Source organism: Acidobacteriaceae bacterium (assembly GCA_028283655.1).
Classification (GTDB): Bacteria; Acidobacteriota; Terriglobia; order Terriglobales; family Acidobacteriaceae; genus Granulicella.
On the sequence record JAPWKE010000003.1, the window covers coordinates 2186197 to 2243867 of the forward strand.

The window sequence follows — 57671 nt, forward strand, 5'->3', positions numbered from 1 at the left end:
CTGCGATCCTCGCACTCGGCGCACTCGCACTCTTCACCTTCCCGGCCATCGGCCACATGCTCCACATGGGCCAGCAGAGCTACGGCATCTGGTCCGGCCTCGCAGTAGACAACACCGCCGAAGCCACCGTCACCGGTGCGCTCTACGGCGAAGAGGCCGGCAAGTACGCCATCCTCGCCAAGACCGCGCGCTCGGCCTTCATCGGCTTCGTCGTCCTCGGCTACGCCGTCTACTGGGCCTCCAAGGGACAAGCCCAGCGCGTAGACCGCAAGGCGCTCTTTCTCTGGCAGAAGTTTCCCAAGTTCATCCTCGGCTTCATGGCGCTCAGCGTCCTGGCCACCGTTGGCTTCTTCAGCAAAGGTCAGCTCAACTCGCTCGGCAACTTGTCGAAGTGGTTCTTCCTTCCCGCCTTCGCGGGTGTAGGCCTGCGCACCAACCTGCGCGACCTCGTCGATCAGGGCTGGCGTCCCATCGTCGTCGGCGTACTGGGCGAAATCTTCATCGCTCTGCTCACGCTCGGCCTCGTCATTCTTTCGTTTCACGGAGCAGCCCGATGACCCGGCCGCTCCTCCACGTATCCACCATGCTCTCGTCGTTCCTGCACGAGCAGTGTTGTTGTTGCTGTCGTCGCTAACGCTCCTAAGCGTGCGAGGACCAACACCCCACTCGTTCTCTACCTAACACCCCCACTTTCATAAAGCGATCTGCGAATACGCAGACGCGCATTCATCAGTACGTTTCAGGAGACCTCCATGCCTTCCTTTACACGCCTTCGTGTGGCTACTTCCGCACTGCTCTTTACCGTGGCCACGGCATCAACCTTTGCTCAAGTTGTTGGCGGCACCATCTCCGGCGTCGTCACCGACCCCACCGGAGCCGTCATCCCTAACGCCCAGGTAACCGTCCACAACGACGACACCGGCTCGCAGCGCATACTCGCAGCCTCTGCCAACGGAGCCTTTACGGCCCCCTCGCTCACCGTGGGCCACTACACCATCAGCGTCGTCGCACCGGGCTTCGCGGACTTCCACCGCAAGGACAACATCACCGTCGGCCAAACGCTCGAGGTCAACCTCAAGCTCGCCATCGCCGGCTCTGAAACCGTGAACGTCAATGGCGACCTCACCGCCGCAGTCAACCTCTCCACCGAGCAGACCTCCGGTCTCGTCGACGCTCGCCAGGTAAAGGGCCTCCCCCTCAACGGTCGCTCCTACGATCAGCTCCTCACGCTCAACCCCGGCGTCGTGAACTACACCAACCAGCGCTCCGGCTCTACCGGTACTTCGAACTCCTCGGTCGGCAGCATGTTCTCCATCTCCGGCCGTCGCCCGCAGGACAATCTCTTCCTGCTCAACGGCATCGAGTACACCGGAGCCTCGCTCATCAACACCACTCCCGGCGGCACCAGCGGCCAGCTCCTCGGCATCGACGGCATCCACGAGTTCAACGTCGTCACCGACACTTACTCCGCCGCCTACGGCAAGCGCGACGGCGCGCAGATCTCCATCGTCACGCAGAACGGCACCAACCAGGTCCACGGCTCGGCCTACCTCTTCGAACGCAACAGCTTCCTCGACGCGCGCAATTACTTCGACAACGCTCGCATCCCCGAGTTCCAACGCCACGTCTACGGCGGCTCGCTCGGCGGCCCCATCAAGAAGGACAAGCTCTTCCTCTTCGGCAACTACGAAGGCTATCGTCAGAACCTCGGTGTCTCGCTACAAACTCTCGTTCCCGATAACAACGCCCGCAACGGCCTCATCCCGAACTCGACGACCGGCGCACTAACGCCCGTCACCGTCGCCCCGAACTCTGCGAAGCTGCTCAACCTCTGGCCCGTCGCCAACGGAGCAGAGGTCACACAGAACGGCGTCGCCACCGGCATCGCCAAGTGGACCGGCTCCGCCCCGCAGCGCATCCGCGAAGACTTCGGCACCACGCGCTTTGACTGGAACATCGGCCCGAAGGACACCTTCTACTCGGCCTACACCGTCGACGACTCCTATGCCAACACCCCCAGCGGCAACCCCTACACCTACGTGCAGGAAACACTCCGCGAGCAGGTTCTGAGCGCGCAGGAACAGCACGTCTTCTCTCCCAACTTCCTCAACATCGCCCGCTTTGGCTACTCGCGCTCGAGCTTCTACTTCTATGGCTACGTCCCCGCCGAGCAACAGGCGCTCGCTCCCAGCGTCCGCACCGGCGTGCCAACCTACGCCATCGTCATCTCCGGCTCCACCGCTTCGAACGGAGCTTCCGCCATCACCGGCGCAGGCGCCAACGTCGGCTCAAACAACTCGATCGCTCGCAACCTCTTCACCTTCGACGATCACGTCTACTACACCATCGGCAAGCACACCATCCAGGGAGGCATCTGGCTCCAGCGCCTGCAGTCGAACGACAACCTCGCGCAGAACCAGTACGGCCAGGCCTCCTTCGCCAGCCTGAGCACCTTCCTCACCGGCACCATCAAGACCTTCACCTACGCCCCCACCATCACGCCGCTCGGCTGGCGCGCTCTCTACCTCAACAGCTTCCTCGAAGACACCTGGCACATCACGCCTAACTTCGAAATCCGCGCTGGCATCCGTACGGAAACCTCCAGCGGCTGGACCGAGGCACAGAATCGCGCCACAGCCTACACCTTCACCAACAACGTCATCAGCACCAACCCCATCTCTGGTCTTAGCAATGCTCTGCTCGACAACAAGGCGCTCCTGCTGCCAGAGCCTCGCGCAGGCTTTGCCTGGAACGTCTTCGGCACCGGCGTCACCAGCGTTACCGGCGGCGTAGGCTTCCACCACACGCTGCTGGACGCACTCGACTACCGCCTCGATCAGGCAGCACCCTACAACACTACCTACTCCTACTCCGCCTCCACGGTTGCCAATCCCGTCGCCGGTACAGGACAGGTCTCGCCCTCCACCGTCGACAGCGGCATGGCCACGCCCGCGCTGCTCAGCTACACGCTCAAGGTCGAGCAGCAGCTCGCTCCTGCAACCTCTCTCTCGCTCGCCTACAGCGGTTCGCACAGCTATCACCAGATCATGAACGGCGACCTCAACGAACCCGCGTACACCATCGTCAACGGCCGCGTCTTCTACCCCGCATCCGGTACCTCCACCAGCCCCGCTGCGCCCATCAAGGCCAACCCAAACGTCGCCAACACCACTTCGTGGTGGGCAGGAGCCTCAGGCAACTACAACGCCTTCATCGCCGACCTCCACCAGAACCTTCGCCACGGTCTGCAGTACCGCGTGAACTACACCTGGTCGAAGAACCTCGACGACGGTTCGGCGTGGAACACCTCGGTCTCCTCCAACACACCCGCGTTCGTCTCCGTGCCCCAGCTTCCGCATCTTGACTACGGTCGCGCGGCCACGGACCTCCGCCACATCTTCTCCGCAAACGCTACCTACGAACTCCCCTTCGGAGAGGGCAAAACCTTCCTCTCGCACACCAACGGTGCCGTCAGCCGCACCGTCTCGGGATGGTCACTGGCCAGCATCGTCAGCGCACTCAGCGGCTTCCCCTTCTCGCCACAGCTTGGCTACAACCCCACCGGCTCCGGTGATTCGCGCAACCCTGTTCGCCCCGACGTCAACGCGGCCTTCAACGGCCAGCTCTACACCAAGGGCACAACCTCGCAGCGCGTCGCACAGTACTTCAACCCCTCAGCGTTCTCTGCTCCCGCGGCAGGCTACGTCGGCAACGTGGGCCGCGACACCCTGTCGGGACCGAAGTACGCCAACTGGGATCTCTCCTTGTTGAAGGCCACGCAGATCGCAGGCGGCGTTCACGCCCAGTTCCGCGCGGAGTTCTTTAACGTCCTCAACCACACCAACCTGCAGCTTCCCAACACCGTCGTCTACACCGCCGGTCCCACGCAGGGAACACTCGCCAACCAGACAGCGGTGGCAACTCTCGGCTCCCCCGGCGTCATCTCCGGCACGGCCAACACCAGCCGCCAGATTCAACTCGGCCTGAAGATCCTTTTCTAAGCCACGACTGAATAAGGACAAAACTCCTCTGCATGGATGTAATTCAAGTGAATTACACTCTCTGCAGAGGAGTTTTCTATGCCCGCAAGCGCTTTGGTACAGACCCGGATAGACCCTTCCATCAAAGAACGAGCTACGCAGGTTCTCGAAGAACTTGGCATGAGCGTTTCTGATGTGGTCCGCATTCTACTGACTCGCACAGCAAAAGAAGGTGCGCTGCCATTTGAGTTAATACAAGGAACGGCGGCACATGATGCATGGTTTCGCGCCAAAGTTCACGAAGCCTTAGAAGACAAACGTCCCCCGGTCGCACATAAGGATGTGAAGGCTCAATTTGCAAAGCGCCGAGCCGCTGCCATCAAAAAGGTTTGCTAACTCATGGAACTGGAGTGGTCGTTCTATGCCATTTCTGATCGAGAAGCCATCTTCGATTACCTTGAAGCCGAAAGCCCAAGAGCGGCAGTCGATATCGACGACCGCATTGAAACGCAAGTTGAAACTCTAACGAATTTTCCAGAAATCAGGCAGACCGGGAAGAGTCCCAGGCACGCGTGAACTCATCCTGCAGCGAATGCCTTACATCGTGGCCTACAGAATCGACGGAAACACCGTGCACATCATTCGCATCCTCCACGGTGCCCAGGAGTGGCCGGAAGAAATACCGTAAAAGCATTCTCCTCAAAAGAAAGCCTCCGCACATAGCGGAGGCTTTCGTCTCGTACACGCAACCGTTATCTTTTCCCCACATACGCAAAGTCAATAAACGCCCTCGCAGGGTTCGTGTGAATCAACTTCACATTCACCTTGTCGCCCACATCAAGCGCATCACCACCCTGTATGATGCGACCTTCAAACGGCGGCGCAATCACACGCGCATACACGCCCTTCTCGCTCGCTCCGGTGATCACCGCGCGGAACGTCTCGCCCACATGCTTCGCCATCGCCACGGCAGCAACACGCTTCTGCATATCGCGCTCAATCTTGCGCAGAGCCTTGTCCGCCTCGTTGCAATGCATCGCAATCGCCGTCAGGTCTTCATCCCCATACGGCGCAGGCTGCTTGTCCTGCAACGCATGAAGCGCACGCTGTGTCACTACATCCGGGAACCTGCGGTTCGGCGCCGTTGAGTGGGTGTAGTCTCGGGCAGCCAGCCCGAAGTGCCCCGTGGGATCATCCTCCGGCTTCATCAGGATGTACTCTCCCGGCCCCATCAGCTTGATCACAGCCAGCGCAACATCCGGGTAGTGGTCAGGGTCCTTCGCTCGAATCTGCTCCAGCACACCGTTCAGCGCATAAGAATCAGGGGTCACCGGAAGGTCATAGCCTTTGTCCTTCGCCAGCGACGCAATGCGCTCCCACCGCTGCGGGATCACCACCACGCGCTGCAACCCACTGCGCTTCCCCTTGCGCAACGTACGCGCCATCACGCCATTCGCCGCGACCATCAGGTCCTCGATCAGCAGCATCGCGCGGTTCTGCGTCGCCTCCTGCACATCGATTACCTTGCCATCGACGACCACCGGATCGGCCTCAGCCTTATGAAACTCCAGCGCGCCCTTGGCCACACGCGCCGCATGTAGCCGCTGCGTCGCCTCGTCCTGCATCTTCAACTGCTCGACCAGCCAGTTCGCAGGCAAAGAGCCAGAATCAAGCTGCTCCTCGTCATGCTCACGCGCCGAATCTGAACGCAACGACAACACATCGTCGTCCTTCGCTCCAGCCGCAACCCTCTCCAGCCACGGCCCCACGCGCGAGTACGCCAGCTGCGCGCGATTTCTTACCCGCGCCCGCGTCACCGTCTCGTCTGCCAGCGAGCCATCCGGCCGCACCGTGAAGCTGATCACCACAGCCAACCGGTCGGCGTTCTCATTCAACGACGTCAACCCCGTCGACAACTCCAGCGGCAGCATCGGGAAGTTCTTCACCGCGGTATAGATCGTCTGCGTCTGCTGCCGGGCGTGTTCATCAATCGGGGAGTCTTTCTCCACTGCTGCCGCCACATCACCAATCGCCACATGCAACCGGATGTCATCGCCAACGCGCTCCGCCACTTCAATCTGGTCCAGATCACGCGACGTGTCGTTATCGATCGCTGACCACCCCAGCGCACGCATATCTTCAAATCCGGCCGCACTCGACTCTTGCGCAAACCTTGCTTCGATCTCCCTCACCTGCTCGCGTGCCGCGTCCGAAAACTCCGGCTCAAATCCCGCCGCTCGCATCTCCGCCAGCGCAGCTCCCGCCAGGTCAAAGTGGCGGGGATCGCCCCCACCGTACGTCGGACCACCATGCTCATCCCACTGCCTGCCGCGCTCTCGCCGATGCTGCTTCAGCTTCTCGTTCGGTGACGTAGGACCATGCTGCGGAAGGCTCTTATGCTGCTTCTGCTCTGTTACCTGCGACGTGTGTTCGTGGTGCTCGTGCCTCGACATGCGTGTGAGACTAGCACCGCTCTGTTATGGTTGTCCGCTCACGCCATCTAACTCCCTCATGCGATACGCTTAAAACACCAATGGATCCCATGGAGAACCAAGTTCGCGCCCAGGCCCCGCAGGAACTCATCGCGCAGAACCCCGAGCTCTTCGCCGCGCTCTTCGATGCTTCGCCCGAAGGCGTCATCCTCTTCGACGCGCAGTATCGAATCCTCTACGCCAACAAGAGAGCGCGCAGCATCAGCAGAATCGAGCCAGAGTACATCCTCTCCTCCACTCTCTGGGAGCTCTACCCCGGGGCCATCGGCACCCTGGTTGAAGCCACCTATCGCCGCGTGCAGGAAACGCGCATCGGCGCCAGCCTGCCAGACTTCTACTATGAGCCCTTCGACCACTGGGTGCGCGTCCATGCCAAACCCGTTGGGGAAGGCTTCGCCGTCTTCTACTCCGACGTCTCCAAAGAACATCGTCTGGCCATGGCCAAAAGCGAAAGCGAGCGCCGCCTCTCCCTCGCCATGGAAGTCAACAACGGCGTCGGCATCTGGGAGTGGGACATCCAGCACGACCTCGTCTACGCCGACAAACGCTTCGCCGCCATCTATGGCGTCGACGAGCACGAAGCTGAGCAAGGCACCTCCATCGCCAACTTCACCCGCAACATCCATCCCGACGACGTCACCAGCACCACCGAGTTGATCCAGCAGGCCATCGCCTCCAACAACAGCTTCTACGCCGAGTACCGCATCCGTCAGGCCGATGGCTCCGACGTCTGGATCGCCGCCCGTGGCCAGGTCATCCGCAACGAACTCGGCGAGCCTCTTCGCTTCCCCGGCGTCTCCGTCGACATCACCGAGCGCCGCAAGACCGAAGCCGCGCTTATGCAGGCAGAAAAACTCGCCGCCGTCGGCCGTCTCGCCAGCTCCATCGCGCACGAGATCAACAACCCGCTTGAAGCCGTCACCAACCTCGTCTTCCTCGCCAGCCAGCAAGCTATCCTGCCCGAAGTACAGGGCTTCCTCGACCTGGCCGACCAGGAGCTGCGCCGCGTCTCCGTCATCGTCAACCAGACCCTGCGCTTCCATAAGCAAAGCACCGCTCCTACCGATTGCCAGCCCGAAGATCTCTTCCGCAGTACGCTCCCGCTCTACGAAGGCCGCCTGCGCAACGCCAGCATCTCCGTCGACGTACGCGTCCGCTCCACCCGCAACGTTTCCTGCTTCGAAGGGGACATCCGACAGGTACTCTCCAACCTCATCGGCAACGCGATCGACGCCATGCCCCAGGGCGGCCGCCTCCTCCTCGGCGTTCGCAACGCCACCGAATGGGCTACCGGCCGTCGCGGCCTCGCGCTCGTCGTCGCCGACACCGGCTCAGGCATGCCGCCGGAGGTGCAAAAGCACATCTTCGACGCCTTCTTCACCACGAAGGGGCACAGCGGCACCGGCCTCGGCCTCTGGATCTCCAGCGAGATCATGCGCCGCCACGGAGGCACGCTCGGCCTCCGCTCCAGCACCTCCCCACAGCACCACGGGACCGTTTTCACCCTCTTTTTGCCCCTTCCCTCCTGAGAGCACCGGGCAGAGGGTGCAGGAATCGCACAAAGTGCACGCTAATCGCACCAGCACTTCCCTTCGACCAACCTGCGGGTCTAGCATAGTTCTGCCATGCCGACCACAACCGCTAAGCCCATCAAGCCTAAGCCTGCCGCGAAAAACACCGCCGAACGCGAAACCACCTTCGACATCTTCCGTCGCTGGGGCTTCCTTCAGGCCACGCTCGATCCCCTCGGGCAGTACCTTCCCGCCGAACCTTTTCCCACGCCTGCGCCCGACGGCCCCGACAGCGAAGAAGCCCGCAAGTACTACTGCGGCTCCATCGGTGCCGAGTTCATGCACATCGCTTCGCCTGAGAAGCGTGCATGGATTCAGAACGAGCTCGAGCGCGACTACAAGCCCGAAGACACCGCCCGCATCCTCACCGGACTCATCCGCGCCGACGCCTTCGAACAGGTCATCCAGCAGCGCTACCTCGGTACCAAGCGCTTCTCGCTCGAAGGCCTGACCGCACTCGTCCCCTTCCTCGAGCAGCTCTTCACCACCGCTGCCGATCTCGGCGTCACGCGCTCCATCTTCGCCATGGCCCACCGTGGCCGTCTCAACGTGATGGTCAACACCGTTGGCCGTCAGGGCTACGAAGTCTTCTCCAAGTTCGAAGACGTTGACCCTCGCACCACCATGGGTGGCGGCGACGTGAAGTACCACATGGGCGCCACCGGCGACTTCCATACCGCGCACGGCAAGACCGTCTCGCTACACCTTGCGTCCAACCCCTCGCACCTTGAGGCTGCCGACCCCGTCGTCATGGGACGCACACGCGCCCGCCAGACCCGCGTCGGCGAAGAAGGCACGCAGCAGATTCTGCCGATGATCATCCACGGGGATGCAGCCTACGCTGGTCAGGGCATCTGGGCGGAGACGCTCGTGCTCGCCACCATTAAGGGCTACACCGTCGGCGGTACCATCCAGGTCATCACCAACAACCTGCTCGGCTTCACCGCAAACCCCGAAGAGTCCAACTCCTCGCGCTTTGCCTCCGACCTCTCCAAGCGTTTGCCGATCCCGATCTTCCACGTCAACGCAGAAGACCCCGCAGCCGTCGTCCGTGTCGCCGAGATCGCCGCGAAGTACCGTCAGGAGTTCGCCTCCGACGTCGTCGTCGACCTCATCGGCTACCGTCGTCACGGTCACTCCGAAGTTGACGATCCCACCGTCACGCAGCCTCGCCGCTACGCCAAGATCAAGAACCACCCCACGCTCTCCAAACTCTACGCAGAGCAACTCGGTGTGGACTCGACAGAAGAAGTGAAGAAGTTCCAGGACGAGTTCCTCGAGGCCCAGCGCAAGGCTGCCGCCGAGGAAGTCAAAACCAAAACCAGCAACTTCGTGATGAAGCGCATGCACGAGCTCCCTGAGTACTGGAAGCCCTACACCGGCGGTGCACTCTCGCCAAACGACAACCCGGTCACCGGCCTCAGTGCGGACAAGCTCGGCGAACTTGCGAAGAAGCTCACCAGCTATCCGGACGGCTTCAACATCCACCCCAAGGTCGCTAAGCTGCTCGAACAGCGCGCCGATATGGGCGCTGGCAAGAAGCCGCTCGACTACGGCTTCGCGGAGCTACTCGCGCACGCCTCGCTGCTGGATGCAGGCACACCCGTTCGCCTCTCCGGCCAGGACTCGCAGCGCGGCACCTTCAACCAGCGTCACTCCATGCTCATTGACACCGAGACCGAGCTGCGCTGGTCGCCGCTGAGCCACATCAGCGAGAATCAGGGCCAGTGGGAGGTCTACAACTCCATGCTCTCCGAGGCTGCCTGCCTCGGCTACGAGTACGGCTTCTCGCGCGACTATCCCGAAGCCCTCACCCTTTGGGAAGCGCAGTTCGGCGACTTCGCCAACGGCGCGCAGATCATCATCGACCAGTTCCTCGCCGCGGGCGAAGCCAAGTGGGGCTTGCTCTCCGGCCTCGTCATGCTGCTGCCGCACGGCTACGAAGGGCAGGGCCCGGAGCACTCCTCAGCTCGCGTCGAGCGTTACCTCCAGCTCGCCGCTCAGGACAATATCCAGATCGCTCAGCCTTCCACCGCAGCACAGTACTTCCACCTGCTCCGCCGTCAGGCGATGCGCACCTGGCGTAAGCCGCTCATCGTCTTCACCCCGAAGTCGATGCTGCGCCACCCCGACGCGCTCAGCCCGCTCACCGACCTCGTCGCCGATCGCTTCCAGCTCGTTGTCCCCGACAATGAAGCGAAGGACGCTCGTCGCGTGCTCGTCTGCACCGGCAAGATCGGCCACAATCTCCGCGTCGAACGCGCCAAGCGCGGCGTCACCGACGTGGCCATCATCTTCGTCGACCAGCTTTACCCCTGGCCCGAAGCCGAGCTCGAAGCCGCCATCGCGCAGCATCCCACGGCGAAGGACATCGTCTGGGTCCAGGAAGAGCCCGCCAACATGGGCGCTCTCACCTACGTGATGCCGCGCCTCAAGCAGCTCGCCCATGACAAGGCGGTCCTCTCGGTCAAGCGCGTCGCCTCTGCCAGCCCGGCCACCGGCTCCGCCAAGGCTCACGAGATCGAAGAGAAAGCACTCGTCGACCTAGCCCTCGGCCACGGCGACTAACCCAAACCAATCCCAACAAATAAACAAAAGCGAAACGGCGTCCCTGGGGACGCCGTTTCGCTTTGCCCTACTCCCTACTTCCTCTACCCTCTAAGCTCCACCCTCTAGTCCATCGGTACTTCCGTAGCCCACACCTGGTGCGTCACCGCTGGCGGGCCATCGCCCGAATGCAACGCCCACACCCGCTCACGAATCTCCTGATCCGCCAGCGTCGTTCTCTCACGCGAGCGCAGATAGTCCAGCCAGCTCTCCATCACAAACGTCTCGTTCAGATGGTCCGGCATCGCCGCATCGCGATAGATACCCCAGCGGATTGCACCATCTCGCAACCGCGCCCCTTCCAACTCATGAATCGCTCGCGTAAACGCCGCATAATTCTCGGGCTTCACGCAGTACTCAATCGACACGCGCACCGGCCCATCTTCTGGGTGCGGAGCCGTCGGGAACTGCGGAATCGGCCGTTTGAACTGATACGGAGTCAGGTCTGGCAGCGCTCCCTTCAGAATATGGATACGCAGCGTAAACGGCAGCGACAACGCCAACCCCACCGCGGAGCACGTCAGAGACACGCGCGTCGAATAATGCTCCGCAATCGCTCCCCACACCACAGAGCCAATCGCCAACCCGCCTTGAAACGTCATCAGGTACGTGCCCAGCGCCCGCGCATACACCCACTGCGGCACGCTCAACTGCACACTCACATTCAGCGTGCTCATCGTCGACGTCCAGCAGAAGCCCGCGCCCAGCAGCGTAGCAATCACCACCGCCGGCATCTTCACCCACGCCAGCACCAGCAGCGCCAGCACGTAGTAGATCGACGTCATCGCCAGCAGTTTGTCTGCGCTCAGCTTCTGCCGAATCCGCGACAGCGTCGTCGCCGCCACCACCGCGCCCAGTCCCAGGCATCCGTTCAGAATGCCGTAGCCCATCGCGCCCTGCTTCAGATCGCTCTTCGCCACCAGCGCCAGCAACGACCACACTGCACTCACAAAGAACGAGAACGCAAACGCCCGAATCAGTGATCCCTGCAACGTCGGCGAGTAGCGCACAAACCGCAGCCCCGAACGCACCGACCCAGCGATCCGCTCTGCAGGCAACGCGCTCTTGAAAATCGCCTGTCGATGCCACTGCCACAGGATCCAGATCACGCCAGCAAACGATACCGCGTTGAACGCAAACACCCACGCCGCGCCCGTCACCGCATGCGTAAAGACGGCGATCATCAAGCCACCCAGCGCAGGCCCCACCGCCCGGGCGATATTGTTGCTCGCCGCGTTCAGCGTCACAGCCGCCGGCAACTGGTCATGCGGCACAAGCTCCGGCACAATCGCCTGCCAGGCCGGGTTGTTCATCGCCGAGCCAATGTTCAGCAGGAACGTAAACGCCAGCAGCGCCCACGGCGACACCACGCCGAAAAACGTCAGAATCGTCAGCACGCCGACGCTCACCAGCATCCACGCCTGCCAGAAGATCAGCAGCCTGCGCCGGTCATAAATGTCCGCCGTCGCGCCCGCCAGCAGTCCAAGAAACAGCACCGGCAAACTCGCCGCCGTCTGCATCAGCGCAATCAACAGCGGAGACGTCGTCAACGCCGTCATCAGCCACGTGCCTGCAGTGTCCTGCATCCACGTGCCCACGCTTGAAACCGTCGAAGCCACCCACCGGTCGCGGAAAAGCGGAATTTTCAGCGGCTCAAACGGCCCACCGCCCGCTCCCGTAGCCTGAGTCTTCACAGCCCCAACATCAGTCGAATCTACATGCCCTGTTTCGCCCATCGTCTCTTTGGATGCTACACACCCCAAGCCATTTTGCGCTCGAACGTATGATGAACCCCATGCGCTTTCCTCTTCTGCTCGCCGCCTGCCTCACCACCGCGATCCTCCCCGGCAGAAGCCTCGTAGCCCAGGAACCAGCAGCCCCCACGCTGCCCGACCCAGCTAAGCTCATGCTCGAGGTCGAGCAGAACCAGAAAGCCGCCGAAGCCGCCACCCGCGACTACACCTACAAAGTCCACGTCGACAACCTCGACTACACCAAGTCCGGCGCCGTAAAAAAGTCCACCAGCACCGACTCCGACAGCTTCACCGTCGACGGTGTCCGCGTCGATAAACTCTTCGCCCGCAACGGCAAACCGCTCACAGACGACGAAAAGCGTAAAGAAGATGAGCGCATCGATAAGCAGATCAACAAAGCCAAGGAGCAGCGCGCCAAGCGCCTGGCTCAGGGCAAACCCACCGACGCCCGCGGCGACGAACTCCTCACCGTCTCTCGCATCCTCGAACTCGGCAGCTTCACCAACCTCCACCCCGACACCTTCTCCGGCCGCCCCGTCTGGGTCATGGACTACCACGGCAACCCCGACGCCAAAACTCGCACGGCCTTCGAGTCCGTCTTCAAGGACCTCACCGGAACCGTCTGGATCGACCAGGCCGATCACGTCCTCGTCGCCGCGCACGGCATCTTCGACAAGGACTTCAAAATTGGCGGCGGCCTCCTGATGAACCTCCACAAGGGCACCACCTTCGACTTTCGCTCCGTAAAGGTCGACAACGCCGTCTGGCTCCCCGACACCATCGACGCCCGAGGCTCGCTACGCTACCTGCTCTTCGTCAGCTTCAACGGCGGCCTGCATCTCAAGGCCTCGGAGTACAAAAAGTTCCGTTCCTCTGCCCGCATCCTTCCGCTCGGAGAGTCTGACGACCAGCCCGCCCCGCAAGTTCCGCCTGCGCCAAAGTAATCCCCCGGACATAGAAAATGGAGACAGCCGAAGCTGTCTCCATTTCCCCGAATGCAAACTTGTGCGATCGTTTCCTGACCTCAAAAGTGATGCAGTATTACGGTCTTGCTCGTTGAAGCTTACAGGGGCTGTACATCCGAAGCCTGCCAGCCCTTAGGTCCCTTGACCACATTGAACTGAACAGCCTGGCCTTCCTGCAGGCTCTTGAAACCGTTGGTGTTGATTGCAGAGTAGTGCACAAATACGTCTTCACCATTCTGACGGCTGATGAAGCCAAAACCCTTGGCGTCGTTGAACCACTTAACTGTTCCCTGTTCCATAACTCGTAGTCCTTGTGTGATTTACTTTGACGCTGAATCCAAATCGGGGCTTCGGCTGCCTTGGAGCTGCAGAAAACCAATCTGTTTCAAACGATGGGGAAATGTTAGCACGACGGACTATTTTTCCACCGGAAAATTTCCTCAATCGACTTATTGCACTATAAGAAGTGCAACTAGCGCGTAGCCAGATGCTCCGCCACTATCGTCTCAGCCTTCGTCAGCACATCCTCCAGCGAGAGCCCCGTAGAATCAAGAATTACCGCGTCCTCTGCGGGTTTCAGCGGAGAATCCGCGCGATTCCGGTCGCGCTCATCGCGCTCCTTCAGGTCCTTCACCAGCGACTCTTCCGTCACCTTCGCATCGTTGACGCCAGCCTGACGGTAACGGCGATTTCCTCGTACTTCAGGGGCCGCATCCAGGAAAATCTTGACCTCGGCATCCGGAAAAACGACTGTCCCGATATCGCGGCCTTCCATCACCACGCCACCGGCCTTGCCCAGCGCGCGCTGCTGGTCCACCATCCACACACGCAACGGAGGATGCACGCTCACCTTTGACGCCGCGGCCGTCACATCGCCATCGCGAACCCGGCGCGAAACATCCACGCCGTCCAACAATACGCGATTGCCTTCCAACTGTGGTTCCAGCCGAATCTTCGTTACCGCGGCGAGACGCATCAGCGCCTCACCGTCGGCAAAGTCGATATCGTTCTCGATAGCCTTCAGCGCCAGCGCTCGATACATCGCACCGGTTTCCAGGTTCAGGTAGCCAAAGTGACGCGCAAGGTGCGCCGCCACTGTGCTCTTGCCCGCTCCCGCAGGCCCATCGATTGCAATCACCGGACGCTCGCGGCGTCCGGTTGTCTCAACAGTAGAAGAGTTCATCGCGCGTTACTTTACTCCCCGGAACCCGGTCGTGGCTTGCGAGGAACCGTTCTGTTCACCGTCGGGTAATCGACAGGCTTGTCATTGAACCCCGCAGGCTTACGCTTGGGGCTGCCCTCAGACTTGCCGCCAAACTTTCCTGCAGGCTTGCCACCGCCAAACGACTTGCGCGGTCCGCCGAACGACTTACCGCCGCCGAAAGACTTGCCGCCACCGTCTCCACCGAACGAGCGGCGAGGACGATCCTCTCCACCTTCACGCGGGGTGAACGGCTTACGCGGGCGATCAAAGCCACCTTCGCGAGGAACAAACGGCTTGCGGGGACGATCATCGCCACCCTCACGAGGAGTAAATGGCTTGCGCGGTCCACCAAACGACTTGCCGCCACCGAAGGACTTACCGCCACCATCACCGCCGAACGAACGGCGAGGACGATCCTCTCCACCTTCACGGGGAGCAAACGGCTTACGAGGACGATCAAAGCCACCTTCGCGCGGAGCATACGGCGTGCGTGGGCCACCGAACGACTTACCGCCGCCGAAGGACTTACCACCACCGTCACCACCGAACGAGCGGCGAGGACGATCTTCTCCGCCTTCGCGAGGAGCGAACGGCTTACGAGGACGATCGAAGCCACCCTCACGAGGAGCAAACGGCTTACGAGGGCCACCAAAGGACTTGCCACCACCGTCGCCACCGAACGAACGGCGAGGACGATCCTCTCCACCTTCACGGGGAGCGAACGGCTTACGCGGGCGATCGAAACCACCTTCGCGGGGAGCATACGGCTTACGAGGTCCGCCAAACGACTTGCCGCCGCCGAAGGACTTACCACCACCGTCGCCACCGAACGAACGGCGAGGACGATCTTCTCCACCTTCACGGGGAGTGAACGGTTTACGAGGACGATCAAAGCCGCCTTCACGCGGAGCAAAAGGCTTACGCTCTCCACCCTCACGCGGGGTAAACGACTTGCGCGGTCCACCAAACGACTTGCCGCCGCCAAAGGACCGGCCGCCACCATCACCACCGAACGAACGGCGAGGACGATCTTCTCCGCCTTCACGGGGAGTGAACGGTTTACGAGGACGATCAAAACCGCCTTCGCGAGGCGCAAACGGCTTGCGGGGACGATCTTCGCCCCCCTCACGCGGTGCAAACGGACGACGCGGACGGTCATCTCCACCTTCGCGCGGAGCGAACGGGCGACGCGGGCGGTCGAACGGCTTGCGGTCTTCATTCCACGGCTTCGTGAAATCCGTCTTCGCTTCGCCTTCTTCGCTACGACGGGTGAACGGGCGGCGCTCACGGTCTTCGCGGCCAGCGCCAAACGCACCGGCAGGCTTACGGCTGAACGAAGGACGGCTGCCCTCGGGGCTCTCAAACTTGCGAATGCGACCAGGCTCCGGCATCTCCGTCTCGGAGAAACGACGAGGCGGCATCGCAGCAGCGGCAGCCAGCTCTTCTTCGGTCTTTTCTGGCTCTGCTACTTCCGGGAACTCCGGCAGCGTACCCACAACGTACAGGAACTCCTGACCGTTCAATACGGTGGGCTCCAGTTCGCGCGCCGAACGCAGGGCACCGATCACCTCGCGCACGCGCGAACGCGGCGCCAGCGGCGAAAGGAAGTTCTCCAGGTCCTCAGGAGTCGCAGCAACGGTCTGTGCAAAGTAGAACGAAACCAGCGCCGACAAAGCGGTCGGCTGACCGGCGTTCACGCCAGCCTTGATGTGCTTGGTGAAGCGGCGTGTCGTCAGCTCCCACAGAGTCGCGCCATCGCCCTGCGCCAACAGAGGAAGCACGCGCAGCATCTGCCACAGCTCGCTCAGCGAACGCAGCACAGCCGTCTCCGTTACCTCACGGCCCAGCTCATTCGCCAACTCTGCGGCGGACATCGCTTCGCCCTTTTCGAGCACTTCATAGCAGCGCAGCGCCAGCGGCGTAACCTTCACCGCACCCGAGGTTGCCGGGGCCTGCTTCCAGCTCTTGTCACCACGCAGGGTGAAGATGTACTTGAACGCTGCCAGAGAAACCACGAAGTCCGGCGCATCGCCGGCCGTGCTCAGCAGGTTCAACGGCAGCGCCGTTCCATCTGCGGTCAGGCGGGCCACCAGGTCACGCGCCACCTGCGCGTCCGCTGCCGTCGGCTCTTCTTTCTTCTCGCCCAGGGTTGCTTCCACCAGTGTCGGCGCGGTCAGCGCGAGCTTCTGCGGAGCAAACGATACAAGGCCAAACTCGTCGAGGAACGCGCGCGCCGCCTCGAGCGTGAGCACCGGCTCGCCTGCCTGATGCCACAAGGGTGTACGCACGGCCACAAGTTGGGCCTCGTTAAACTGCTGTGATGTAGCCAAAACTTTCCTCTTCTCGGAGCGCAGCGCCGAGGAAACCGGCCTGCGCTGCAGCGTATCCGTTTCGCGATCGGCCTCTTCAGGGAGACTAAATGCGCTGAAACGCCCGCTGGATGTCCTTCATAGAATACCGCAGTGCAATGGGTCTGCCATGCGGACAGCTCGTAGGATGCTGAGTCTTACCCAACTCTGACAATAACCACTCCATCTTGGAGGGCTCCAGCGGCATGTTCACCTTGATCGCCGCGTGGCAGGCAATCGACGCCGCAATCCTCGTCCGGCGCAGCTCTTCGTTCTCCACCTGGGCGGTTTTCTCTGTGTTTCCAAGCACTTCCTCGAGCACGCGCTCCAGCTCCCGGCCCTCAAGCCCCACCGGCGCAGCCTTCACAGCCAACGTCCGAGGCCCGAACGGCTCCGCCTCAAAGCCATTCCGCTCCAACTCCTCAGCAATGTCGGTAAATCTCACCATCTGCTCCGGAAGTAGATCCACCAGCAGCGGCATCAACAAACGTTGGCGCTGTACCGCCTCCACCTGGCGCTCGCGCAGGATCTTTTCAAACAGCACGCGCTCATGCGCGACATGCTGATCCACAATCCAAAGCCCCTCTTCATTTACGGCGAGGATGAACGAATCGCGCAGTTGCCCCAACGGCTTCAACGTCGCCAGATTGTTCAGCGTCGGCTGCTCCGCTTCGCTCTCCGCAACTGCTGCAGCAACGTCACTTTCGCCATAACCAACAGCAATCCCCGCACCTTCAAAGCTCAACCGGCCCGGCGACGGCGGCACTACGCGCTCGCGCAGATCAAACCCAGCCACATCAGCCGGTTCGATCACTTCGCTCTGCGCCACCGGCTCCACGCCATTGGGCCCCGTCAACGGCTGATCTACTCCAGATAAAGGACTTATGTCCACCATGAGAGAGGCGCTTGCGGTTGGAGCGGCGTTAAGAGCCTGAAAGAAGCTTGCGGCAGGACGTGCATTCATCAACGCTGTCCGAGCCGCATCCCGCACAAAATCATGGACAAACGAACCTTGACGGAAACGCACTTCGGTCTTGGCCGGGTGGACGTTTACGTCAATCTCTTGAGGCGGAAGCTCCAGAAACAAAAGGACTACCGGGAACGAGGTCGGCGGAATGATGTTGCGGTAGGCCTCGGTGAGGGCATGCAGAATCAGGCGGTCGCGGATCAGGCGGCCGTTGGCGAAGACGTAGACCGAGTTGCGGTTGAGCTTCTGCAATTCAGGTTTTGAAACGAAACCAGTGAGCCGAATAAAGCCCGGTTCGGGGGCTTCGTAGTCCTCAGAACGCTTCCAGGGCGGGGGTTCTGGCAATCCGGCGCGCGCAAAGTCGATCTCCGCGGTCACGGGTATGAGACTTTGAAACGTTTCACGTCCGAAGATCTGATACAGCCGTTCCCCGGCATCGGCGACGGCGGGAGCCATTACGAGCGTCTGCGTCGCGGAGTGCAACTCGAAGTGCTTCTGCGGATGCGCGAGCGCATAGTGCGTCACGAGCGCGGCCACATGGCCCAGTTCTGTCTGCTCCGAACGCATGAACTTTTTGCGGGCCGGCGTATTGAAGAACAGGTCGCGCACCGCCAGCGTCGTACCTGCGGGCAGGCCGGCGTCCTCGACGCGCATCATGTTGCCGCCGTTGATCTCAACGACGGTGCCGACTTCGTCTTCCGGTGCACGCGTCTCCAGCAGCACACGCGCGACCGAGGCGATGGACGGCAAGGCTTCTCCGCGAAAACCCAGCGTGGCGATGCTCAGGAGATCGTCGCTGGAACGAAGCTTCGAGGTCGCGTGACGCTCAAAGGCGAGCAACGCATCATCGCGTCCCATGCCGTGACCGTTGTCGACGATGCGGATCAGTTTGCGGCCGCCGCCTTCGACCTCCACGCGGATGCGTGTAGCGCCCGCATCGAGCGCGTTTTCGAGCAGTTCCTTCACGACAGACGCAGGTCGCTCCACCACTTCGCCTGCGGCGATCTGGTTCGCAACCTGGTCGGAAAGAACTTTAATACGGCCCATGAGGACGATTGTATCGAGTTGTAACGCCTGTATCACGTCGTGATACACTTCCGATCAAACGGAGCCGCTGAGATTGATTCGCTCGTTCAAACACAAAGGGTTGGAGAAGTTCTTCACCACTGGGTCGAAGGCGGGCATACAGCCTGCTCATGCAGTAAAGCTGAGGCGGCAACTGTCTCTTCTGGATCGGGCGGCGTCTGCAGAACAGATGAACTTTCCAGGATGGGCGTTACATGCTCTGACGGGAAGCCTAGAAGGCCATTGGTCCGTTCGAGTCAACGGCAACTGGCGAATGACCTTTCGCTTCCAAAACGGCGACGCTGAAATTGTCGACTACCAGGATTATCACTGAGGCCCTCTATGCAGATGTATAACCCAGCACACCCCGGTGCCATCCTTCGCGAAGCCATGGGAGAAGACATTACGATCACTCATCTGGCGAGACATTTGCGTATGACGCGAGCCAATCTCTCGATGATTCTCAACGGCCGTATGAGTGTTTCGCCGCTTGTAGCCACGAAGCTGGCCGAAGCCTTTCCCTGGACCGATGCGGAGCTTTGGCTGCGCTTGCAGAACCAATACGATCTTGCAAAAGTTCTGCGTAAAAAACGCCAAAAGATCTTGCCCGTTCGGCCCCACAAGCCAGTCGAGCACAAACTGAAAAACGCGGCCTGATGGCCGCGTTTTTTACTGGTTCACTTCTCGCAGATTTACTTGCGGTCGCCAACCAGGTGGAGTCGCATGAAGTTCGTGGCACCGGACTTTGTCGCCGTACCGGCAACGATGCCGAGCACTTCCTTTGCCTTCACAATGCCTTCGGCTTCAAGGATGTCTTCGGCCATATTCACCAGTCCATCCGTGCCTTCGAAGCGGCTGCAGGTGATCGGCCAGACACCCCAGAGCATCATGTTGCGGTTTGTTACGGACTCGAACGGAGCGAGCGCGACAATCGGCGCGGCTGGACGGTACTTCGACAGCAGGCGTGCTGTTGTTCCGCTCTCCGTGAAGATGGCGATGGCAGCCAGGTCCATCTCTTCAGCTGAGTGCGCCATCGACTCGCAGATCGTCTCCGGAATCGAAAGCTTGCGGCGCGTCGAGCTTTGCGGTGCAGCCACCTTCGGCTCGTTACGCATCTGCTCTTCGGTCTCGCAAACGATCTTCGCCATCATCGCCACGGCTTCCACCGGATACTTGCCTGCAGCGCTCTCCGCCGAAAGCATGACGGCATCGGTGCCGTCGTAGATAGCGTTCGCAACGTCAGAAGCTTCGGCACGCGTCGGGCGCGGGTTGTCGATCATCGACTCCAGCATCTGCGTGGCCGTGATGACCGGCTTGCGGGTTGCCGCGCAACGGCGAATGATGTGCTTCTGGATCGCAGGAACCTTCTCCGGCGGAACTTCCACGCCGAGGTCGCCACGCGCAACCATGATGCCGTCGGTCGCTTCCAGAATCGACTCCAGATGGTCGACCGCCTGCGGCTTCTCAAGCTTCGAGATGACCCATGCGTCCGAGCCAAGCTGAGCGATGCGGGACTTCACGTAGCGAACGTCATCTGCTGTCTGCACGAAGGAGACGGCAATTGCATCGCAGTTCTGCTTGATGCAGAACTCAAGATCAATTTCGTCCTTTTCGGTGAGCGACGGAACTTTGACGTTGATGTTCGGAAGGTTGATGCCCTTCTTTTCGCCGAGCATGCCGCCGTTGATGATCGTTGTGACCACGTCAACGCCCTTGATCTCCACGACGTGGAGTTCAATCAGGCCGTCGGAGAGCAGGATGCGGTCGCCGGGCTTCAGGTTTTCGGCGAGGGTCGTGAAGACGGTCGAGACCTTCTCTGCCGTGCCTTCAATCTGCTCGGGGGTAATCGTCAGCAGCTTGCCCTGCTCCAGCAGAACGGGCTTGTGATCGACCAGAACGCCGGTACGGATCTTTGGGCCTTGCAGATCGGCGAGTATGCAGATCGGCTTGCCTTCTTCCTTCGCGACCTGACGCACCATGGCGATCAGTTCGGCCTTCTGCTCATGCGAGCCGTGGGAGAAGTTCAAGCGGGCTACATCGAGCCCGGCACGAACGAGTTGGCGGAACGTTTCCGGTGTGCTGGATGCCGGTCCCAGCGTTGCGACAATCTTGGCCCGGCGCGAGCCTTCGTTCCCCAACCACTTCTTGCTGCCCATCATGATGTTTGCCCTTCGGAAAAATAGCCTTTTGAAACATTTTCAGGATATAAGGCTGTCAATCAGCCATTCTACCTGCGCGAACAGATTTATGAAGACGACGCAGGTCCGGCAGCTTGAAGAGGAACTCCCGCGTCTGCCGGTCGCGCTTCGGCAGGCGAAGCTGCGCGTTGAACTCCGAGCCTACCAAAACACTGAGCGCAATGAGATAAAGCCAGATCAACAGCGCGATACCTGCGCCCAGAGGGCCGTAGACACGGCCGTAGTTTGCGTAGCGGGTGACGTACCAGCCGAAGGTGATCGTGGAGAGGAACCAGAGGAAGGTCGCGACCATGGCGCCGGGGAGGCTTGCACGCCAGCTCCAGTCGCGACGGAGAATCGTCCACGGCTCGCGCAGCAAGGGGTCAAGGTGCGTCCGCATGTGCGTGCTGAGGTCGGTACCGAGGTGGTAGATGACCGCGATGATGCCGACGCTGCCGCAGAGGGCGACCAGCCAGCGCGTGGCAAAGGAGAGCACGTAGACGGGTTGCTGCAGCTCAAACGGCATTCTGCTGGCGAGCCATACCGAAAAAAAGTGGCCAAAGACGACGAGGCCGCTGGCCAGCGCCATGGGAACCAGCGAGAGCGGCACCAGAGCCAGCGCTCGGAGACGGCGGGGCCAGAAGCTGCCGACCGTCAAGGGGAGCTCGTGTGCGCGGCGGAAGCCTTCCATCAGTGTCGCCATCACGTTGGCCGCGCCGGTGATGCTGACGACAGCGGTGCCGAGCAGGGCGCGAGCCGTTTGCGGGCTTTTGTGCGTGGTGATGAAGTACGCGTGGAGCAGAGGGGCGACGGTGGAAGGCAGCACGCGATTGAAGAACATCGCCATCTGGTACTGGAAGGGCGAGGAGTCCGGCAGCAGAGGAACGAGCGCCGCGAGCACGATCAACGCCGGGAACAACGCCACCATGGCGGAGTACGCCACGGCCTGCGCCACGGTCAGCACGTCATGCTCTACGGCGGCGAAGATGGCCCGACGCAGGAGATGGAAGACGCGCACCGGCTGCATCCACAGCGGGGTGTCGTCGTCCTTCTCCTCTGCGTCCAGTAGCGTCGGGTCTTCCAGCATGCAGTCGTTACGCTCAGCCCTTCCACTTATTCAGGAAGTCGGTGACGGACTGCGCTTCCATGTAGCGCATGTCAGAGAACTGGGTGTCCTGAGAGAAGAGCACCTTGCCGTTTGCGTCCAGCACGGCCAGCGCGGGGACGCCGTGCAGCGGCACGCCGTACTTGTGGGCGATATCGGTGTTCGCGTCTTCGTGGCCGATGTTGATGTTCACCTTCACGAAGTTCTTGTCGAGCAGATCATCGTTCGGGGACTGGCGGAAGTAGACGTCGAGCACCTGGCAGTCGCCGCACCAGTCGCCACCGAAGTCCAGGATGATGCGCTTGTGATCGGCCTTGGCCTCTTTCAGCGCGGCCTTCAGGTCGCCGGGGGCATCGTTGATCGAAGGATAGATATTGCGCGGCTGGGGGCGGATGACCGGGATGTGCGCGGCCTTGCGCTGTTCTGCTGTCATCGGCTTCGCGGAAGTGTCTTCCACGGCGGGTGCGGCGGCTTTGCGACACGCAACGACTCCCGCGACAGAGCCAAGCAACACGACGGCCAACAACCTGTTCCAGTTTGAGAAGTTACGCATACGTTTCATAATGCGCCAACGGATTCCACCCCAGCAAGCACCCATGCCGCGCGGCGAACCATCAGAACAAGTATGCAGATTGAACAGCTACCACCAAATCGTCCAAACTTTCGCGGCATCGGCATATTGGCCGTGGCGTGCATGCTTGTTATTTTTGTTGCGGTCGTGCTTGTGCTGCACTTTGCGGGGCGCAGCTTTGAGCCGCAGCATGTGGCGACTCACTCGAACGTGTCGATGCTGCTGACTCGCGGAAATCAGCTGCCGGCGTAGTAGCCGTCGGGTGTCTGGACTTCGACTTTTTTCGATTTATCAGGCCCCGTGACGACGAAGTCAAACGAGTGATACGCCTGACGCGACGCCTTGCCGAGGGGCGTGATCTCGACCCAGTACATGGCGGCCAGATCGTCGCTGACGGAGGCGAACTGCTCTTCGAGCGAGGTGTGTTTTTCTTCGCTGAGCAGACGGCCGCCGCTGGCGCGGCTCATCTTGGCGAGCACCTGGGTGCCGTCGATGTTAGGCCGGTGCTGACGTTCGTCGCCGGTGTTGGGCTTCTGCTGGCCGGTGCCGTTGGGGTTGCTGCCGCCGCCGCTGGGTGATCCGCTCCCGGGATAGCCGCTGCCGGGATAGCCACCCCCGCCGCCGGGGTACGAGCCCGGCAGGCCGCCGATGCTTGGGCGACCGTTACCGTTCCCACTGCCGTTGCGGCTTCCGTTGCGATTGGTCTGGGCTCCAGGCTCCTGTTTCGAGGGCAGGAAGGCTGTGTAGACGACCGTGCGGGTGCGTTCGATGGACTCGACGACCTCGGTGGAGGACTTTTTGGAGTGGATGTCGACGCCGTCGGAGGCGACGAGCAGGACGCGCCGCCCGACTTTCTCGCGGGACATGACTTCTTCGCAGCTCAGGTAGACCGCGTCATTCAACGAGGTGCCACCGGATTCGGAGCGGCGACCTTCGCTGTCGCGCGTGACCTCGGGGCCGTCGGGGCGGGGGTGGAAGGAGGGGCTCGAGGTGCCGAGCAGGTTCAGGGAACGCTCCAACGCGGCCTTGTCGGCGGTTGGCTCCTGCAGGAGTTCGATCTGCTTGGCGAACTGCACGAGAAACATCCGGTCGCCGGGACGGAGGCCTTTGACGAGCGCGTGGGCTGCGCGTTGCACGCGGTCGATGTTGTCGCGCTCGCCCTTACCGACGTCGACGACGAGGCCGTAGAGGATGGGGTCGGTTGCACCGAGGGTGACGGAGCGCACGGGCTGCGCGGTGCCGTCCACCTTGATGGCGAAGTTGTCCTTGTTGAGGCCGGTGACGGGCTCGCCCTTTTTGTCGCGCACCAGAAACGGGACGCTCACGGGATCGCCGACCTTCGGCTTTTCGTCCTGCGCCCACAACGGAACGGCAACCGCAACCGCCAACACCCACGCAACTTGTCGCCACACTCGCATATCGGCTTAGACGTTACATCAATCGCGGTAGACGACAAAGTCGACCACTTCTCTACCGCGCCGGTACAGTAACTCCATGCTGCTTGCCGAGCTTGGAGACCGTATCTGCATCCTCGGACCGTCGGGCAGCGGTAAATCGACGCTGGCCTGCGCCATCGCCCGCAAACGAGGGCTGACGGCTATTCACCTCGACCAGATGCACCACGAGTCCGGCTCCAACTGGGTTCCCCGTCCCTATGCCGAGTTCCAGCAGTTGCACGATGAGGCCATCACCGGTGAGCGCTGGGTGATGGACGGCAACTACTCCAAGCTGTTTCCACAACGTTTTGCCCGTGCGACCGGCATGATCCTGCTCGATGTCTCCACCGCAACAAGCCTGCTGCGTTACGTGCGGCGGTCGCTCTTCGAGCGTGAACGGGCCGGTGCGCTCGAAGGCGGATTCGATAGCGTGAAATGGAACATACTCCACCACATCCTCGCGGTCTCACCGAAGAACAGGAGACGCTACGCTGCGATCTACGAGCAGGTGTCGCTGCCGAAGCTGAGGCTCGACTCTCCACGAGCGCTCGCGGTCTGCTATCGCGAGTGGGGTCTCGAACGCTAGAGCGTTCTGACAAGAAAAACGGCCCGAAACCGGGCCGTTCTCTTGTCTACACCTCTGAAGGTCTAGTCGTCGTTGTCGCGCAGCTTTGCGAGCAGGCTGAAGTCTTCGAGCGTCGTGGTGTCGCCCTTGATGTCGCCGGTGGTCGCTAGTTCGCGCAGGAGGCGGCGCATGATCTTGCCGGAGCGCGTCTTGGGCAGGATCGGGGTGAAGCGCATGTCGTCGGGGCGCGCGAGCGAGCCAATTTCCTTGGCGACCCACTGCCGTAGCTCCTGCTTCAGTTCATCGCTGGGTTCGTGGCCGTACTCGAGCGAGACGAAGGCAGCGATGGCCTGCCCCTTCAGATCGTCAGGACGACCCACGACCGCAGCTTCCGCGACCTTGGGGTGCGCGACCAGAGCGGACTCGATCTCCATGGTGCCCAGGCGATGTCCGCTGACGTTGATGACGTCATCGACACGGCCCATCAGCCAGTAGTAGCCGTCCTCGTCGCAGCGTGCGCCGTCGCCGGTGAAGTAGCTGCCCGGAACGTCGTCGAAGTAAGCGGTCTTGAAGCGCTCGGCGTCGCCCCAGATGGTGCGGGCCATCGATGGCCACGGCTTGGTGATTACCAACAGGCCGCCGTGGTTCGCGGGAACGGGTTCACCGCTCTTGGTGACGATGGCAGGCTGGATGCCGAAGAAAGGGCGGGTCGCCGAGCCGGGCTTGGTCGCAATGGCGCCGGGGATGGGCGCGAGCATGTGTGCGCCGGTTTCGGTCTGCCAGTAGGTGTCGACGATCGGGCAGCGCTCCTTGCCGATCTCGCGGTGATACCACATCCACGCCTCGGGGTTGATGGGTTCGCCGACGGTGCCGAGCAGACGAAGCGAGGCGAGCGAGTGCTTCTCCACCTTGTCGACACCCCACTTGATGAAGGCGCGGATGGCAGTGGGAGCGGTGTAGAAGACGCTGACCTTGTGGTCATCGACGACCTGCCAGAAGCGATCCTGGTCGGGGAAGTTGGGTGCGCCTTCGTACAGCAGGACGGTTGCGCCGTTCTGCAGCGGGCCGTAGACGACGTAGCTGTGGCCGGTGATCCAGCCGATGTCGGCTGAGCACCAGTAGACGTCTTCGGGGTGGATATCGAAGACGTACTTGGTCGTCAGATAGGTCTGGACGGCGTAGCCGCCGGTGGTGTGGACGAGCCCTTTGGGCTTACCCGTGGTTCCGCTGGTGTAGAGGATGAAGAGGGGGTCTTCGGCCTCCTGCTCGGCGCAGGGGCAGTCGGCGGAGACCTTCGCCATCTCGTCGTGCCACCAGAGGTCGCGGCCGGGCGTCATGGCGACGCCTTCTGCCTGCGGGGCACGCTGGTAGACGATGACGGAACGTACGCCGGGGCAGGTGGCGAGGCCGTCGTCGACCATCTTCTTGAGCTTGATCTCCGCGCCGCGGCGGTAGCTGATGTCCTGCGTGATGACGACCTGGCAGTCGCAGTCGTTCACGCGGTCCGCGATGGCGTGCGAGGCGAAGCCACCGAAGATGACCGAGTGAACCGCTCCGATGCGGGCGCAGGCCAGCACGGCGATAGCGAGTTCGGCCGTCATGCCCATGTAGACGGCGACGCGATCGCCCTTCTTGACGCCGTGGGCCTTGAGCACGTTGGCGAACTTCTGCACCTCGACGAGAAGCTCGGCGTAGGTGAGTTTGCGGACCTCTCCTACGGGCTCACCTTCCCAGATGAGCGCGACCTTGTCTCCGTTGCCGGATTTCACGTGGCGATCGACCGAGTTGTAGCAGAGGTTGATGCGCCCGCCGTTGAACCACTTCGGGCTGGGGAAAGAGCCTTCCAGCACCGAATCCCACGGCTTGAACCAGTCGAGCTCGCCGGCAGCTTCTGCCCAGAAGGCATCAGGCTCTTCGACCGAGCGGCGATACATCGCCTCGTACTCGGCTTCGCTCTTGATCCAGGCACGCTGCGAGAACTCCGCTGCGGGTGGAAAGACACGGTTTTCACGCATCAGCGAAGAAAAGCTGCCCGCGGCGTCGTTGCCAGCCGTAACCGTCACTGCGCCTGTTGTCTCTGGCGTCGTCGTGCTCATATAGAACCCTTCCCTTATTCCCACCGCCCGGGCGCTGCCGGGCAAGATCAATCCGATTTGGCACAGTGTGCGCCGATAATCGCATGGCAACAATAGGGCATCTCGTGGTGCAGCGGCAATATCTCTCTTCATCCCGCTTGTGGATGAAAGCTGGGGCGCAGAATAGTATTTGGCTTCAACTCCCCGCACAGCGGGGCTTTGCGGGACAAGATTTCCGATTCGATAAGACGCTATTCTTTTTTGTAATGACCTTTTACTGGGGATCCATCATCGGCTTTTTTCTGGGCTTCGCCTTCGGGGTGGGCTGCGCGCTGGCCGTGATGTACTCGATTTACCTGGGAGGTTACCGGGCTGCGTTGCAGGACCTGCGCCTGCCCGTCGCTCCGGAACGGCTGGTCCGCGCGCAGGCCCGCCTTAAAGACCCGGAGTAGCGTTCGACTCCCGCTCGTCCAGGCGACGGCGCAAACGAGAGACTTCCTTGGTCAGGTTTTCGACGGCTTCGAGCAGGTCCCGGCTCTTCAATTCGGCATCTGAAGGCGACTTCCCTTTCACGAAGAAGGTGCCGTTTGGTTCCAGCCGGGCAAGCTCTACATCGTAAGGGTCATTGAAACCATTCTTGTTTAGCACTGAAATAAGTTCTTCACGGGTCATCGTTTCCTTTTCGAGGGCCTTCTTATCCACCTGACCGTCATGCACCAGAATCGTCGGCTTTCCTTCTAACGCTGAGTTCAACCAACCGTAACGAAACAAAACCTTGCTCAGCGCCCAGTTGATGCCCAGCAGGCCGAAGGCCCCGATCACGCCACCTGACACCGAGTTGTCGTCGCCGATAATTGCATTCTGAACGGTATTGGAAAGACAAAGCAGTACGATCAAATCGAGCGGATTCAGTTGCGCAAGCTCGCGTTTGCCGAAAAGCCTGACAAACAGCACCAGGATGAGAAACATAATCACTGGTCGAAGCAGCTTTTCCAGAACCGGTACCGGCAGATGGAACATGCTGTGCATCATCTCTGCTGTCATTCCCTGCATCACTTCTCTCCCTGCATCACTTCTCTCCCTGCATCGATCAAACTCTTCATCCCAAGATGAACGCACTGTCGTTCTCATGCAAACGTTCTTTGATGCCGAAAGGAACGCCAGAGCGTTTTTTTGCATCCATGCAGGTGTCAACCGTTAAAAGCGGTTGAAACCTCAAACCCAATGTCCCCGACAGATTTATGGACGGGAGTCAACCGCACAGGAGGAATCTTCTGAAGCGGCCAAGTACCTGAAGGAGTTTCTGGTTACGAATAAGTAAACCAAGAGACGCCATACACTTATCGGGGAGCGCATCCCCAGAAACGGGTAGAGAAAACCACACTCAGATGGGTATGACTTCTGGTACTCTTCTGGTAACTTTCGCCCTAGACACCTTTCCGCCTTTCTGGCACAGGCACAGACTTCAAGGATTCCACGAGACGCATGGCTAAGCCTCTTCGCAGCGAAGATCCGAACCCAAAACCCGTCCAATTCAGCCACTTCGGTGTGCTCGAAGACGGTCAACGCTCCACTAAGGCGGCGGCAACCTCCATCATCATCAACGGTTCCGTGCTTGCCATCATCTTGGTTCTCGGGATGGTTGTGAAGAATAATCCTGTTGTGGCGAAGAAAATGGCCGAGCTCACGCTTCCTCCGAAGCCAGTGGAGCCGCCGAAGCCGCCACCACCTGCTCCGAAGCCCCCTCCACCTCGGCTTCCAACGCCTCCGAAGATTGCTCCGGAACCGCCGAAGCCGATGCCTGAGCCTCCGAAGCCTATGCCGGAGCCGCCCAAGCCGATTCCTCAGCCGGTGCAGCCGAAGTTCCAGCCGACGCCGCAGCCGACCAAGGTCTCTCTGAACAACAACCCTGCCCCGCGCAAGGTTGATCCTCCACCAGCGACCAAGGTGAACCTAGGTGCTTCGGCGGCGAGCATGCCGAACCACGACGTGCATCCCTCGGCGGTACGCCTGGGTACGAACACGGCGGTTAATCCCCGTGGGCCGGCGGTTTCCGCTGTTGATATGCGCGGCGGTATGGCGGGTATGAACGCGTCGAACACAGGCAGCGGTCCTCGCGCGACAGCGGTCCACATGGGTTCCGGTTCGCCGAATGGAAGCAATCTGAACGGCCGTGACGCTTCGCCGGTACGGATCGGCGGTCTCTCCAATGGTGTCCCTGGCGGAACTGGCCGTGGCCCGGCAGGACCGACGTCGGTGCACCTGGGTGGAACGGGAGTTCCCAACAACCAGACAGCACGGCATGAAGTCGAACGTTCTGCAGCTGCACCTCCGACGCTGGTCTACAAGCCCCAGGCGGTTTACACCGCCGAGGCCCGGGCAGAGCACATTGAGGGCAACGTTCAGGTTCGCATCCGTGTTCTCACGAATGGAAGCGTGCAGTTCATCGGCATCACCCACGGCCTCGGCCACGGACTGGATGCGCAGGCTCGTCAGGTTGTAGAAGGAATGCGCTTCAAACCGTCCATGGATGCCACGGGTCACCCGGTAGACTGGACAGGCGAAGTAATTGTGCGTTTCCAGTTGAGCTAGCAAGCGTTATTCGGGATGCGGATACGGCAGAGAACGCCGCATCTGCATCCCAATTAGAATCACCCGTTTCGCATCAGAAGTACCGTTACCTCGCTACAGGATTTACCCGTTTACGAGTTCCCTTTTCTTAGTTCGACCCGGTGGACATCGCCACGACGTTCACCGCAAGACCCAAGGAGTCTTACAGACCATGATTCTCCGAACGAAACTTACCGCTGCCGCAACTCTCTTGCTGCTTGCCATGCCGGCTGTTACAGCCTCGGCCTTTCCGCTTGGCAAGAAGAAGCCCAGCGTGTCACAGGATCTCCACAAGCCAAACGCAGCGCAGAACGCCTTGATCGACAAGGCGATTGCCCGCGAAACCGTTGTGGTGAAGACGTTGAAGGACCGGGCTCCGATCGTCGAAACCTACATCCAGAACATGCGCCCGGATCCGATCATGAGCCAGGTGCCGGACTCTGACCAGCACTTCCTCGGTCGTGTCGACTTCGGCAAGGTGATCAACGACACCAACTACGCCGCAGGCAAGCACGACACCTACGAGAAGAAGGGCAAGTTCGGAAGCGGCTTCCTGAAGGGATCGCTCGGTTTCATCAGCGGTCTTTCGGCTGGTCTGCATCTGCAGTTCAACCAGGCGGGCTTTGTTTCGATGCTGTTGATCGACTCCAACAGCTTCAACCGCCAGACCTACCAGTTCTCTTTCGTTCGTAACGATTTTCTCGGAACGATTCCGACGACCGTCTTCGACGTTTCGCCGGTGAAGAAGAATGCGACCGGCCGCTTTATCGGCCGTATCTGGATCGAGCGCCAGGGCGGCAACATCGTCCGCTTCAACGGCGACTTTGCAGGCAGCTCGCAGAACGAAGTCAAGGAGTACTTCCACTTTGACTCCTGGCGTACAAACGTTCAGGAAGGCCTCTGGCTGCCGACCTCGGTTTATATCGAAGAGACCGACCCGAAGAGCCCGACGCACTCTCTGAAGTTCAAGGCTGTGAACCACATCTGGGGTTACTCGCTGAAGATTCCTGCGAAGGAAGCGGAAGCGACCGATGTACAGGTTGTAGGCGCGAACGACGAATCGCAGCAGGCACAGGACGTTTCGCCGCTCCAGGCGCAGCGTGAGTGGGTTCAGCAGGCCGAGAACAACGTCATCGACCGCCTCTTCCAGGCTGGCCTGATCGACGCTCCTTCCGATTTCGACAAGACGCTGGAACAGATCGCCAACAACATCCTGGCGTACAACAACATCCAGACATCGCGCCCGCTGAAGGTGCGTACGCTGCTGACCACGCCCCTTGAGTCTCTGGCTGTGGGCAACACCATCCTGCTTTCGAAGAGCCTGATCGACACGACCGCCATTCCTTCGCAGGACGGCGCCGCCCAGATCGGCAACCTGAACTGCCTGATGGCGTTCCAGATCGCGCACATCCTGCTCGGTCACCACATCGACACCAAGTACGCCTTCAACGACAAGCTGATCTTCCCTGACTCCGCCGCTCTGCAGCGCCTGCCGATGCAGCACACGGAAGAGGACGACGCAGCCGCTGCCAAGAAGGCCATGGAGCTGCTTTCGGTCAAGGACCTCGCCGACAGCCAGCAGTACATGGGCCTCTACCTGCAGCAGCTTCAGGCTCGCCTGAAGGCGCTCAAGGCACTGACCACACCGCAGATTGGCGACTCGCTGGTCAAGGGTGACGGTACGTTCTGGATGCAGGCTCTTGTATCCAAGGGACCGAAGCTGAACAACATCGATCTAAAGCAGCAGGCCGCAATGCCTCTGGGCCAGTTCCTGAAGTTCGATCCGTGGACCGACAAGGTGATCCAGCTGCACGTTGGCTATGAACCTCTGCTTGGCGCTGCCGATAAGCTTCCGTTTGAAGTCACTCCTGTGTGGATCCGCCTGGGTTACTGGACCGCTCCGGTGGAGCCGGTAGCACCTGCGCCCGCACCTGCAGCTGACCCGAACGCAGCACCTGCAGCAGCAGCACCGGCGGACGCTACTCAGCCGCCGGCAGCAGCTCCCGCAGATCAGACAGCTCCTGCACCCACTCCGGCTCCGCAGCAGTAAGCGGACAAACAGTTCGAACGGGCTATTTTCAACCGAATTGATCTGTGCGGTGCCCTGATACTCATGGGCACCGCATCTTTCAGGAGACTTCGATGAATCGGTTTTACTCTTCTCTGCTTGCTCTTGGAATTTTACCGCTGCTGCCTCTACGGCATACGCTCAGGCGGTTCCGACAGCTACCCGTTCAGCCCCTTGGCAAGTTGGTGCTGGTGTGTCCTATGGAAACACCGACGTCTTCACCAAGAAGGTGACGGGATATACCGTCTATGGAACGTTCGATCTCAGCTACCACCTGGGAGCTGAAGCGGACTACCACTCGATGACGATCAACACTCCAAATGACTTTGCACTGACCTCGTTCCTGATCGGTCCGCGTTACGTCTGGCATTACCGTCGCTATGATCCGTATGTAAAGGTTCAGGTCGGCCGTGGTCATGCTGCCATCGTTGATCGTAACTACACCGATGGCTACATCGGTCCGCAACCTATCCCAATGAGCACGTTTGATGTCGGTTTCGGTGGAGGCGTGGATGTTCACTTTTCCCACCACCTCAATGTTCGCGGTGATTTTGTCTACCAGGACTGGACCGGTTTCAAGCAAAATGGCCTAACGCCGTATGTTGCCACTCTCGGGGTCGCATATCGTCGCTAGGTACGTCAACCGGCTGAATAAAAGCTCGTCAGACTTTACAAAGCCGGTTTTTCTGGAGAACTTCTTGCATCGTACGCTTCTGTTTCTGGCTTCTCTTCTCGTCGGTGTCTCTGTCGCATCTGCCCAGGCTGGACCAACAGCGAGCCGCCTGCTCGATCTGCAGGCGGGTGGCGGCTTCACGGTCGCCAACTCGGATTATCTTGTCAATAAGATCCGCGGTTTCATGTTCTACAGCACACTCGATCTTACCGAGCACTGGGGCGCGGAGCTAGAGTTCCATCAGTTGAATGATGGACAGCCGACTCAGGTCTACGAGCGCAGCTACGAGGTCGGCGGCCGGTATGTACGGCATTATGGCCGCCTGCATCCCTACGGCAAGCTTCTGTATGGTCGCGGCGTCTTCAACTTCCCGCAGAGTGCTGGAAACCTGGCGTACAACATGTTTGTGGGCGGAGCTGGCGTCGACGTGAACATTACGCGCCGCATCAATGCACGCGCTGACTTCGAGTACCAGAAGTGGATGTCCGGCCCAGGACTGAGCAGCGGACTTTCACCGACACTGTTCTCGGTCGGCGTTGCGTACCACTTCCCTGCTGGAACTCCTCGCCACTAAGAATCGTTTTTGCGACAAAGAGAAAGGCCCGGCATGCGCCGGGCCTTTCTCTTGCTCCTCGTACGCTTCGATTAGAAGTGGTACGCGATACCGATGGTCGGTTCGGAGAGCCAGTAGTAGCGGTTGGTCTTGAATGCCGAGTTGCCAAAGTCAGGCGTCTTCAGCACAAAGCCGCGGTACTCCGCACGGATGTCGAAGCTCGGGCTGATTTCGTAGGCCACACCGACGCCAGCGAGACCGCTGATATTGGTGTTCTGCTTCGAATCGAACTGGTGGGTGCCGTTGTCGAGGATCGGCGTAAAGATCAGGCCACCGACGCCAGCTTCTACGAACGGGTTCCAGTTGCGGTAGGTGCGCGAGTAGACGTACGCACCGGTAATTTCCTGCATACGCGTGTGAACCTGGCCGTTCGGCGTCGGAACCGTGCGATAGCGGATCGTGTTCTGCGAGAAGCCGTAGTTGACTTCGAGCGCCGAGCGCGGCGTCAGCATGTAGCGATAGCTGGCCAATACGCCCGTGGTCATCGACGAGTGCATCGGGTACACACCGTTACCGTAGATATCCGGCGCGATCGTTTCGAAGCCGCTAATGCTCACGTCCTGACGGCTTTCCTGGGCCTGGGCGGCCACCGAACCCATCAGCAGGGCTGCGCCCAGCAACATCATCTTCTTCATGCTTACTTCGGTTCCCTTCAACGGTGCGTCCACATCGCTTGGAAGCAGCCTACAACCGCCGCAACGAAAACACATGACGCAAACCTACTCTGATTGTACCTGTAGACGCCCCTCTTCCGGGCAAGGAAAAGCCGCCGAAAAGAATCCGGCGGCCTTTTCCGTTCTAGAGGTGGTTTTCCTTAGTTTGACGGCGGGGGCGGGGGTGGCATTTCGCCGTCGCCGCCCTGCTTCATCCGTTCGCGCATGTGCTCGCGCATCTGCTTCTGGATCTCGTCAAACTGCGGCTTCTGGTCGTCTGTCAGCACGCTGCGCATCTGCTCGACGGTGTCGCGGCGGATCTTCTTCATCTGCTCGCGCTTGTCTTCGGGGGCCATGGCGTTGTCATCACGAAGCGCCTGCATCTTTTCCCGCTGCGCCCGCGCCGCTTGCTTGAAGGACTCCTTCTGCTCCGGCGTAAGGTTCAGCGAGTCGTACATGTGGGCCATGCGGCCGTGTGCCGGGCCCTGTCCATCGGCTGCGGGGGGAGGAGGGGGAGGAGCGCTCTGGTCCTGCGCCCTCGACGGCAGAGCCGCCGCGAGCAATCCCGCTCCCATTACCGCCACGCCAAGCCTGCTCCACAGTTTCGTCTGCATAAGGTTGTCCTTTTCCCGGTCTCGCGCCTTCGTCCTCTCGCGAGCCGCAACATCTGCCTTTACAAACGCCATGCCGCCGGAATAGTTCCGGCGGCATGGCGAGATTCTTTTCAGCGGCTGCTTATTGAGGGGCCTGTTCCGACGAAGACCCGGTTGTGCCGGAGCTCTGCGAAGAGGACCGGCAGGGTGGTGGAGGCAGGGGCTTTCCGTTACTGTCCAGTGGCGGCGATGGTGGAGTTCCGCCGTTCCCCATTCCTGGCATCCCGCTCCCCTGTTCGTTGGAGGCTGTTTGCGTCGTGCTGTCGCTACTGTTTGCTTGCGGTGGCGGAGGCATACTGCCCTGCGTCGACGCGGAGCCGTCGCTGCTCGAACCACTGCTGCTATCCGCTGTGCTCGTCGGGCCGGAGTTACCCTGCCTCGGTGGACGCCTGCCGCAAGGCGGCGGCCCCATTCGCTCACTGCTGGTGCTGGAGGTGTCCTGCGCTGCCGCGACACCTATCCATCCCAACGCCATCACTGTGCCCAGAAACAGGCACAACCTCGTCTTCCTCATCGAAGACCTCCTCGCGTGCGGCACGAAAACATCTTGTACCTACAAGCTGAGGACGGCCTTTTCTTCAAGCGGTTGCAGGCAGGAAGAGAAGTATATTTTTTCGAACAACGCTTACGTTTTGAAGGGAAATGCGTCTGCAAACGGGCGAAACGGCACCGCCAAACTACGCCCGTTCCGGGACGTAGCTGAAAGGGTCACCGTTCTCCGTTGCGTGCTTTTCCACCACAGCCAGAAACGCCTTGGTGGCGTGGCTTAGGGAGGTCTGCTTGCGGTGGATCAGGCGGAGCCTACGCTCCATGGCGAGCTCGGGGATGGAGACCGCCACGAGCGAGCCTGCCGTCAGCTCGCTTTCCGCGGTGAGTCGCGGAAGCAAGGCGACACCGTTGCCACGCTCCACAAAGCGCTTGATGGCTTCCAGCGATGGCAGTTCGATGTCCATGTTCAGCGGCGTCTTGTGGCGGCGAAACGCCGTGATCACCTTCTGCCGCATCGGCGAAGGGACGTTGTGCGCGACGAAGACCTCGCGACCGAGGCGAGAAATCTGCGCCTTACCCGCGCGGGCAAGCGCGTGCTGCGGACCGACGACGCAGACGAGTTCATCGCGATAGACCGCGATCGAACGTACCTGCGGGTCCTCCGGGCGGAAGCTGACCACGCCAAGATCAACAGAGTGTGACAAAACCTCGTCGGCGATGCGGGAAGCGAGAGCACGCTGCACGGTGACCTTGATCCGCGGATGCTCGCGGCGGAAGGCATCGAGCAGCGGCAGAAGGTATAGGCAGGTGTACTCGTTCGCCGCCAGGCGCAACTGCCCGGTGTGCAGCGAGCGCAGGTCGACCAGAGCGGCTTCTGCGTCCGTGCGCAGGTTCAGCAGCTTCTGGGCGTAGCTCTTCAACACCTCTCCGGCGTCGGTCAAGGTGCCGTCGGCGCGCTCCAGCAGGGTTTCGCCGATCTCGCTTTCGAGCTTCGCAATGACCTGACTGATCGCAGGCTGCGTACGGTGAAGTCTTGCAGCAGCGCGAGAAAAACTGCGCTCTTCCGCGACGGCTAAAAATGTTTCCAGTTGAAACAGGTCCACGAGGGTGTGTCCTTTATGGCCGCAGCTTTTTCCTGCATTTGCAGGTGTGCGTCCTGCACAGTAGCCTAGAGCAGTACGGGTTCTATACCTGCATTAGAAATCGCAATACATCTGGAATCAAGCATAAGTGCGCTTTATTCTTGTGTCCAGAAGGAAAGGTCTCAATTCTGATGGCAAACAACAACCGTGTCATCTTCTTCGACACCACTCTGCGCGACGGCGAGCAGTCGCCCGGCTGCACTATGCACCATGCGGAAAAGCTGCGCATGGCCGAGCAGCTTGCGCGCCTTGGCGTGGACATTATCGAGGCCGGCTTCCCTATCGCCTCCACGGGCGACTTCGAGAGCGTGAAGGCGATTGCCTCCACTATCGGCAAGCAAGCCGGTGCGCCCGTGATCGCGGGCCTCGCACGCTGCAAGGCTGGCGACATCGAAGCGGTTGCGAAGGCCATTGAGCCCGCACATCGCCGCCGCATCCACACATTCCTCGCAACCAGCGATCTGCACCTTGAAGCCAAGCTACGCATCACGCGTGCAGAAGCGCTCGACCAGGCAGGCGAAATGGTGCGCCTCGCTCGCAGCTACACCGACGACGTTGAGTTCTCGGCCGAAGATGCGACGCGCTCCGACCTCGAGTTCCTCATCCAGATTGTCAGCATCGCGATCGAAGCTGGTGCGACCACGATCAACCTACCCGATACGGTCGGCTACTCGACCCCGGCGGAGTATCAGGCGCTCTTCGAGACGATGATCGCTCGCGTCCCCGGCGCGAAGGAGATCACCTTCTCCACGCACTGCCATGACGACCTTGGCATGGCGACGGCGAATGCTCTGGCTGGTGTTCTCGGCGGCGCACGCCAGGTGGAGTGCACGATCAACGGCATCGGCGAACGCGCAGGCAATGCGGCGCTGGAAGAGATTGCTGCGGCACTGATGGTTCGCAAGGATCGCTTCGCTGTCGAGAACGGCATCGTGATGGACCAGATCGGACCAAGCTCGCAGATGCTGAGCGAGATCATCAGCTTTGGCCCTGCGCCGAACAAGGCCGTGATCGGCAAGAACGCGTTTGCGCACGAGTCGGGCATACACCAGCACGGCGTGCTGGCCAACCCGCTGACGTACGAGATCATGACGCCTGCTTCGGTTGGCGTTACGGCGAATGCGATCGTGCTCGGCAAGCACAGCGGTCGTCGTGCGCTGGAGCATCGCCTCGGAGAGCTGGGGCACACGCTGACGAAGGAAGAGCTTGACGTGGTATATCACCGCTTCACAGCACTGGCCGATCGCAAGAAGTCGATCTATGACCAGGACATCGTCGGGCTGCTCACTGAGGCGACTGCAGAGACCGTAAACGTTCCGTAAGGGGAGAGCGCAATGAAAGCCACTGCAAATAGAAATTCAAGCCTGACCATCTTGTTTATCTGTGCACTGATGCTCAACGTGATGCTCGAAGCTGCCGCTCTTGTTCGAACGGGCAAGTTCTGGGAACAGGCATATTGGACGGCAGGCGAAGTCGTCTTCACCAGTGCAGCGTTTTGCCTTACTGCCATCGTCCTCCATAAACGCGCGCTTCGTGATGGCGTACAAAACACAAATCTCTAGTTCTGGATAATTATGAAGCTTAACATTGCAGTTCTCGCCGGCGACGGCATCGGCCCCGAAGTCACCGGTGAAGCCGTCAAGATTCTGAAGACCGTTGCACAGCATGGCGGCCACGAGTTCACCTTCACCGAGGCGCTCATCGGCGGCGTTGCGATCACCGCAGAAGGCACGCCGCTGCCGCAGAAGACCATCGACGTCGCGCTCGCTGCAGACGCCGTTCTGCTGGGTGCCGTGGGCGACAACAAGTTCAACGCGCTGACGCCGGACAAGCGTCCCGAAGCGGGTCTGCTCTCCATCCGCCAGCACCTCGGCGGCTTTGCAAACCTGCGGCCCTGCCTCGCCTTCAACGCTCTCAGCGAGAACTCGCCGCTGCGCCCTGAGGTGACGAAGAACGTCGACATCCTCTTCGTGCGTGAGTTGCTTGGCGGCCTCTACTTCGGCAAGCCCCGCGCGTGGAACAAGGAGACCGGCGAAGCGCACAATACGATGGTCTACACCAAGGCCGAGGTTGAACGCTGCGCCCACATCGGCTTCCAGCTGGCGCAGAAGCGTCGCGGCAAGCTGACGCAGGTAGATAAGGCCAACGTGCTGGAGTGCTCGCAGCTCTGGCGCGCGACCGTGGATGAGATCGCACCGCAGTATCCCGATGTGAAGGTCGAGCATCAGCTCGTCGATTCGATGGCGATCCACCTAATGAACCGCCCTCGTGACTTCGATGTGGTGCTCACGGAAAACCTCTTCGGCGACATTCTTTCGGACGAATCGGGCGTCATCACCGGCTCGCTCGGCATGCTGCCTTCGGCGACGATCGGCGGCAAGGTCAACCTCTTCGAGCCCGTACATGGCTCGGCTCCGGACATTGCTGGCCAAGGCAAGGCGAACCCGCTCGGAGCGATTCTGACCGCGGCCATGGTGCTGCGTCATAGCGGTGGGCTTGAAGAAGAAGCGCTTGCGATTGAGAAGGCCGTGAACGAAGTGCTCGCTGCAGGTCACCGCACGGGCGACATCGCTGGTCAAGGCAAGACGGCGAACGTGACCACCGCGCAGATGGGCGACTTTGTGAACACGGCGCTCGTTGCAGCGCTCAACCGCAGCGAATCGCTGCACGCTGTTTAGTTCAACTTAGCTCAACGCACACATGATCAGCCGCACACTCCAACTCGTCGCCGCTACGCTGCTTACCGCAGCGACGGCGAGCGTGTGTGCGCAGATTCAGAACGACGACGTGCTCGGCCCCAAGGGACCGCGCAACCCGGCGAGCCACAAGCCGCTCGCAAACCTGAAGCCGGGCTCCAACCAGTGGCTCTGGCAGTTCACGCAGCCCGGCAACCCCATGAACCTGCTCACCGAAGCACGCTTCCAGGCGCTGCTCTCAGAGAACTTCAAGCAGCCGCAGGCGATGTGGGGAACGGACGCTGCGCGCCCGACGCTGCCACAGGTCGTCACGCTCTTCCTCGACCAGCACAACGAAGCACTGCAGGAAGACAACCGCTACTTTATCGCCGATGGATGCGTGCGTAGCTTCTGCCCCGCGAGCGGTCTGCTCTGGATCGACCTTGGCGTAAAGCATCCGCTGATGATCTTCGCTGCGCGCAACTGGACAACGACCGCGCACACCACCGACGAAGCCAACGCCAGCTATAACCTGTGGCTCTTTGCGAACCATACCGTGACGGCCGATGCGCTGCCGACAGCTTTCACCCTTGCGCTTTCGCACTGGGACATGCGCCTCGCTGCGGCTCATCTCGGCGTGCCCCACATTGCACACGCCGTCCTTGTCGAACCCGACGGCACGCCCTTTGCGCTCAAGCCTGAACGTACCGGCGCGAATACTATCGCCGCGCAACCCGATACCGTTACCCCCAAGCCAGCTGACAACGATTAGCTGCCCAACAAACGCAACACCCGGTCAATACAAATGAGCACACCCATCAAGCCGCGCACACTCTTCGAAAAAGTCTGGGACAACCACGTCGTGGTCTCGCCTGAAGGCGAACCGACGATCCTCTACATCGACCTGCAACTCGTGCACGAAGTCACCTCGCCGCAAGCCTTTGATGGCCTGCGCATGACGGGCCGCAAGCTGCGTCGCCCGGACCGCCACATCGCGACCGTGGACCACAACGTGCCCACGACCAGCGTGCAGGACCGCCTCCACATCGTCGATCAGGTTTCGTCCGCGCAGATCAACGCGCTGCGCAAGAACTGCGCCGAGTTCGGCATCGAGTTCTTCGATACGGAAGACGCTTCGCAGGGCATCGTACACATGATCGGACCCGAGCTCGGCGCGACCAAGCCCGGCATGACGATCGTCTGCGGCGACTCGCACACCTCCACGCACGGTGCGTTCGGCGCACTCGCTTTCGGCATCGGCACCTCTGAGGTCGAGCACGTGATGGCGACGCAGACGCTGCCGCAGGGCAAGGCCAAGACCTTCCTCATCAACGTCGACGGCGAGCTTCCCTATGGTGTCACCGCGAAGGACATCATCCTCGACATCATTGGCCGCATCGGCACGGCTGGTGCAACTGGTTATGCCATCGAATACGCTGGCTCAGCCATTCGCGGGCTCTCGATGGAAGGCCGCATGACGATCTGCAATATGAGCATCGAAGCCGGTGCACGCGCAGGCATGATCGCTCCCGATGAGACGACGTTCGCTTACATCAAGGGCCGTCGCTTTGCACCCGGCACACGCCCCGACGGCACCGTCGACGAAGCCGCGTGGAACCTCGCTGTCGAGCAGTGGAAGGCACTTGTCACCGACCAGGGCGCGACCTATGATCGCGAACTGCACATCGACGCCACGAAGCTCGTACCGAGCGTCACCTGGGGCACCTCGCCCGGTATGGTCACGACCATTGACGGCACCGTGCCCACGCTCGAGCAGGCCATCGACGACGCCGACCGCAAGGGCTTCGAGCGCGCCTACGAGTACATGGACCTCAAGCCCGGCACGCCTATCACCGAGATCACCGTGGACGCGGTCTTCATCGGCTCCTGCACCAACGGCCGCATCGAAGATCTGCGCACCGCAGCGAAGGTTGTGCGCGGCCACCACGTTGCCACAACCGTGCGCGCGATGGTCGTACCCGGCTCGCAGGCCGTGAAGGCTCAGGCTGAAGCAGAGGGTCTCGCAGAAGTCTTCAAGAGCGCAGGCTTCGAGTGGCGCGAACCCGGCTGCTCGATGTGCCTCGGCATGAACCCCGACATCCTGCAGCCCGGCGAGCGTTGCGCTTCCACCTCGAACCGCAACTTCGAAGGCCGCCAGGGCCGCGGCTCGCGCACGCACCTGCTCAGCCCCGAAATGGCCGCAGCCGCAGCCATCACAGGCCACCTCACCGATGTTCGCGACTGGAAGTTTGAGAAGGAAGTTCGTTAAGTATGCCCTTCACAGATATCAACTCGCTTTATGCCGCTATCCGCGATACTGCGGAGAAGCTTGCGGCTGCGGGACTGGTATCCGAGGGCAAAAATTTACGAAACGCCATGCTCGGCTCTACTGGTGGTGAAGTGCTCGGAGCACTCGGAAGCCAGCTAAAGCGAATTGCAGTTCAAGAGAACTTGCCTCAAGAACTGCGGGAAGAAATCGAAACGGAAATTGCAGCCATCGACTCTTCGTACGATCGCATTTCCCAACCGCGTCCGAGGTTTGAAGACGCCTTAAAGGTGAACTAACGATGGAACCCATCAACATATTGACCTCCACCGCCGTGCCACTGCCGTTGCCGAACATCGACACGGACCAGATCATCCCGAAGCAGTTCCTCAAGCGCATCGAGCGCACGGGCTACGGCGAGTTCCTCTTCTTCGACTGGCGCTACGATCTTTCGACCCCGGACCATGTGGCCGAGCGCAAGGACTTCGTGATGAACAAGCCCGAGTACAAGGGCAGCGAGATCCTCATCGCCGAAAAGAACTTTGGCTGCGGCTCCTCGCGCGAGCACGCTGCCTGGGCGATCAACCAGTATGGCTTCCGCGCGGTCATCGCGCCGAGCTTCGCGGATATTTTCTTCTCGAACGCGGGCAAGAACGGCATCATCCTCGTTCGCCTCACCGAAGAGGAGACCGAAACACTGCTGCAGCGCTCGACTGCGAACCCCAAGCACCTCATCACCATCAACCTCGATGCCCAGAGCGTCACCGACGACGAAGGCTTCAAGGCCACGTTTGAGATCGATCCCTTCCGCAAGTACTGCCTGCTGAACGGCCTCGATGACATTGGACTGACCCTGCGCCATGAAGGTGAACTCGACAAGTTCGAAGGCAAGCACAATGAAGAGTTCTGGCTTGCACCGAAAGCTGAAGAGGTCGCGTAACGCATAAAGGTTTTACAGACCTCCCCCTTATGAAGCATCCTCTCCAACTCGACCGCCGTACGCTCCTCAAGTCGCTTGCCTTCGCGAGTGCCGCGAGCGTGTGTGGAGTTGCGTTTGGAGAAGAGGCAGCGTTGCACCAGCCGCTGCCCGCGTGGAGCGAAGGCTACTTCGACATCCATCACATCGACACCGCGCGCGGCAACGCAACGCTGCTTATCTTCCCCGATGGAACGACGATGCTGATCGACGCAGGCGCGGTGCCGAACCTCACTGACGGCACCATCAATCCGGCTCGCCCTGATGGTACGACGCTTCGCCCCGGACAGGTGCTTGCGGAGTACATTCTGGCGCATGCGCCAGCGAAGAAGCTCGACTACTTTCTGAACACGCACAATCATGGCGACCACATCAACGGACTTTACGACGTTGCGGCAGCACTTCCCATCGACAGCTTTATCGATCGCAGCTATCCGACGTGGGCACCGGGGCAGCAGCCGCCGAAGGGGCCTGACGAGGACCGTTATCTCGCATTTCTGAAATCGCAGGGCAGGAAGGTAGAAGCGGCGAAGGTAGGTTCGACGCAGCAGATCGTGGAACGCGGCAAGCGTTCGTCCAAGAGCGCATTCTCTGCACGGATTCTGTCTGCGAATGGCAACGTGTGGAACCGCGAGACAGGCAAGATCGAACCGCACCTTGATCGCCTTCCCGCAGCGGGCAGCGCGCATGGGTATGAGAACAACTTCTCGGTCGCCACACGCTTTGAGTACGGCGCGTTCAGCTACTTTACCGGCGGCGATCTGTGCTGCGATACCTTCGATGGACGACGCCCGGAGCTCGATATTGAATCGCCTGTAGCGCGGTCGTGCGGTCGCGTAGAGGTGGCCGTCGCAGACCACCACGGCTACTTCGACGCGTGCGGTCCAGAGTTTGTGAAGAGTCTGGACGCGCAAGCGTACGTGATTCCGTCGTGGGATATTGGTCATCCCGGCAGCGCGCAGATGCAGCGCATGGAAGGCGCATGGGACTTCAACAACGGCAAGGCCGTGCACGATGTCTTCGCGATTGAGCTGCTGCCGCAGAACGCGCTGATGAACCGCCGCTTCTCCGGTCAGTTGAAGTCGAAGAGCGGACACGTTGTCGTACGCGTGGCACCTGGCGGCAAGACTTACAGCATCTACACGCTCGATGCGACCGTCGAGCAAGGCAACATCACTGGCGTCTTCGGTCCATATACAAGCCGAGCAACGACGCAGACAGAACACAAAACAGGAGCAACAGCTTGAGATTGAGCACAAAGCGGTCCATCCAAACGATAGCTCTTGCCTGTTCTGTCTTCGCCTACGGCCCACGGCGCACCTTCGCGCAGACACCAAGCGTAGTTCCATCGCAATTTGCTAAAGCGAAGACATTGTTTCTCGGGTTTGAAGGCGGTGTAACGAATGAGGTAACGAATGCAGAGGGGCTAGCCATTCTGCAAGAAGCTCTGATTCGGGAGCATCGTTATGGACTTGTCCGTAATCCGAGTGAAGCAGACCTCTCGGCTCGAGTACTCCTCAGCGACGGCGGATTTGTCGTTTCACTATTCGACACGAAGACTGGAATGCTGCTCTGGAAGTTAGGAGCCGTACATAACTGCGGCGGCCTTAAAGGTTCCTGCACGAAACAATTTGTGCGCTCCGCACATGAGATCACAGACCGACTTGAGGCGCTGAGCGCTGGCAAGATACCCGAACAACCGAAGTAGATTTTTCTCTTCGAGCGATAGATCAACACGGCGAATCAACAACAAAAGGAATCCAATGAGCAACATCCCCGCAGGCAAGACAAATTCGATCGTACTCACCGAAGGCCCGAACCGGGCGGCCGCGCGTAGCTACCTGCGTGGCGTCGGTTTCAGCAAAGAAGATCTGCACAAGCCCATCATCGGTATCGCTAACACCTGGACCGAGATTGGACCGTGCAACTTCCACCTGCGTAAGGTGGCGGAGGCCGTGAAGCAAGGCATTCGCGAAGCAGGCGGCACGCCCATGGAGTTCAACACGGTCACGATCTCCGACGGCATCACGATGGGCACCGAAGGCATGAAGGCCTCGCTGATCTCGCGCGAAGTGATCGCGGACTCGATCGAACTGGTGGCGCGCGGCAACAGCTTTGACGGCCTCGTTGTTATCGCAGGCTGCGACAAGAACATGCCTGCGGCCATCATGGCGCTGGCTCGCGTGAACATCCCGGGCCTGATGCTGTACGGCGGCTCCATTATGCCGGGCAAGCTGGCCAAGGCTGATGGCAGCAGCGAAGAGATCACGATCCTGAAGGTGTTCGAAGCGATCGGTTCGCACGCTGCAGGCAAGATCAACGACGATGAACTTGAAGCCGTCGAAGCTGCGGCCTGCCCCGGCCCCGGTGCCTGCGGTGGACAGTTCACGGCGAACACGATGGCGATGGCTGGCGAGTTCCTCGGCATCTCGCCGATTGAAATCACCGGCGTTCCTGCCATGTCGCCGGACAAGCACTCGGCCTCCGTGCAGGCTGGCCGCGATGTAATGGAGCTTGTTCGCAAGGGCATCAAGCCGCGCGACATCCTGACGCGCGACGCGATCGACAACGCCATCGCAGCGGTCGCGGCCTCGGGTGGATCGACCAACGCGGTGCTGCATCTGATGGCCATCGCGCATGAGCTCGAGATTGAGCTTTCGCTCGAAGACTTCGACCGCATCAGCGAAGCGACGCCGTTCATCTGCGACCTTTCGCCAGGTGGCAAGTACGCTGCGAAGGATTACCAGGAAGCAGGCGGTTCGCGCGTGCTCGCACAGCGTTTGATCGCACGCGGCTCGTTGAAGGACATCCCTACCGTCAGCGGCAAGAGCCTTTTTGCAGAAGCGCAGAGCGCGAAGGAGACTCCTGGCCAGGTCGTCATCCATCCGTGGAGCGATCCGCTGAAGCCGACAGGTGGTCTCGTGATCCTGCGCGGCAACCTCGCACCGGAAGGTGGCGTCATCAAGGTCGCTGGCCTGCCACGCGATTATCACTCCGGCCCCGCGCGTGTCTTCGACAGCGAAGACCTCTGCTTCGCCGCCGTGGAAGCGGGCAACATCAAGCCGAACGATGTTTGCGTCATCCGCTACGAAGGCCCGAAGGGCGGCCCCGGCATGCGCGAAATGCTTGCAGTTACCGCTGCGATCAAGGGCATTCCTGAGTTGAGCGAAACGGTGGCTCTGCTCACCGACGGTCGCTTCTCTGGCGCGACGCGTGGCTTCATGATCGGTCACGTTGCTCCTGAAGCGCAGGTCGGCGGCCCTATTGCTGCTGTGCGCGAAGGTGACACCATCACCATCGATATCAAGAAGCGCACGCTCAACGTCGAGATCAGCGATGAAGAAATCGCGGCACGCCTCGAAGGCTTCAGGCCTCGCGAGATTCCGTACAAGCGCGGCGTCTTTGCGAAGTATGCCAACGCCGTAGGCAGCGCCAGCCTTGGCGCAGTGACCGACTAAGACAGCAACACTGGGGCGGAAGGTATGAAAACCTCCGCCCCGCCGAACCACTTTCACACGCAGGAGCGCACGATGACGACGAAGAACGCACACCCCACACTTACCGGAGCCGAGATCCTCTGGGCCACGCTGGCTGGCGAGAATGTCACCACCGTCTTCGGTTATCCGGGCGGAGCGATCCTGCCGATCTATGATGCTCTGAGAAATTTCCCGACGATCCACCACGTGCTGGTGCGCCACGAACAAGGCGCTTCGCACATGGCCGACGGCTATGCGCGCGCTTCCGGTAAGGTCGGCGTTTGCATGGCTACCTCCGGCCCCGGCGCGACGAACCTTGTCACCGGCCTCGCGACCGCGATGCTCGACAGCATTCCCGTGGTCGCGATCACAGGTCAGGTCTCGAGCAAGGTGCTCGGTTCCGATGCTTTCCAGGAAGTTGACATCACCGGCATCACGTTGCCGATCACGAAGCATAACTTCCTTGTGACGCGCGCAGAGGACATCGCCGCAACCGTGCGTGAGGCGTTCCAGATTGCGACCAGCGGCCGCCCCGGCCCGGTGCTCGTCGACATTACGAAGGATGCGCAGCAGGCCAATGCAGAGTTTGACTTCGACGCAGCGAAGCCCGCAGCCTATCGTCCGCACCCGATGCTGAAGGTCGAAAGCCCTGCGATTCAGCAGGCAATTGAACTCATCAAGACCGCGAAGAAGCCCGTGATCCTCGCAGGCCACGGCATCGTCGAAAGCGGAGCGCAGGCCGAGGTGCTCGCGCTCGCAGAAGCGTTGCAGATTCCGATTGCGAGCACGCTGCTCGGCCTCGGAGCTATTCCTGCGGCGCATCCGTTGCAGCTTGGCATGATGGGCATGCATGGTGAGTCGTGGGTGAACACCGCGATTCAGGAAGCAGATCTTCTGCTCGCACTCGGTATGCGCTTTGATGACCGCGTGACCGGCAACCTCGCCAGCTACGCGCCGAACGCGAAGAAGATTCATGTCGAGATTGACCCGAGCGAGATCAACAAGAACGTTCGCGTTGACGTTGCGTTGATCGGCGACCTGAAGGAAGTGCTGCAACTCATCCTGCCCGAAGTGCCAAAGAGCAGCGACACCGCATGGCTGCGCGAGATCAATGCCAGCAAGGGCACCGCCGCGGTGCGCGACATCATCAACCTGCCCGACACAGGCCATCTTTATGCCGCGCATGTGATCCACGACATCTGGCAGGAGGCCAAGGCGGCTGGCCGTCTCGAACAGACGATCATCGTCACGGATGTAGGCCAGCACCAGATGTGGGAAGCGCAGTACTTCAAGCACGAAGCGGCTCGTTCACTTGTCACTTCTGGTGGCCTTGGGACGATGGGTTTTGCGCTGCCTGCAGCGATCGGCGCGAAGTTCGCCTGCCCCGAGAAGGATGTCTGGGTGATCGCCGGTGATGGCGGCTTCCAGATGACGGCCTCGGAGCTTTCGACCATCGTGCAGGAGAAGCTCGCGATCAACATCGCGGTGATCAACAATGGCTTCCTCGGCATGGTGCGCCAGTGGCAGGAGACGTTCTATGACAAGAATTACTCGGCCTCTCCGATTCTTTCGCCGGACTTTGTGATGCTCGCCGCAGCCCATGGCATTGCGGGCGCGAATGTTTCGGAGCGCCCGAACGTTATTCCGACCGTGACGAAGTCGCGCACCAGCGGCAAGGCGTTCCTGACGAACTTCCAGGTCATCAAGGAGGACGGCGTGTATCCGATGATCGCTCCGGGCGCCGCGCTGCATGAGATGGTACGCAGACCAAGCAAGGATCCCTTGCTCGAGACGGCGGAGGACGAGTAACCGTGAGTTCTGCGTCGCAGAAATTTGTCTCCCAGACCAGCACGAAAGGTCTGCTTGTCGCCTGCGCGACCGCAGCCCTCTGCGCTGCAACAATACTGGGTTGCAAATCTCCCAAGCCGCTACAGAAACCCATAAAGACTGGGGCAACGGTGCAGTACCCCGTGCGCCCGGCTATAGCGCCACCGACGTTCAAGCTCTTCCACCAGACCGACAACTCGCTCACGCTCGTTACGGATGAGCACGCGAGCAACGACCAGATCGCCGCTATTCTTTGGCAGCTTCACGATACGGCGAAGACCGATAGCTTCGGCCCGCTTGGCCTGCCGCAGAGCTTCATCGACAAGCGCGATCCTATCGTCTGGTTTCACATTTATCGTGGCGCAAAGTGCGCGAGCGAAAAATATACCGAGGGCAAGTATCCCTGTGGCGCGAGCTATCACGGGGCTGGCGACTATACCCTCGGCAGCTTCTCCAACAAGAACTACGACGACGCCGTCCTCATCACCAACGGCAAAGAAACGCATCTTTGGGACACCAACACTCAACACTAACCGGCCGCCTTCTGGACCCTGACCCTGGAACCTGGACCTTCGCTTATGCTGCACACATTTATCGCACTCGTTGACGACAAGCCCGGCGTGCTGACGCGCGTCGCTTCTCTCTTTCGCCGTCTCAGCATCAACATCGTCTCGCTTACCGTCGGCGAGAGCGAACGCAGCGATGCTTCGCGCATGACCATCGTCTGCGAAGCGCCCGAAAACGCAGCGCACCGCATCCGCGCTTCGCTCTACAAGCTCGAGACGACTATCCATGTCGATGAGGTCAACCGCTCCGAGGCTGTTGTCCGCGAGCTTTGCCTCATCAAGGTGGCTGCCGGCCCCAACCAGCCGCACGGGGTCCACTCACGCTCGCAGATCTTTGAGCTTGCAGGCGTCTTCCGCGCACGCATCGTCGACCTTGCTCCCGAGAGCATCATGCTCGAGATGACCGGCTCGGCGTCGAAGATCGAAGGTCTGCTGCAGGTGCTACGCGAGTCTGCTTATGAGGTTCTCGAAGTCTCGCGCACCGGCCGCATGGCCATGCGCCGCGGACACCACGGCGGTCGCGTCTTCAAGGCGCTTGGCGTCAAGACAGCTGACGTTGTCTCGCCTGCAGACTTCCCCGACTTCGACCACGACGTCGACCCCGGCGCACTGCCCGAGGACGAAACGCTTCCCAACCAGTTCGACGAGTAAATACAAAGCCATGGAACATCTTCCCTTTCGCATTTTCACGTTCGTCCTCACGCTGGCCGGTATCGCTACCGTCTACGTGGTGGGCGGACGTGTGCGAAAGGTGGAACTGAAGCGGCAAGAAAAGATCACGTTCGAAAGCAATTCTTTACCAGCATCTGAAATCACACCACCTTGGGCGCGCGGGACACACGTCGCGATTGGCCTTGCAGCGTTTTATCTGATCCTCTTCCGGCTCGTCAGTTTCACACCGCCATTTGCATGGGAGCAGCATGGTGGTCCAATTCTTATGAGCCTGTCGTTCCTTTTCCTGGGCCCGTTTATCGCTGGTTTCATCACCGTTTCTCAATCACAAAAACGAACATCGTGGCCGTTTCGCTTCTGGATTCTCGCCCCATGGATCCCCGTCGCAGTCAACATTCTTCTTGCAATCAGCTTCGCGTGGGAAGGTGTCATCTGCGTTATTTTCACCATTCCACCTGCTTTCATTTCGTCCTCTCTAGGGGGCATCGCTGCGGGGCTTCTTCACGAGCGCGCTCAGAAGCGCATCAAGAATCGAACGTTGTACTGTGCCGCAGCTTTTCCAATCCTTCTAGCGGTTGCAGAAACCTATATTCACCAGCCGCTTCAAACACGAACCGTAGATACGTCGATCGTCATCCACGCTCCGCTTGAGACTGTTTGGAAAAATATTGAACGTGTACCTGCGATTGCGCCCAAAGAGTTGCGGAGTTCATGGGCCAACGCCATTGGCTTCCCTCGCCCAGTCGAAGCAACTCTCTCTTATGAAGGAGTCGGTGGCGTACGAAACGCCAGCTTCGAGCATGGCCTGAACTTCACAGAGACCATCACCGAGTGGGTACCCAACCAACGTATCGTCTTCACGATCAAGGCTGACACTGCGGCAATTCCTAACACCACACTCGATGAGCATGTGACCGTCGGCGGACGTTTCTTCGACGTGCTTACCGGCGAATACGATCTTCACCCCATGGCTAATGGTGATGTGCTGCTTCATCTCAGCAGCCGCGAAAGACTTTCCACAGACTTCAACGCATACGCTGCGCTCTGGTCAAACGCTGTGATGCGTGACATGCAGTCGAACATCCTTCACGTGATTCGCAATCGCTGCGAATCCACAACTTCGGAAGCAATGGTTGGGGTTCACACCCACCCTGCGCTTCGATAAACTAAACACTAACCACTGTAGAAAGAGAAAACATGGCAAAGGCATATCACGACAACGACGCAGATCTCGCTCTTATCCAAGGCAAGAAGGTCGCCATCATCGGTTACGGCTCGCAGGGCCACGCACACGCGCTCAACCTCAAGGACTCTGGCGTTGAAGTGAAGATTGGTCTTCGCCCCGGTTCCGCTTCGGCCAAGAAGGCTGAGCTTGCCGGCCTCGAAGTCGTCAGTGTGAAGGACGCCTCCGAGTGGGCCGACACCATCATGGTGCTCGTTCCCGACCAGACCGCTGCAGCCGTCTACGAAGAGATCGCTCCCGGCCTGAAGGCTGGCAACACGCTGATGTTTGCCCACGGCTTCAACATCCGCTTCCGCACCATCACACCTCCGGCTGACGTTGACGTTTCGCTGGTTGCGCCGAAGTCGCCTGGCCACCGCGTTCGCGAAGTCTTCACCGAAGGCGGCGGCGTCCCGGGCCTCGTGGCTGTGGAGCAGGATGCAAGCGGCAACGCTCTCGCAAACGCTCTCTCCTATGCCAAGGGCATCGGCTGCACCCGTGCAGGCGTGCTCGAAACAACGTTCACCGAAGAGACCGAGACCGACCTCTTCGGCGAGCAGGCTGTGCTCTGCGGCGGCGCTGCAGCGCTCGTCAAGTGCGGCTTTGAAGTGCTGACCGAGGCTGGCTACCAGCCCGAACTGGCTTACTTCGAAGTGCTGCATGAGCTCAAGCTCATCGTCGATCTGATGTACCGCGGCGGACTCGAGTACATGAACTACTCCGTCTCCGACACCGCAGAGTGGGGCGGCTACGAGGCTCAGGCATACATCGTGACATCTGACACGAAGAAGAAGATGCAGGAGCTGCTCGCGAACATCCAGAGCGGCAAGTTCGCAGAGAAGTTCATCAACGAGAACAAGACCGGACGTCACGAGCTGGACGCCTATCGCAAGGCTGAAGCTTCGCACCCGATCGAAAAGGTCGGCGCTGGCCTCCGCGCGGCAATGCCCTTCCTCGATCCGCTCAAGGTCGAGAACGGCGCCGTCGTCAAGGCGTAACAACGAACCAACTCAGCGGGGCCCGGCATGCTGCCGGGCCTTGTTGTTTGCGGAATACACTGTCTCTCAAACGTCATGAGCTCGCAAGCGTCTATTACGTATCAGGAGATTTTCCATGCGCCTCGCCCTTGCAGTTGCGCTTCTCAGCATGTCCGGCTTCGCTCACGCCCAGGCCACCACCTGGCACAACCTTCACTTCGGCGAAACGCGCGACCAGGTTCGCACCGACCTCACCGCACAAGGCATTCCGGTGGAGTCTTCCGCGGAAGGTGCGCTGCAATCGACCTCCGACTATGACCTCTTTCTTCCCGGACTCACCAACACACTTCCACTTCGGTCCAGCTATCACTTCACTCCCAATGGCGGCCTCATGGACGTTACGCTGACACTCGATCTCCCGGCGATGCGTCGCAACTTCGCGGAGCTGGCCTCAGACGATGCGCTCATACGCTTTGCCAGTGACGCCATGGCAGGAGCTCTTGCAGGCCGCTACGGCGCGCCCATCTACCGCTCGCCGGCCTGCGAGGGCGAGTCAAAGGAAGCCAATACCTGCGCGATCTTCTGGAACGGTTCCGAGCAATCGATCCTGCTCGAACGCACAGCTTCACCACGCGGACAGCACCTGCTTCTCCGCTACCAGATGCTCACGTCAGACCTCTAACCACCGCATTGATAACCTGAGATGGCGCCAGCAGAAACGCCATCCTCTTTTGGAGCCACAGGCATGTTTGATCTTCGTCGCACACTTCTCGCAGGCTGCCTTGCAGCTACGCTGCCGCTTGCCGGATGCAACTACACAGGGATGGCCGACACGCGCGTCAAGGACGAGCAGACCATTCGCATCCTCGACGGGAAGTGGTCGATCGCCGCAGGCGAGCACAACCTTGACGGTGTCGTGGCACCATATGCAGACGACGCCGTACTGCTGCCCGCCAATGCGTTTGTTGCCAACACGCCATCAGCCATCCGCGCGTCGTGGCAAGGAACGTTTCAAACGCTCACGGCAATCTCCTGGGAGATCACAACGATCAAAATCGCACGCTCCGGCGACCTGGCCTATCTCACCGGAAAATGGAGCGCGATGCCCAAAGGTTCAAGCTCACAGATCACCGGCAAAATGCTCGAGGTCTGGGGTAAGCAGACGGACGGAACATGGAAGTGCATTGCCGACACCTATAACGACGACGCGCCTGCCAAGTAGCCAAACGCCCTATCGTAAGACTCTCCTAAGACATAAGGAACTTCGCGTCGCGGCCATCACGCGACGCATCGAATAGATCATGAGCACTGCACGCGCACTTCGTCTTCACAGCTTTGGTTTCGAGAATCTTGTTCTCGAAGAGATTGAACTTCCAGCCCTCGGGCCTAACGATGTGCACGTGCGCTTTCACGCTGCCTCGCTCAACTATCGCGACCTGATGGTCGTACGGGGGGAGTACAACCCGAAGCTCGCGATGCCACGCATTCCCGGCTCGGACGCTGCAGGCGAAGTGGTTGCCGTCGGCCACGCCGTCACGGCTCTGAAGTCCGGCGACCACGTCGCTTCGCTGTTCTTCCAGGAGTGGGAAGAGGGTGAGATCACCCCGGCGACGGGCAAGACCGCACTCGGTGGTCCCATCGACGGCGTATTCGCGACCGAGCAGGTGCTGCCCGCATCCGGCCTCATCAAACTACCCACAGCGCTCTCCTGGGACGCTGCCGCGACGCTTCCCTGCGCCGCGGTCACGGCCTGGAACGCGCTCGTCGAGAAGGGCAACCTTCGCGCCGGGCAGACCGTGCTGATCCTCGGCACCGGCGGCGTCAGCATCTTCGCGCTGCAGATCGCCAAGGCCTTCGGCGCACGCGTCATCCTCACCAGTTCGTCGGACGAAAAGCTCGCACGCGGCAAGGCGCTCGGCGCAGATGAGCTCATCAACTATCGCACCAACCCCGACTGGGAGCTCGAAGTCATCCGCCTGACCGGCGGCGTTGGCGTCGACCACGTTGTCGAGGTCGGCGGCGCAGGGACGCTCGCCAAATCGCTGAAAGCTGTCCGCGTAAGCGGCCACGTTCACCTTATTGGTGTGCTCACGGGCAAGGGCGCGACGATCGATCCTACGATCATCCTCGGTCGGTCTATTTATCTCAATGGCGTCTACGTCGGGAGCCGCGGCATGTTCAGCCGTCTGCTCGCAGCCACCACGCAGAACCGTATCGAGCCGATCGTCGACCGAGTTTTTCCGCTCGACGACTATCGAGCCGCCTTCGAATATATGCAAAGCGGCTCGCACTTCGGCAAAGTCGTCCTGTCGCTGGCGTAGTTGCAAAGAGCCTGGTCATTTCACCCTGCGCCCACCGGCGCAGGGTTTCTGCTTTCTGCACCTCGACTTCCGCGCGACTTCTCCCTCGAAACGTTGTTTACTAAGAAGCAACCGGCTTTCGCCGAACTGCTTCACTTTTCGGAGGCTGTCCCGATGCGCGTCCTGATCTTTGTTCTTGCTTTTAGCCTCACGCTGCCTGCCCTCGCGCAGACGGCCACGGCGCCCGTGGTGACAGACGCGAACGGACGCAAGCTGGTGCCGGCTCGCCACTGCCTCGTCTACGAAGACGACCCCGAGGCTGCAAACTACAAGCCTGCCCCAGCCGCGCCCAAGACGCCGACCAAGGTGGCCGCGTCGCATCCCATTGTGCTGGCGAAGCCACATAGCGCCTCCACGTACGCCCCGGCAAAGACTGCTGCAGTGACCGCCGCACGAAGCGCGAAGCCGCTCCCCGCAGCCAAATCCAGCTCAGCTAAATCCATCTCAACCAAGCCAGTGCTCACCGCCTCCGTCAGCGTCCCTCCGCGCCCGGTCGCTGAAGCCAACGTAGCCCCTGCACCCTACTCGGAGAACCCCATCCAGCAGCTTCGCGGCAACGCCCGCGTGCTGCTTATCTTTGCGCCTTCGGCAGAGACGCCCGTCATGCAGGAAGAGATGCTCATGGTGGAGCGTCACCAGCTTGAGTTCACGCAGCGCAACACCGTTGTCGTGCCGATCCTCAACCCCAACGACTCACGCAACTTCGAGTTCAACGGCGAGCATCTCGACTCCGGCACGGCCGCTGACCTGGCCTCGGCACGGCAGAAGTTTGGCATCAAGCCAGACCAGTTTGCCATCGTCCTGCTCGACGATCAGGGCATCGAGCGCACCCGCTGGACGCAGCCCGTCTCTGCCAGCGACCTTGACGACCAGATCGACGCCATCGACGACGACAGCGTAATCGTTCACAATCTCAACGTGAAGTAAGCAGGAAACGCCCGAGACGAGTGTTTCGGCATCATAGAACTCTATGAAGATTGCATCGATTCTTCTGGCCGCTGCGACTCTTTCCCCCGCGCTCGCCCTCACGGCTTACTCGCAAACCGTGCAGCCCGCTGGCCTAACGAGCCTGCAAGACCTCCATGACCGCGCACGCGTGCTTCTGGTGTTCGCGCCTCGCCCCGACGACCCGCAACTGCAAATCCAGCTACGCAGCCTCAACGAACAGGCTGCCGAAGCCACCGACCGTGAGCTTGTCACCGTCGCTCTGCCGTACAACGCTCCCTCGCCGACACCGGCAACCTTCCCCGCGCAGGAAGCTTACAACGCTCGCCGACGCTTCCAGATCGCTCCCGGAGATTTCACCGTCGTGCTGATCGGTAAAGACGGTGGAGAAAAGCTGCGCGCGCACAAGCCGCTTTCCATGCGTGAGTTGAACGACACGATTGACAGCATGCCCATGCGTCAGCACGAAGTGGCCGCGCGCCACAAATAACTCCGGTCCATCAGGGAACCACACTCCGCACGTTGGCGTATAAAGCTTCATGCTCCTCCGCGCCTTTGCCTCCCTCAGCCTCTTCGCGGCCCTGTCTGCAGCCGCACAGCAGCCGCTGACCGCCGACGAAATCATGCAGCGCGTTGCCACCAACCAGGACGCTGCAGCCGCCATGCGCACCCACTTCGTCTACACGCAACACGCGCGCACGATCTCCCGCAAAGGCAAAACCATCCGCTGCGAAGAGACCACGGACTATCGCATTACGCCGACAGCTACCGGCAGCGATAAGCAACTGCTCAAGCTCGACGGCCGCGTTTTCTACAAAGGTAAGTACATCGCCTACGATTCGCTGAAGGGCCCCGCAGACATCCGGCCGACGAATTACGACGACAAAGACGATGCCAGCCTGCTCCATGCCAGAGAAGCCCTGAAGAAGGCGGATGACGATACCGAGACCGACCGCAACCTCGTGGAAAACATGCGCGATGGGCTCACCAGCGACAAGAAGTCCCGCGACGGCGTCAGCGCGAACCTCTTTCCGCTCACCAGCAAAGAGCAGAAGGACATGATCTTCCATCTGCTCGGGCACGAGTTGAAGAACGGCCGCGACACCTTCCATATCCACTTTGAACCAAAGGACAAGGACGACATCGGCTGGAAGGGCGATGCGTGGATCGACGTGAACGAGTTCCAACCAGTCGTCATCCAAACCGCCCTGTCGCGGCAACTGCCGTTTGCCGTCCGCGGGCTGCTCGGGACGAACCTGCCCGGCCTCGGCTTCACCGCCACCTACGCTCCGCAGCCGTCCGCGAACGCCCCCGGCGCCGTCTGGTTTCCGGAGAGCTTCGGGACGGAGTTCAAGATCAAGCTGCTTTTTGTCTTCAGCCGCGAGATCATCCTCTCCGTCGCCAACCGCGACTTTGAACAGACCCATACCGGCGCTCGTATCGTCGAGGTTGACGGAGCCACCACCTCCATCGACGTCCCGAAAACAGTCGAGACACCCAAGCCCTAAGCTATCGTCCCGCCCCTGCCACGTATTTGGACCCGAATGAAATGGGCCCAAACGAAGATGGCCCCCGCCAATGCGGGGGCCATCTCAAAGTGCTGAAACTAAGCGGTTACTTCTACGCCACGCCAGAACGCCACATGGTGCTTCACAACCCGAGCTGCAGGCTTGGGGTCGGGGTAGAACCAGGCGGCATCGGGGTTTTCCTGCCCGTCAACCAATACGGTGTAGTAGCGAGCGCGCCCTTTGCTTGGGCAGCTTGAGCTCGTCGAACTTGTCCGCAAAAACGTGCGGTTTACGGTCTCCTCGGGGAAGTACACGTTGCCGTCAATCGTTTGAATCTTGTCGCTTTCTGCGAGGGTCTGACCGTTCCAAATTGCTTTTGCCATCATCCGCCTTCCAGTCGTGCAAGAGATAGCGGGTGTCACCCGGAGCATCCGGCAAAATCGCTGCTAAATGGCTCATGCAGCGTCGGTTGCAATCCGGCCCGTAAACCATAGTAACATGCTTCTACCAAATTTGGGAAGTCGCAAATTCGGTTCTCCGTTTCCCCATAGCCTGCTCGCGCGAAGCTTGAGTCCAACTCACTCCGAAAGACGCAGTGCGGCGATCAACGCCGCCAGCGCTGCCGGTTGGTTCCTCCGGCTGGGGTAGTACAGGAAGAAGCCCGGGAAGACCGGGCACCACTCGCGCAGCACCTGCACCAGCTTCCCTTCTGCCACCAGTTTCGCGACCATCTGCTCCATCGCCATCCCGATGCCGACGCCACGTAATGCGGATTCCACCACCAGTTCGGGGTCGTTCACGACGATCGGCCCCTGGGGGGCGAAGGTCATCGCGCGACTGCCTTTTTCGAACTCCCAGCGGTAGACGCCAGAGCTGAAGCGGAACGCCACGCAGGCATGCTCCTTCAGGTCGCGAGGCGTACGCGGAGGCTTATGCCGCGCAAAGTACTCCGGCGACGCAAACGCAGCCAGTCGCATGTCCTCGCTGACGCGGACGGCGATCATCTCCTGCTGGATGAACTCGCCGATCTGGATCCCGGCGTCGAACTCGCCCGCCACCAGGTCCACGGGGTCGTTCGACGCCGTTATCTCCAGCACAATCTCGGGGTACTCCCGAACAAATCGCTCCAACTTCGGCAGCAGCACGAGATGCGCGGCCGTGCGCGACAGTACCAGCCTGATCCGTCCGGCTGGCTGCTCGCGCAGCTGGCGCACCTCGCCGAGCGAGCGTTCGATGCGCTGTAGCGCGGGGGTGAGGTCTTTCAGCAGCGCAGCGCCCGCCGCCGTAGGCGAAACGCTCCGCGTCGTCCTGGCCAGCAACTGCAGCCCCAGACGCTTCTCCAGCCCTCGCATACTGTGGCTTAGGGCCGACTGCGATACACCCAACCGCGACGCCGCGCGTGTGAAGCTGCGCTCCTCCGCCACCACCGCAAATGCTGAAAGTTCGCCAAGATCGTTTCGCATGATTCATGAATCTTACTCATCTTACTATCCAAGTCAAACCCACTACCGCTCATAAACAAACAAGCCTAACCTCGACGTATGCCTCTCCAGGCAAAAGGAGTACGCACCATGGAAATCCGCACATTAGGTGACGGCCTCAAGGTCTCTGCCCTCGGGCTCGGCTGCATGGGAATGACCTTCGGCTACGGTCTCGTCCACGACGAAACAGCCATGATCTCGCTGATGCACAAGGCCGTTGACCTTGGCATCAACTTCTTCGATACCGCCGAAGTCTACGGCCCGTTCACCAACGAAATCCTCGTCGGAAAGGCGCTCTCGCTGATCCGCGACAAGGTCGTCATCGCGACTAAGTTCGGCTTCAACCTGAACCCGGACGGCTCGCCTGGCTGGCAGGGATTGAACAGCCGCCCGGAGCGCATCAAGCAGGTCGCCGAAGACTCGCTGAAGCGCATGAACATTGACTCCATTGACCTTTTCTATCAGCATCGCGTCGACCCTGACGTGCCGATTGAAGACGTTGCCGGCGCGGTCAAGGAGCTTATCGCCGAGGGCAAGGTGAAGCACTTCGGCCTCTCTGAGGCTGGCGCACAGACGATCCGCCGCGCTCATGCCGTGCAGCCCGTTGCGGCTCTGCAAAGCGAGTACTCGCTGTGGTGGCGCAAGCCGGAGGAAGAGATCATTCCGACGCTTGAAGAGCTTGGCATCGGCCTCGTGCCGTATAGCCCGCTCGGCAAGGGATTCCTCACGGGAGCGATAAGCGCGAGCACGGAGCTTGCGTCGAACGACTTCCGCAGCCAGCTTCCGCGCTTCACGGCTGAGGCTCGCCAGGCCAACGAAGCGTTCGTCGATCTGCTCAAGCGTATCGCTACGAGCAAGCAGGCGACGCCCGCGCAGATCGCACTCTCGTGGCTGCTGGCGCAGAAGCCGTGGATCGCTCCCATCCCCGGCACCACAA

54 protein-coding genes and 1 pseudogene (2 of these 55 only partly in view) are annotated in these 57671 nt (G+C 60.6%); 38 read left to right on the forward strand and 17 right to left on the reverse strand.

What is annotated here, in order from left to right:
* From PW792_12175 to PW792_12190, 4 genes are all read left to right on the forward strand, one after another.
* Positions 1-557 carry the 3' portion of a putative sulfate exporter family transporter gene (locus PW792_12175; protein ID MDE1162688.1) on the forward strand. It extends 475 nt beyond the left edge of the window, so 557 of the gene's 1032 nt are visible here — the last part of the coding sequence; the start codon falls outside the window, past its left edge; the stop codon is at positions 555-557.
* 195 nt (positions 558-752) lie between these two features.
* A complete protein-coding gene (locus PW792_12180; GenBank protein MDE1162689.1) occupies positions 753-4001 on the forward strand; it encodes a carboxypeptidase-like regulatory domain-containing protein in 3249 nt (1082 codons plus the stop codon).
* 78 nt (positions 4002-4079) lie between these two features.
* Positions 4080-4376, forward strand: a complete 297-nt coding sequence (locus PW792_12185) for a type II toxin-antitoxin system RelB/DinJ family antitoxin (GenBank protein ID MDE1162690.1) — start codon at positions 4080-4082, stop codon at positions 4374-4376.
* A 3-nt stretch (positions 4377-4379) separates the two neighbouring features.
* Positions 4380-4556, forward strand: coding sequence for a type II toxin-antitoxin system RelE/ParE family toxin (locus PW792_12190; GenBank protein ID MDE1162691.1), 177 nt, complete (start codon positions 4380-4382; stop codon positions 4554-4556).
* A gap of 176 nt (positions 4557-4732) precedes the next feature.
* Here PW792_12190 and PW792_12195 read toward each other — a convergent pair whose 3' ends face one another.
* Complete coding sequence (locus tag PW792_12195) at positions 4733-6433, reverse strand: RNB domain-containing ribonuclease (GenBank protein MDE1162692.1); 1701 nt, start codon at positions 6431-6433, stop codon at positions 4733-4735.
* Positions 6434-6522: 89 nt separating this feature from the next.
* Here PW792_12195 and PW792_12200 point away from each other — a divergent pair, with 89 nt between their 5' ends.
* Together PW792_12200 and PW792_12205 are read left to right on the forward strand one after the other, a co-directional pair.
* Positions 6523-8001, forward strand: a complete 1479-nt coding sequence (locus PW792_12200; protein MDE1162693.1) for an ATP-binding protein — start codon at positions 6523-6525, stop codon at positions 7999-8001.
* A gap of 96 nt (positions 8002-8097) precedes the next feature.
* Positions 8098-10611: a 2-oxoglutarate dehydrogenase E1 component gene (locus tag PW792_12205; GenBank protein ID MDE1162694.1), complete on the forward strand. Its 2514-nt coding sequence runs from the start codon at positions 8098-8100 to the stop codon at positions 10609-10611.
* 104 nt (positions 10612-10715) lie between these two features.
* Here the strand turns inward: PW792_12205 and PW792_12210 are convergent, their stop codons facing one another.
* A complete protein-coding gene (locus PW792_12210; GenBank protein MDE1162695.1) occupies positions 10716-12386 on the reverse strand; it encodes an MFS transporter in 1671 nt (556 codons plus the stop codon).
* A gap of 59 nt (positions 12387-12445) precedes the next feature.
* Here PW792_12210 and PW792_12215 point away from each other — a divergent pair, with 59 nt between their 5' ends.
* Positions 12446-13348: a hypothetical protein gene (locus PW792_12215; GenBank protein ID MDE1162696.1), complete on the forward strand. Its 903-nt coding sequence runs from the start codon at positions 12446-12448 to the stop codon at positions 13346-13348.
* Between the two features lie 119 nt (positions 13349-13467).
* Here PW792_12215 and PW792_12220 read toward each other — a convergent pair whose 3' ends face one another.
* The 4 genes from PW792_12220 to mutL form a co-directional block, all read right to left on the reverse strand.
* The gene (locus PW792_12220; GenBank protein MDE1162697.1) at positions 13468-13668 is read right to left on the reverse strand and encodes a cold-shock protein; all 201 of its coding nucleotides are present in this window, start codon (positions 13666-13668) and stop codon (positions 13468-13470) included.
* Between the two features lie 173 nt (positions 13669-13841).
* Entirely contained in the window at positions 13842-14552 is a 711-nt protein-coding gene (gene cmk, locus PW792_12225; GenBank protein ID MDE1162698.1) for a (d)CMP kinase, read from the reverse strand.
* An 11-nt stretch (positions 14553-14563) separates the two neighbouring features.
* Entirely contained in the window at positions 14564-16903 is a 2340-nt protein-coding gene (locus tag PW792_12230) for a hypothetical protein (protein ID MDE1162699.1), read from the reverse strand.
* 85 nt (positions 16904-16988) lie between these two features.
* The gene (gene mutL, locus PW792_12235; protein ID MDE1162700.1) at positions 16989-18935 is read right to left on the reverse strand and encodes a DNA mismatch repair endonuclease MutL; all 1947 of its coding nucleotides are present in this window, start codon (positions 18933-18935) and stop codon (positions 16989-16991) included.
* Positions 18936-19008: 73 nt separating this feature from the next.
* Between mutL and PW792_12240 the strand changes: the two genes are divergently transcribed.
* Positions 19009-19287 (forward strand): type II toxin-antitoxin system RelE/ParE family toxin, encoded by a 279-nt coding sequence (locus PW792_12240; protein MDE1162701.1) that lies wholly within the window; start codon positions 19009-19011, stop codon positions 19285-19287.
* An 8-nt stretch (positions 19288-19295) separates the two neighbouring features.
* Positions 19296-19610: a HigA family addiction module antitoxin gene (locus tag PW792_12245; GenBank protein ID MDE1162702.1), complete on the forward strand. Its 315-nt coding sequence runs from the start codon at positions 19296-19298 to the stop codon at positions 19608-19610.
* Positions 19611-19645: 35 nt separating this feature from the next.
* On the opposite strand, the gene pyk is transcribed toward PW792_12245, so the two are convergent.
* From pyk to PW792_12260, 3 genes are read right to left on the reverse strand one after another with little or no spacing between them, the layout of a single operon-like run.
* On the reverse strand, positions 19646-21112 hold the full coding sequence (gene pyk, locus PW792_12250; GenBank protein ID MDE1162703.1) for a pyruvate kinase: 1467 nt from the start codon (positions 21110-21112) through the stop codon (positions 19646-19648).
* 55 nt (positions 21113-21167) lie between these two features.
* On the reverse strand, positions 21168-22217 hold the full coding sequence (locus PW792_12255) for a YihY/virulence factor BrkB family protein (protein MDE1162704.1): 1050 nt from the start codon (positions 22215-22217) through the stop codon (positions 21168-21170).
* A gap of 13 nt (positions 22218-22230) precedes the next feature.
* Complete coding sequence (locus tag PW792_12260) at positions 22231-22797, reverse strand: thioredoxin family protein (GenBank protein MDE1162705.1); 567 nt, start codon at positions 22795-22797, stop codon at positions 22231-22233.
* 63 nt (positions 22798-22860) lie between these two features.
* Here PW792_12260 and PW792_12265 point away from each other — a divergent pair, with 63 nt between their 5' ends.
* Positions 22861-23058, forward strand: coding sequence for a hypothetical protein (locus tag PW792_12265; protein MDE1162706.1), 198 nt, complete (start codon positions 22861-22863; stop codon positions 23056-23058).
* Here PW792_12265 and PW792_12270 read toward each other — a convergent pair.
* Positions 23043-24218 carry a VWA domain-containing protein gene (locus tag PW792_12270; GenBank protein ID MDE1162707.1) on the reverse strand — a complete coding sequence of 392 codons (1176 nt, stop codon included), beginning with the start codon at positions 24216-24218 and terminating at the stop codon, positions 23043-23045. The two genes, PW792_12265 and PW792_12270, sit on opposite strands and share 16 nt — an antisense overlap.
* Positions 24219-24300: 82 nt before the next feature.
* Between PW792_12270 and PW792_12275 the strand changes: the two genes are divergently transcribed.
* Entirely contained in the window at positions 24301-24828 is a 528-nt protein-coding gene (locus PW792_12275; protein ID MDE1162708.1) for an AAA family ATPase, read from the forward strand.
* A gap of 62 nt (positions 24829-24890) precedes the next feature.
* Here the strand turns inward: PW792_12275 and acs are convergent, their stop codons facing one another.
* On the reverse strand, positions 24891-26822 hold the full coding sequence (acs, locus tag PW792_12280; protein ID MDE1162709.1) for an acetate--CoA ligase: 1932 nt from the start codon (positions 26820-26822) through the stop codon (positions 24891-24893).
* 326 nt (positions 26823-27148) lie between these two features.
* Between acs and PW792_12285 the strand changes: the two genes are divergently transcribed.
* Positions 27149-27334, forward strand: coding sequence for a hypothetical protein (locus tag PW792_12285; protein ID MDE1162710.1), 186 nt, complete (start codon positions 27149-27151; stop codon positions 27332-27334).
* On the opposite strand, the gene PW792_12290 is transcribed toward PW792_12285, so the two are convergent.
* Complete coding sequence (locus PW792_12290; protein MDE1162711.1) at positions 27318-28013, reverse strand: DUF421 domain-containing protein; 696 nt, start codon at positions 28011-28013, stop codon at positions 27318-27320. The two genes, PW792_12285 and PW792_12290, sit on opposite strands and share 17 nt — an antisense overlap.
* A gap of 354 nt (positions 28014-28367) precedes the next feature.
* On the opposite strand from PW792_12290, the gene PW792_12295 reads away from it, so the two are divergent.
* The 4 genes and pseudogenes from PW792_12295 (at position 28368) to PW792_12310 (ending at position 32807) form a co-directional block, all read left to right on the forward strand.
* On the forward strand, positions 28368-29474 hold the full coding sequence (locus tag PW792_12295) for an energy transducer TonB (protein MDE1162712.1): 1107 nt from the start codon (positions 28368-28370) through the stop codon (positions 29472-29474).
* Between the two features lie 190 nt (positions 29475-29664).
* Complete coding sequence (locus PW792_12300) at positions 29665-31542, forward strand: hypothetical protein (GenBank protein ID MDE1162713.1); 1878 nt, start codon at positions 29665-29667, stop codon at positions 31540-31542.
* A gap of 148 nt (positions 31543-31690) precedes the next feature.
* Positions 31691-32194: pseudogene (locus PW792_12305) on the forward strand (outer membrane beta-barrel protein).
* Between the two features lie 64 nt (positions 32195-32258).
* Positions 32259-32807: an outer membrane beta-barrel protein gene (locus tag PW792_12310; GenBank protein ID MDE1162714.1), complete on the forward strand. Its 549-nt coding sequence runs from the start codon at positions 32259-32261 to the stop codon at positions 32805-32807.
* A 71-nt stretch (positions 32808-32878) separates the two neighbouring features.
* Here the strand turns inward: PW792_12310 and PW792_12315 are convergent, their stop codons facing one another.
* The 3 genes from PW792_12315 to PW792_12325 all read right to left on the reverse strand — a co-directional run bounded on the left by PW792_12315 (position 32879) and on the right by PW792_12325 (position 35744).
* Positions 32879-33481: an outer membrane beta-barrel protein gene (locus PW792_12315; protein ID MDE1162715.1), complete on the reverse strand. Its 603-nt coding sequence runs from the start codon at positions 33479-33481 to the stop codon at positions 32879-32881.
* A 179-nt stretch (positions 33482-33660) separates the two neighbouring features.
* Complete coding sequence (locus PW792_12320) at positions 33661-34113, reverse strand: Spy/CpxP family protein refolding chaperone (GenBank protein MDE1162716.1); 453 nt, start codon at positions 34111-34113, stop codon at positions 33661-33663.
* Between the two features lie 716 nt (positions 34114-34829).
* On the reverse strand, positions 34830-35744 hold the full coding sequence (locus PW792_12325) for a LysR family transcriptional regulator (GenBank protein MDE1162717.1): 915 nt from the start codon (positions 35742-35744) through the stop codon (positions 34830-34832).
* A gap of 170 nt (positions 35745-35914) precedes the next feature.
* Here PW792_12325 and PW792_12330 point away from each other — a divergent pair, with 170 nt between their 5' ends.
* From PW792_12330 to PW792_12430, 21 genes are all read left to right on the forward strand, one after another.
* Positions 35915-37105, forward strand: a complete 1191-nt coding sequence (locus PW792_12330; GenBank protein ID MDE1162718.1) for a 2-isopropylmalate synthase — start codon at positions 35915-35917, stop codon at positions 37103-37105.
* A gap of 12 nt (positions 37106-37117) precedes the next feature.
* Complete coding sequence (locus PW792_12335) at positions 37118-37345, forward strand: hypothetical protein (GenBank protein MDE1162719.1); 228 nt, start codon at positions 37118-37120, stop codon at positions 37343-37345.
* A gap of 12 nt (positions 37346-37357) precedes the next feature.
* Entirely contained in the window at positions 37358-38461 is a 1104-nt protein-coding gene (gene leuB, locus PW792_12340) for a 3-isopropylmalate dehydrogenase (protein MDE1162720.1), read from the forward strand.
* Between the two features lie 22 nt (positions 38462-38483).
* Entirely contained in the window at positions 38484-39230 is a 747-nt protein-coding gene (locus PW792_12345) for a hypothetical protein (protein ID MDE1162721.1), read from the forward strand.
* 33 nt (positions 39231-39263) lie between these two features.
* Positions 39264-40727, forward strand: a complete 1464-nt coding sequence (leuC, locus tag PW792_12350; protein MDE1162722.1) for a 3-isopropylmalate dehydratase large subunit — start codon at positions 39264-39266, stop codon at positions 40725-40727.
* 2 nt (positions 40728-40729) lie between these two features.
* Entirely contained in the window at positions 40730-41023 is a 294-nt protein-coding gene (locus tag PW792_12355) for a hypothetical protein (protein ID MDE1162723.1), read from the forward strand.
* A 2-nt stretch (positions 41024-41025) separates the two neighbouring features.
* A complete protein-coding gene (gene leuD, locus PW792_12360; protein ID MDE1162724.1) occupies positions 41026-41664 on the forward strand; it encodes a 3-isopropylmalate dehydratase small subunit in 639 nt (212 codons plus the stop codon).
* Positions 41665-41693: 29 nt separating this feature from the next.
* The gene (locus PW792_12365) at positions 41694-42947 is read left to right on the forward strand and encodes an MBL fold metallo-hydrolase (protein ID MDE1162725.1); all 1254 of its coding nucleotides are present in this window, start codon (positions 41694-41696) and stop codon (positions 42945-42947) included.
* Between the two features lie 2 nt (positions 42948-42949).
* Positions 42950-43408 carry a hypothetical protein gene (locus tag PW792_12370; protein MDE1162726.1) on the forward strand — a complete coding sequence of 153 codons (459 nt, stop codon included), beginning with the start codon at positions 42950-42952 and terminating at the stop codon, positions 43406-43408.
* A gap of 55 nt (positions 43409-43463) precedes the next feature.
* The gene (gene ilvD, locus PW792_12375) at positions 43464-45158 is read left to right on the forward strand and encodes a dihydroxy-acid dehydratase (protein ID MDE1162727.1); all 1695 of its coding nucleotides are present in this window, start codon (positions 43464-43466) and stop codon (positions 45156-45158) included.
* Between the two features lie 72 nt (positions 45159-45230).
* The gene (gene ilvB, locus PW792_12380; protein ID MDE1162728.1) at positions 45231-46985 is read left to right on the forward strand and encodes a biosynthetic-type acetolactate synthase large subunit; all 1755 of its coding nucleotides are present in this window, start codon (positions 45231-45233) and stop codon (positions 46983-46985) included.
* Positions 46986-47134: 149 nt separating this feature from the next.
* Positions 47135-47536: a hypothetical protein gene (locus PW792_12385; protein MDE1162729.1), complete on the forward strand. Its 402-nt coding sequence runs from the start codon at positions 47135-47137 to the stop codon at positions 47534-47536.
* Between the two features lie 45 nt (positions 47537-47581).
* Positions 47582-48220 carry an acetolactate synthase small subunit gene (ilvN, locus tag PW792_12390; GenBank protein MDE1162730.1) on the forward strand — a complete coding sequence of 213 codons (639 nt, stop codon included), beginning with the start codon at positions 47582-47584 and terminating at the stop codon, positions 48218-48220.
* 10 nt (positions 48221-48230) lie between these two features.
* Complete coding sequence (locus PW792_12395) at positions 48231-49406, forward strand: hypothetical protein (GenBank protein ID MDE1162731.1); 1176 nt, start codon at positions 48231-48233, stop codon at positions 49404-49406.
* A 32-nt stretch (positions 49407-49438) separates the two neighbouring features.
* Positions 49439-50461, forward strand: a complete 1023-nt coding sequence (gene ilvC / locus PW792_12400) for a ketol-acid reductoisomerase (protein MDE1162732.1) — start codon at positions 49439-49441, stop codon at positions 50459-50461.
* 115 nt (positions 50462-50576) lie between these two features.
* The gene (locus PW792_12405) at positions 50577-51122 is read left to right on the forward strand and encodes a hypothetical protein (protein ID MDE1162733.1); all 546 of its coding nucleotides are present in this window, start codon (positions 50577-50579) and stop codon (positions 51120-51122) included.
* A 63-nt stretch (positions 51123-51185) separates the two neighbouring features.
* Complete coding sequence (locus tag PW792_12410) at positions 51186-51662, forward strand: DUF4440 domain-containing protein (protein ID MDE1162734.1); 477 nt, start codon at positions 51186-51188, stop codon at positions 51660-51662.
* Between the two features lie 79 nt (positions 51663-51741).
* Positions 51742-52761: an NAD(P)-dependent alcohol dehydrogenase gene (locus tag PW792_12415; GenBank protein ID MDE1162735.1), complete on the forward strand. Its 1020-nt coding sequence runs from the start codon at positions 51742-51744 to the stop codon at positions 52759-52761.
* Between the two features lie 153 nt (positions 52762-52914).
* Complete coding sequence (locus PW792_12420; protein ID MDE1162736.1) at positions 52915-53727, forward strand: DUF4174 domain-containing protein; 813 nt, start codon at positions 52915-52917, stop codon at positions 53725-53727.
* A gap of 43 nt (positions 53728-53770) precedes the next feature.
* Positions 53771-54235 (forward strand): DUF4174 domain-containing protein, encoded by a 465-nt coding sequence (locus PW792_12425; GenBank protein ID MDE1162737.1) that lies wholly within the window; start codon positions 53771-53773, stop codon positions 54233-54235.
* Between the two features lie 49 nt (positions 54236-54284).
* The gene (locus PW792_12430; protein MDE1162738.1) at positions 54285-55253 is read left to right on the forward strand and encodes a hypothetical protein; all 969 of its coding nucleotides are present in this window, start codon (positions 54285-54287) and stop codon (positions 55251-55253) included.
* A gap of 98 nt (positions 55254-55351) precedes the next feature.
* Here the strand turns inward: PW792_12430 and PW792_12435 are convergent, their stop codons facing one another.
* Both PW792_12435 and PW792_12440 read right to left on the reverse strand, forming a co-directional pair.
* Positions 55352-55636, reverse strand: a complete 285-nt coding sequence (locus tag PW792_12435) for a DUF427 domain-containing protein (GenBank protein ID MDE1162739.1) — start codon at positions 55634-55636, stop codon at positions 55352-55354.
* 195 nt (positions 55637-55831) lie between these two features.
* A complete protein-coding gene (locus PW792_12440) occupies positions 55832-56716 on the reverse strand; it encodes a LysR substrate-binding domain-containing protein (GenBank protein ID MDE1162740.1) in 885 nt (294 codons plus the stop codon).
* A gap of 108 nt (positions 56717-56824) precedes the next feature.
* On the opposite strand from PW792_12440, the gene PW792_12445 reads away from it, so the two are divergent.
* On the forward strand, positions 56825-57671 hold the 5' portion of the coding sequence (locus PW792_12445) for an aldo/keto reductase (protein ID MDE1162741.1). It continues 146 nt past the right edge of the window; 847 of the gene's 993 nt are visible here — the first part of the coding sequence; the start codon lies at positions 56825-56827; the stop codon falls past the right edge of the window.

Excerpts from the sequence above, each read along its gene's own strand:
- PW792_12425 (MDE1162737.1), top strand. The coding sequence starts at position 53,771 with ATGAAGATTGCATCGATTCTTCTGGCCGCTGCGACTCTTTCCCCCGCG.
- PW792_12205 (MDE1162694.1), top strand. The coding sequence starts at position 8,098 with ATGCCGACCACAACCGCTAAGCCCATCAAGCCTAAGCCTGCCGCGAAA.
- PW792_12275 (MDE1162708.1), top strand. The coding sequence starts at position 24,301 with ATGCTGCTTGCCGAGCTTGGAGACCGTATCTGCATCCTCGGACCGTCG.
- PW792_12315 (MDE1162715.1), bottom strand. The coding sequence starts at position 33,481 with ATGAAGAAGATGATGTTGCTGGGCGCAGCCCTGCTGATGGGTTCGGTG.
- PW792_12405 (MDE1162733.1), top strand. The coding sequence starts at position 50,577 with ATGCGCCTCGCCCTTGCAGTTGCGCTTCTCAGCATGTCCGGCTTCGCT.
- PW792_12210 (MDE1162695.1), bottom strand. The coding sequence starts at position 12,386 with ATGGGCGAAACAGGGCATGTAGATTCGACTGATGTTGGGGCTGTGAAG.
- PW792_12255 (MDE1162704.1), bottom strand. The coding sequence starts at position 22,217 with ATGCTGGAAGACCCGACGCTACTGGACGCAGAGGAGAAGGACGACGAC.
- PW792_12320 (MDE1162716.1), bottom strand. The coding sequence starts at position 34,113 with ATGCAGACGAAACTGTGGAGCAGGCTTGGCGTGGCGGTAATGGGAGCG.
- PW792_12200 (MDE1162693.1), top strand. The coding sequence starts at position 6,523 with ATGGAGAACCAAGTTCGCGCCCAGGCCCCGCAGGAACTCATCGCGCAG.
- PW792_12345 (MDE1162721.1), top strand. The coding sequence starts at position 38,484 with ATGATCAGCCGCACACTCCAACTCGTCGCCGCTACGCTGCTTACCGCA.
- PW792_12245 (MDE1162702.1), top strand. The coding sequence starts at position 19,296 with ATGCAGATGTATAACCCAGCACACCCCGGTGCCATCCTTCGCGAAGCC.
- PW792_12355 (MDE1162723.1), top strand. The coding sequence starts at position 40,730 with ATGCCCTTCACAGATATCAACTCGCTTTATGCCGCTATCCGCGATACT.
- PW792_12220 (MDE1162697.1), bottom strand. The coding sequence starts at position 13,668 with ATGGAACAGGGAACAGTTAAGTGGTTCAACGACGCCAAGGGTTTTGGC.
- PW792_12195 (MDE1162692.1), bottom strand. The coding sequence starts at position 6,433 with ATGTCGAGGCACGAGCACCACGAACACACGTCGCAGGTAACAGAGCAG.
- leuD (MDE1162724.1), top strand. The coding sequence starts at position 41,026 with ATGGAACCCATCAACATATTGACCTCCACCGCCGTGCCACTGCCGTTG.
- PW792_12260 (MDE1162705.1), bottom strand. The coding sequence starts at position 22,797 with ATGAAACGTATGCGTAACTTCTCAAACTGGAACAGGTTGTTGGCCGTC.
- PW792_12330 (MDE1162718.1), top strand. The coding sequence starts at position 35,915 with ATGGCAAACAACAACCGTGTCATCTTCTTCGACACCACTCTGCGCGAC.
- mutL (MDE1162700.1), bottom strand. The coding sequence starts at position 18,935 with ATGGGCCGTATTAAAGTTCTTTCCGACCAGGTTGCGAACCAGATCGCC.
- PW792_12190 (MDE1162691.1), top strand. The coding sequence starts at position 4,380 with ATGGAACTGGAGTGGTCGTTCTATGCCATTTCTGATCGAGAAGCCATC.
- PW792_12290 (MDE1162711.1), bottom strand. The coding sequence starts at position 28,013 with ATGAGAACGACAGTGCGTTCATCTTGGGATGAAGAGTTTGATCGATGC.
- PW792_12395 (MDE1162731.1), top strand. The coding sequence starts at position 48,231 with ATGGAACATCTTCCCTTTCGCATTTTCACGTTCGTCCTCACGCTGGCC.
- PW792_12180 (MDE1162689.1), top strand. The coding sequence starts at position 753 with ATGCCTTCCTTTACACGCCTTCGTGTGGCTACTTCCGCACTGCTCTTT.
- PW792_12300 (MDE1162713.1), top strand. The coding sequence starts at position 29,665 with ATGATTCTCCGAACGAAACTTACCGCTGCCGCAACTCTCTTGCTGCTT.
- ilvC (MDE1162732.1), top strand. The coding sequence starts at position 49,439 with ATGGCAAAGGCATATCACGACAACGACGCAGATCTCGCTCTTATCCAA.
- PW792_12265 (MDE1162706.1), top strand. The coding sequence starts at position 22,861 with ATGCAGATTGAACAGCTACCACCAAATCGTCCAAACTTTCGCGGCATC.
- ilvN (MDE1162730.1), top strand. The coding sequence starts at position 47,582 with ATGCTGCACACATTTATCGCACTCGTTGACGACAAGCCCGGCGTGCTG.
- ilvD (MDE1162727.1), top strand. The coding sequence starts at position 43,464 with ATGAGCAACATCCCCGCAGGCAAGACAAATTCGATCGTACTCACCGAA.
- PW792_12420 (MDE1162736.1), top strand. The coding sequence starts at position 52,915 with ATGCGCGTCCTGATCTTTGTTCTTGCTTTTAGCCTCACGCTGCCTGCC.
- leuC (MDE1162722.1), top strand. The coding sequence starts at position 39,264 with ATGAGCACACCCATCAAGCCGCGCACACTCTTCGAAAAAGTCTGGGAC.
- PW792_12185 (MDE1162690.1), top strand. The coding sequence starts at position 4,080 with ATGCCCGCAAGCGCTTTGGTACAGACCCGGATAGACCCTTCCATCAAA.
- PW792_12285 (MDE1162710.1), top strand. The coding sequence starts at position 27,149 with ATGACCTTTTACTGGGGATCCATCATCGGCTTTTTTCTGGGCTTCGCC.
- PW792_12295 (MDE1162712.1), top strand. The coding sequence starts at position 28,368 with ATGGCTAAGCCTCTTCGCAGCGAAGATCCGAACCCAAAACCCGTCCAA.
- PW792_12215 (MDE1162696.1), top strand. The coding sequence starts at position 12,446 with ATGCGCTTTCCTCTTCTGCTCGCCGCCTGCCTCACCACCGCGATCCTC.
- pyk (MDE1162703.1), bottom strand. The coding sequence starts at position 21,112 with ATGATGGGCAGCAAGAAGTGGTTGGGGAACGAAGGCTCGCGCCGGGCC.
- PW792_12440 (MDE1162740.1), bottom strand. The coding sequence starts at position 56,716 with ATGCGAAACGATCTTGGCGAACTTTCAGCATTTGCGGTGGTGGCGGAG.
- PW792_12435 (MDE1162739.1), bottom strand. The coding sequence starts at position 55,636 with ATGGCAAAAGCAATTTGGAACGGTCAGACCCTCGCAGAAAGCGACAAG.
- PW792_12430 (MDE1162738.1), top strand. The coding sequence starts at position 54,285 with ATGCTCCTCCGCGCCTTTGCCTCCCTCAGCCTCTTCGCGGCCCTGTCT.
- cmk (MDE1162698.1), bottom strand. The coding sequence starts at position 14,552 with ATGAACTCTTCTACTGTTGAGACAACCGGACGCCGCGAGCGTCCGGTG.
- ilvB (MDE1162728.1), top strand. The coding sequence starts at position 45,231 with ATGACGACGAAGAACGCACACCCCACACTTACCGGAGCCGAGATCCTC.
- PW792_12335 (MDE1162719.1), top strand. The coding sequence starts at position 37,118 with ATGAAAGCCACTGCAAATAGAAATTCAAGCCTGACCATCTTGTTTATC.
- PW792_12415 (MDE1162735.1), top strand. The coding sequence starts at position 51,742 with ATGAGCACTGCACGCGCACTTCGTCTTCACAGCTTTGGTTTCGAGAAT.
- PW792_12365 (MDE1162725.1), top strand. The coding sequence starts at position 41,694 with ATGAAGCATCCTCTCCAACTCGACCGCCGTACGCTCCTCAAGTCGCTT.
- acs (MDE1162709.1), bottom strand. The coding sequence starts at position 26,822 with ATGCGTGAAAACCGTGTCTTTCCACCCGCAGCGGAGTTCTCGCAGCGT.
- PW792_12410 (MDE1162734.1), top strand. The coding sequence starts at position 51,186 with ATGTTTGATCTTCGTCGCACACTTCTCGCAGGCTGCCTTGCAGCTACG.
- leuB (MDE1162720.1), top strand. The coding sequence starts at position 37,358 with ATGAAGCTTAACATTGCAGTTCTCGCCGGCGACGGCATCGGCCCCGAA.